The organism is Paenibacillus tyrphae (genome assembly GCF_000722545.1).
GTDB classification, from domain to species: Bacteria; Bacillota; Bacilli; order Paenibacillales; family NBRC-103111; genus Paenibacillus_G; species Paenibacillus_G tyrfis.
The window spans coordinates 115,344-158,672 of record NZ_JNVM01000018.1; the positions used below are offsets into that span (position 1 = coordinate 115,344).

Annotated in this window: 40 protein-coding genes; 6 read left to right on the forward strand and 34 right to left on the reverse strand. The window is 51.3% G+C overall.

What is annotated here, in order from left to right; genetic code table 11:
• Positions 1 to 38: 38 nt before the first annotated feature.
• Positions 39 to 1,127 (reverse strand): 3-phosphoserine/phosphohydroxythreonine transaminase, encoded by a 1,089-nt coding sequence (gene serC / locus ET33_RS22470; protein WP_036687013.1) that lies wholly within the window; start codon positions 1,125 to 1,127, stop codon positions 39 to 41.
• Between the two features lie 105 nt (positions 1,128 to 1,232).
• On the opposite strand from serC, the gene thpR reads away from it, so the two are divergent.
• Positions 1,233 to 1,799, forward strand: coding sequence for an RNA 2',3'-cyclic phosphodiesterase (gene thpR / locus ET33_RS22475; RefSeq protein WP_036687016.1), 567 nt, complete (start codon positions 1,233 to 1,235; stop codon positions 1,797 to 1,799).
• 65 nt (positions 1,800 to 1,864) lie between these two features.
• On the opposite strand, the gene ET33_RS38995 is transcribed toward thpR, so the two are convergent.
• Complete coding sequence (locus ET33_RS38995) at positions 1,865 to 2,020, reverse strand: hypothetical protein (protein ID WP_161783563.1); 156 nt, start codon at positions 2,018 to 2,020, stop codon at positions 1,865 to 1,867.
• A 171-nt stretch (positions 2,021 to 2,191) separates the two neighbouring features.
• Positions 2,192 to 2,533, reverse strand: a complete 342-nt coding sequence (locus tag ET33_RS22480) for an XRE family transcriptional regulator (RefSeq protein WP_036687018.1) — start codon at positions 2,531 to 2,533, stop codon at positions 2,192 to 2,194.
• 268 nt (positions 2,534 to 2,801) lie between these two features.
• Between ET33_RS22480 and ET33_RS22485 the strand changes: the two genes are divergently transcribed.
• Positions 2,802 to 3,173 carry a helix-turn-helix domain-containing protein gene (locus ET33_RS22485; protein WP_036687021.1) on the forward strand — a complete coding sequence of 124 codons (372 nt, stop codon included), beginning with the start codon at positions 2,802 to 2,804 and terminating at the stop codon, positions 3,171 to 3,173.
• A 130-nt stretch (positions 3,174 to 3,303) separates the two neighbouring features.
• On the opposite strand, the gene ET33_RS39000 is transcribed toward ET33_RS22485, so the two are convergent.
• Positions 3,304 to 3,480 carry a hypothetical protein gene (locus tag ET33_RS39000; protein ID WP_161783564.1) on the reverse strand — a complete coding sequence of 59 codons (177 nt, stop codon included), beginning with the start codon at positions 3,478 to 3,480 and terminating at the stop codon, positions 3,304 to 3,306.
• Positions 3,481 to 3,972: 492 nt separating this feature from the next.
• Here ET33_RS39000 and ET33_RS22490 point away from each other — a divergent pair, with 492 nt between their 5' ends.
• A complete protein-coding gene (locus ET33_RS22490; RefSeq protein WP_010496287.1) occupies positions 3,973 to 4,341 on the forward strand; it encodes a helix-turn-helix domain-containing protein in 369 nt (122 codons plus the stop codon).
• Between the two features lie 56 nt (positions 4,342 to 4,397).
• Here the strand turns inward: ET33_RS22490 and ET33_RS22495 are convergent, their stop codons facing one another.
• From ET33_RS22495 to galU, 19 genes are read right to left on the reverse strand one after another with little or no spacing between them, the layout of a single operon-like run.
• Positions 4,398 to 5,189, reverse strand: coding sequence for an SGNH/GDSL hydrolase family protein (locus ET33_RS22495; protein WP_051775521.1), 792 nt, complete (start codon positions 5,187 to 5,189; stop codon positions 4,398 to 4,400).
• Positions 5,190 to 5,226: 37 nt separating this feature from the next.
• On the reverse strand, positions 5,227 to 5,964 hold the full coding sequence (locus ET33_RS22500) for an L-type lectin family protein (RefSeq protein WP_152570685.1): 738 nt from the start codon (positions 5,962 to 5,964) through the stop codon (positions 5,227 to 5,229).
• A 36-nt stretch (positions 5,965 to 6,000) separates the two neighbouring features.
• Positions 6,001 to 6,315 carry a hypothetical protein gene (locus tag ET33_RS22505; protein ID WP_036687027.1) on the reverse strand — a complete coding sequence of 105 codons (315 nt, stop codon included), beginning with the start codon at positions 6,313 to 6,315 and terminating at the stop codon, positions 6,001 to 6,003.
• Positions 6,316 to 6,357: 42 nt separating this feature from the next.
• The gene (locus ET33_RS22510) at positions 6,358 to 7,725 is read right to left on the reverse strand and encodes a sugar phosphate nucleotidyltransferase (RefSeq protein ID WP_036687029.1); all 1,368 of its coding nucleotides are present in this window, start codon (positions 7,723 to 7,725) and stop codon (positions 6,358 to 6,360) included.
• The gene (locus ET33_RS22515) at positions 7,722 to 8,912 is read right to left on the reverse strand and encodes a glycosyltransferase family 4 protein (RefSeq protein ID WP_051775522.1); all 1,191 of its coding nucleotides are present in this window, start codon (positions 8,910 to 8,912) and stop codon (positions 7,722 to 7,724) included. The genes ET33_RS22510 and ET33_RS22515 overlap by 4 nt, the downstream gene beginning before the upstream one ends.
• 16 nt (positions 8,913 to 8,928) lie before the next feature.
• Positions 8,929 to 9,708: a glycosyltransferase family 2 protein gene (locus ET33_RS22520; protein WP_036687033.1), complete on the reverse strand. Its 780-nt coding sequence runs from the start codon at positions 9,706 to 9,708 to the stop codon at positions 8,929 to 8,931.
• A gap of 22 nt (positions 9,709 to 9,730) precedes the next feature.
• On the reverse strand, positions 9,731 to 11,107 hold the full coding sequence (locus tag ET33_RS22525) for a lipopolysaccharide biosynthesis protein (RefSeq protein ID WP_063761684.1): 1,377 nt from the start codon (positions 11,105 to 11,107) through the stop codon (positions 9,731 to 9,733).
• 15 nt (positions 11,108 to 11,122) lie between these two features.
• The gene (locus tag ET33_RS22530; RefSeq protein WP_051775524.1) at positions 11,123 to 12,556 is read right to left on the reverse strand and encodes an O-antigen ligase family protein; all 1,434 of its coding nucleotides are present in this window, start codon (positions 12,554 to 12,556) and stop codon (positions 11,123 to 11,125) included.
• Between the two features lie 24 nt (positions 12,557 to 12,580).
• Complete coding sequence (locus ET33_RS22535; RefSeq protein ID WP_036687035.1) at positions 12,581 to 13,714, reverse strand: glycosyltransferase; 1,134 nt, start codon at positions 13,712 to 13,714, stop codon at positions 12,581 to 12,583.
• 15 nt (positions 13,715 to 13,729) lie between these two features.
• Entirely contained in the window at positions 13,730 to 14,893 is a 1,164-nt protein-coding gene (locus ET33_RS22540; RefSeq protein ID WP_036687037.1) for a glycosyltransferase family 4 protein, read from the reverse strand.
• A 56-nt stretch (positions 14,894 to 14,949) separates the two neighbouring features.
• On the reverse strand, positions 14,950 to 16,107 hold the full coding sequence (locus ET33_RS22545; protein WP_036687038.1) for a glycosyltransferase family 4 protein: 1,158 nt from the start codon (positions 16,105 to 16,107) through the stop codon (positions 14,950 to 14,952).
• A gap of 48 nt (positions 16,108 to 16,155) precedes the next feature.
• Positions 16,156 to 17,550, reverse strand: a complete 1,395-nt coding sequence (locus ET33_RS22550; protein ID WP_051775525.1) for an oligosaccharide flippase family protein — start codon at positions 17,548 to 17,550, stop codon at positions 16,156 to 16,158.
• A complete protein-coding gene (locus ET33_RS22555) occupies positions 17,547 to 18,980 on the reverse strand; it encodes an O-antigen ligase family protein (protein WP_036687176.1) in 1,434 nt (477 codons plus the stop codon). The genes ET33_RS22550 and ET33_RS22555 overlap by 4 nt, the downstream gene beginning before the upstream one ends.
• 21 nt (positions 18,981 to 19,001) lie before the next feature.
• A complete protein-coding gene (locus ET33_RS22560) occupies positions 19,002 to 19,649 on the reverse strand; it encodes a CpsD/CapB family tyrosine-protein kinase (protein ID WP_051775527.1) in 648 nt (215 codons plus the stop codon).
• A complete protein-coding gene (locus ET33_RS22565) occupies positions 19,633 to 20,361 on the reverse strand; it encodes a YveK family protein (RefSeq protein WP_036687040.1) in 729 nt (242 codons plus the stop codon). The genes ET33_RS22560 and ET33_RS22565 overlap by 17 nt, the downstream gene beginning before the upstream one ends.
• A gap of 23 nt (positions 20,362 to 20,384) precedes the next feature.
• Entirely contained in the window at positions 20,385 to 21,800 is a 1,416-nt protein-coding gene (locus ET33_RS22570; protein WP_036687045.1) for a UDP-glucose dehydrogenase family protein, read from the reverse strand.
• 11 nt (positions 21,801 to 21,811) lie between these two features.
• Positions 21,812 to 22,789 (reverse strand): UDP-glucuronic acid decarboxylase family protein, encoded by a 978-nt coding sequence (locus ET33_RS22575; RefSeq protein ID WP_036687050.1) that lies wholly within the window; start codon positions 22,787 to 22,789, stop codon positions 21,812 to 21,814.
• Between the two features lie 16 nt (positions 22,790 to 22,805).
• Positions 22,806 to 23,432 (reverse strand): sugar transferase, encoded by a 627-nt coding sequence (locus tag ET33_RS22580; protein ID WP_036687054.1) that lies wholly within the window; start codon positions 23,430 to 23,432, stop codon positions 22,806 to 22,808.
• Positions 23,433 to 23,451: 19 nt separating this feature from the next.
• On the reverse strand, positions 23,452 to 24,342 hold the full coding sequence (gene galU / locus ET33_RS22585) for a UTP--glucose-1-phosphate uridylyltransferase GalU (protein WP_036687184.1): 891 nt from the start codon (positions 24,340 to 24,342) through the stop codon (positions 23,452 to 23,454).
• Between the two features lie 284 nt (positions 24,343 to 24,626).
• Here galU and ET33_RS22590 point away from each other — a divergent pair, with 284 nt between their 5' ends.
• Together ET33_RS22590 and ET33_RS22595 are read left to right on the forward strand one after the other, a co-directional pair.
• Positions 24,627 to 24,992, forward strand: a complete 366-nt coding sequence (locus ET33_RS22590) for a helix-turn-helix domain-containing protein (RefSeq protein WP_036687066.1) — start codon at positions 24,627 to 24,629, stop codon at positions 24,990 to 24,992.
• Between the two features lie 62 nt (positions 24,993 to 25,054).
• Entirely contained in the window at positions 25,055 to 26,413 is a 1,359-nt protein-coding gene (locus tag ET33_RS22595; protein ID WP_051775528.1) for a glycoside hydrolase family protein, read from the forward strand.
• Between the two features lie 72 nt (positions 26,414 to 26,485).
• Here ET33_RS22595 and ET33_RS22600 read toward each other — a convergent pair whose 3' ends face one another.
• The 7 genes from ET33_RS22600 to ET33_RS22630 all read right to left on the reverse strand — a co-directional run bounded on the left by ET33_RS22600 (position 26,486) and on the right by ET33_RS22630 (position 37,158).
• The gene (locus ET33_RS22600) at positions 26,486 to 28,348 is read right to left on the reverse strand and encodes a polysaccharide lyase family protein (protein ID WP_036687190.1); all 1,863 of its coding nucleotides are present in this window, start codon (positions 28,346 to 28,348) and stop codon (positions 26,486 to 26,488) included.
• 29 nt (positions 28,349 to 28,377) lie between these two features.
• Positions 28,378 to 28,812, reverse strand: coding sequence for a hypothetical protein (locus tag ET33_RS22605; protein ID WP_036687068.1), 435 nt, complete (start codon positions 28,810 to 28,812; stop codon positions 28,378 to 28,380).
• Positions 28,813 to 28,968: 156 nt separating this feature from the next.
• Positions 28,969 to 30,171 carry a glycosyl hydrolase family 28-related protein gene (locus ET33_RS22610; RefSeq protein WP_036687072.1) on the reverse strand — a complete coding sequence of 401 codons (1,203 nt, stop codon included), beginning with the start codon at positions 30,169 to 30,171 and terminating at the stop codon, positions 28,969 to 28,971.
• Positions 30,172 to 30,336: 165 nt separating this feature from the next.
• The gene (locus ET33_RS36610) at positions 30,337 to 33,627 is read right to left on the reverse strand and encodes a discoidin domain-containing protein (RefSeq protein ID WP_051775529.1); all 3,291 of its coding nucleotides are present in this window, start codon (positions 33,625 to 33,627) and stop codon (positions 30,337 to 30,339) included.
• A gap of 225 nt (positions 33,628 to 33,852) precedes the next feature.
• The gene (locus ET33_RS22620) at positions 33,853 to 34,287 is read right to left on the reverse strand and encodes an acyltransferase (protein WP_374701647.1); all 435 of its coding nucleotides are present in this window, start codon (positions 34,285 to 34,287) and stop codon (positions 33,853 to 33,855) included.
• A 298-nt stretch (positions 34,288 to 34,585) separates the two neighbouring features.
• Complete coding sequence (locus ET33_RS22625) at positions 34,586 to 35,827, reverse strand: DUF1501 domain-containing protein (RefSeq protein ID WP_036687076.1); 1,242 nt, start codon at positions 35,825 to 35,827, stop codon at positions 34,586 to 34,588.
• A gap of 14 nt (positions 35,828 to 35,841) precedes the next feature.
• On the reverse strand, positions 35,842 to 37,158 hold the full coding sequence (locus ET33_RS22630) for a DUF1800 domain-containing protein (RefSeq protein ID WP_036687079.1): 1,317 nt from the start codon (positions 37,156 to 37,158) through the stop codon (positions 35,842 to 35,844).
• A 333-nt stretch (positions 37,159 to 37,491) separates the two neighbouring features.
• Here ET33_RS22630 and ET33_RS22640 point away from each other — a divergent pair, with 333 nt between their 5' ends.
• The gene (locus tag ET33_RS22640; protein ID WP_036687085.1) at positions 37,492 to 38,373 is read left to right on the forward strand and encodes an AraC family transcriptional regulator; all 882 of its coding nucleotides are present in this window, start codon (positions 37,492 to 37,494) and stop codon (positions 38,371 to 38,373) included.
• A gap of 25 nt (positions 38,374 to 38,398) precedes the next feature.
• Here the strand turns inward: ET33_RS22640 and ET33_RS22645 are convergent, their stop codons facing one another.
• From ET33_RS22645 to ET33_RS22660, 4 genes are all read right to left on the reverse strand, one after another.
• Positions 38,399 to 39,472 carry a hypothetical protein gene (locus ET33_RS22645; protein ID WP_235206791.1) on the reverse strand — a complete coding sequence of 358 codons (1,074 nt, stop codon included), beginning with the start codon at positions 39,470 to 39,472 and terminating at the stop codon, positions 38,399 to 38,401.
• 12 nt (positions 39,473 to 39,484) lie between these two features.
• Positions 39,485 to 40,468: a Gfo/Idh/MocA family protein gene (locus tag ET33_RS22650; protein ID WP_036687095.1), complete on the reverse strand. Its 984-nt coding sequence runs from the start codon at positions 40,466 to 40,468 to the stop codon at positions 39,485 to 39,487.
• Positions 40,469 to 40,492: 24 nt separating this feature from the next.
• Positions 40,493 to 41,470: a Gfo/Idh/MocA family protein gene (locus ET33_RS22655; protein WP_036687112.1), complete on the reverse strand. Its 978-nt coding sequence runs from the start codon at positions 41,468 to 41,470 to the stop codon at positions 40,493 to 40,495.
• A 147-nt stretch (positions 41,471 to 41,617) separates the two neighbouring features.
• Positions 41,618 to 43,036, reverse strand: coding sequence for an erythromycin esterase family protein (locus tag ET33_RS22660; protein ID WP_036687117.1), 1,419 nt, complete (start codon positions 43,034 to 43,036; stop codon positions 41,618 to 41,620).
• Positions 43,037 to 43,329 lie beyond the last annotated feature (293 nt).

Genomic DNA, 43,329 nt, shown 5'->3' on the forward strand with positions numbered 1-43,329 from the left:
GGCTTCATGCCGTGGCGAAAGCTGCCTGACGGGTCCGATTACCCGTTGCGTTTTTGGAAATCAACCATAAATTCGGCCAGCGCTGCGCAAGCTTCGTAAGGAACCGCATTGTAAGCGGAAGCGCGAATGCCTCCTACGCTGCGGTGACCGGCCAGACCGACGAAGTTGTTCTTCTCCGATTCCTTGACGAAGGCTTTCTCCAGCTCTTCGCTCGGCAGGCGGAATGTGACGTTCATGATCGAACGGCTGTCTGCGGCAATGTTTCCGGTATAGAATCCGCCCGATGCATCGATGACATCGTAGAGAAGCTTCGTCTTGGCGACGTTCTGCTTTTCCATCGCCTCTACTCCGCCGTTCTCCTTCACCCATTTCAGCATCAGGTTAACGACATAGATCGAATGTACGGGAGGCGTGTTGTACAGCGACTGATTTTTGGCATGCGTCGTATAGCGCAGCATGACGGGAACATGCTTCGGCTCTTCCTGGAGCAGATCGTCGCGGATGACCGCAACGGTTACGCCGGCAGGACCAAGGTTTTTTTGCGCCCCGGCATAAATCATCGCAAATTTATGGGCATCGATCGGACGGCTCAAAATGCCGCTGGTCATATCGCCGATCAGTGGAATGTCTCCCGTTTCCGGAATATCGGACCATTGCGAGCCTTCGATCGTATTGTTCGTAGTCATATGCACGTAAGCGGAGTTCGGATCGATCCGAAGGTCTCCTGCTTTCGGCAGGCTTCTCCAGTTTGTTTCTTTATTGGAGGCGGTGATGACCGCTTCCCCGACAATTTTGGCATCCTGATACGCCTTCTCGGAAAAGCTGCCCGTTACGAGGTAGCTCCCGACCTTGCCAGGCTTCAGGAAGTTGAGCGGAATCATTGAAAATTGCATGCTGGCGCCGCCGCCCAGAAACAATACCTGATAACCGGACGACAAACCGAGCAGTTCGAGCATCAGCTCTTGGGTTTCACGGTTCAGCGCTTCATATTCCTTGCTGCGGTGGGAGATCTCCGTCAGCGACATGCCGATGCCGTTGTAATCGACGAACGTTTCTTGGGCTTTCTGCAGCACTTCGAGCGGGAGCGCAGCCGGGCCGGGATTGAAGTTATAAGCGCGCATGGACATGTTTAAAACCCCTTCGCTTTTCATATGATATGGTTATGATAGCAAAGGTTGCATTGCCGCATCAAGTGTAAGTTTCATGAACATCCGAAAGGAGAGAAGTCTCGTATGGAACCGTCCGACCGCCTGTTCATTGCCGTCCCTGCCCCTCAAGCCGTGATCGCCTCCGCCGAGTCTTGGGTCCTGCGACTGAAGGACCGGTTCGCCTTCGCCAGATGGGTCCATCCTCAGGATTTGCATCTTACTTTGCAGTTCTTAGGCGACGTTGCGCGGGACCGGATCGATCGAATCGCGGAATCGGTCGGACAAGCGGCTGAGAGCACGGCTCCCTTCTCGCTTCATTTTCAAGGCTTGGGAGTATTCGGCAAACCGAACGCCCCATCAGTGCTGTGGGCCGGGGTGCAGGGAGAAGTGGAGAAATTAGGGCAGCTTCAACGCCGGATCGAGGACGCGATGAAAACGCTGGGGTTCGCTGCGGAAAACCGTCCGTATAAACCGCATTTGACGCTGGCAAGAAAATTTACAGGTCCGGTCGGAAGCCATACCGCAATGCTGGACGTTGCGCTGCCGGACGAATGGCAGACGTCGTGGCTGGTTAAGGAAGCCGTGCTTTATCGCAGCCGCTTGGGCAGCCGTCCGATGTACGAGCGGATCGCCTCTTTTCCTCTCGGCTGAAAGAACGCGAACAATCGGTGAGCTTGAAGAGGCAAGGCAGCAGGACATCGTCCCCTGAGGCAGGGCTAATCGCCGGCTAAGAGAGCGGCCTCGTCCGGTGGGACCGTCCCTTCGGGCGGAAGGATGATCTCCTCAATGGTCAAAAACTCCATGGCTTTCATTGGATTCATGCCTAACTGACGCAGCATATCTCGAATATCGAGCAATATGGTTTTGTCCATAGCTACCTCTCTCTCCAATGGTTATCCTCCGGGTCTCCCTTGTTCTATTTCTGTATTGTAACGGAATGTTCATCATTTTTGATAGTCTAAAATGGCTATTTTATCGACTCTAAAGAATTTTTTAGCGGGTCTGTCAAATCACGACAATAGGCGCACAGATCGGTTATTTTGTCACTGCGCCTGGTCGTAGGTCACCGGTTGTCTCATCTTCAGCTGTACGACAATTTTGCGAAGCGACTCTTTGTTCAGGCCAAGCTCGTTCAGCTCCTGAATCAATTGAACCCATTCCTGGTCCAGCATCTCGGGCTTGTCCCCTTGATCGTGCAAAATAAGCGTTTGTACGTTTACGCCGAGTACGGGCGCGAGCTTCCGAAGAAATTGGATGGACGGATTCGATTGCAAGTCCCTTTCGATCGAACTCAAATAAGACTTGGCGACGCCGGCGCGGGCTGCAAGCTCCGTAAGTGACATGCGTTTCTGATGCCGAAGGGACTGAATTCGTGCCCCGATCATGATTAATTCCTCCTTAGTTTTCCCGAAGGCCGAGTTTTATAGGTCTAGTCCTATATTCATACTAATTGTATCATATTTTGATACATATTGTATCGTTATTTAAAAAATTTTATTATTTTTTGCCTATTGACCGCAACTTTTTTTTGAAATATGGTTCTTCACAAACTTTGCTACGTAATGTATAATCTAGTCAAGCTTGAATTCAACAGATTTCGACAAAAGTGATACTGAGACTAGTACATCGGCAATGTTTTGGAGGGAAATGGAAATGGTCAGAATCGGGGACAAAATCGCTCTGCTCCGCGAAAAGCATGCGCTTACTCAGGAAGAGCTCTCCAGTAAAATCAACATTTCGCGCGCTTCGCTCTCTCATTACGAGAAAAACCGAAGGGAGCCGGACTACGACACCGTGGTCAAAATTGCAGATTTTTTCAAGGTATCCATCGATTACTTATTGGGAAGAACCGAGGACCCAAGAGTCGTACTGGAGCCGGAAGTACGGGCTTTCGTAGATAGTCTGGAGCTGTCCGACGAAAAGATTATCGACCGATTCTCCTTAACCGTAGACGGCATGAAACTGACTTTTGACGAGGCGAAGCGGTTCATCGCCTTCGTAAGGGCCGAAAGATCGCTCAGATAACGCTGCGAGCCTCCCCTCCTGTTAAGCAAGCAGCCTAGCTCGATCCTCATTTCCATACAATCAGGTATACATGCGCCCCGCTATGGCAATAATGGGCAATTGGGCGTCCTGCACGGTTCGCGGCGGAACCTTATCCTGGCTTCGTGCGGCCGGGCGTTACGGACGATTGGGCCGAGGGCAGCTCCCGGGCCGGATGATTACGCTCCGGACAACCTTTAACCTCGTCCAAAAAACGGTTGATTTTGTCAGGGTGGATCCCAAGCTGCTTCATGGTGATGCGAATATCAAGGGCAACGTTTCTGCTCATGACTCCAAATCTCTCCTGTACAAGGTTTGGGTATGGGAAGCACCCTGCTTCAAATAAGTGTATTTGAAAAATCAGGGATAAGTTGCAATGGCATCTTGTATACTTATTGTATCATAAAACGGATACAAATTGTAACCCAATTTTTCGCTTTTCCTTGTCATTTGGTAACAAAATTCACCCAAAACAAGGAAGAACCATCCTTCACAAATGTCGATACGTAATGTATAATTTAATTACTTCCTCACACAGTCTGGGAGCTTGACCCTCCGTTACGGCCGTTCTTTATAGAAAACAGGCCCCGCTGTGACAAAAGAAGCAAACGCATTCAATTGGTCTGGGAAGTTTGCTCCTGAAATGGTTTACTCCGGATCGTTTTTTTCGTTATCGTTTAGGCACAACGACTCATTCGCAACAAATGAAAAGACCTAGAACGAAACATTTCGTCCTATCCGGAGGACTATCGTATACTTAAGATGATCGGGGTGAGAACAGTTGGGGCAAATTGGAAACCGCATCGCTGCATTAAGGGAAAAACAAGGATTGACTCAAGAAGAGCTATCCTTGAAACTCGATATTTCCCGCGCCTCCCTCTCTCATTATGAGAAGAACCGCCGGGAACCCGACTACGATACCCTGGTGAAAATCGCCAATCATTTCAAAGTATCGATCGACTATTTGCTTGGCCGGACTCAGGACCCGGAGATGGTGCTGGATCAGCAGGTCAGACAATTCGTCGACAGCCTGGAGCTGTCGGACGAACGAATTTTACAGCATTTTACGCTTACGATTGACGGAAAACAGCTCACGCCGGAGGAAGCCAAGCGGTTCATCGCCTTTGTCCGGGCAGAGCGGTCCTTTTGAGCATTTTAAATAAAGCCCCAGACTAATGTCTGGGGCTCCGCTATGTTCCGCGCCGGCTATTCGTTATCCGGCTTCGGACCCTTTAAAAAATATTCAATCACAATATTGGCCCATATGTCGTACCCTTCGTCATTGGGATGCGTGGCATCGCTCAATACTTCGTCCAGATTTATTTTATTTTTCGCGAGAGTCTCGTTCATTTCCTTATAAATATCGATATATTCCCAGCCGTTTTGCTCGATAAACGCTTTGGTGCCTTGAATGTAATCCTCGTACGTAAGCCCCGCCTTATTCTTCACTTCCCCGTGTCTTCTGGGGTTAGGAGACAATAAAACAATTCGGCTTTCCGGCAAGCCCTGCGTTAGCTGGTTCACAATCGTTTCAATGTTTTTATTTGTCGTTTCGATCGGTATATTTTGCAGGTAATCGTTCAATAGGCATGTCTCAAAAAGAACAATGGTCGGCTTTTGGCGAATAATACGGTCGGGAATTTGATGATCGATCATATTTTGGGTGGAAAAACCGTTAATTCCTCCGTTGCTGAATTGCAAGCCGCTTAACCCCGGCTGTTTTTTCAAAGCCTGCACCAGCTGACTGACCCAATTCTTCTCTTTCTGCGAGGCTCCCATGCCTCCTGTGACGCTGCTCCCCATCGTAGATATCGACAAGGCTTTGTTTTGTGCCGCTTCGTATTCCAGCGTCTTGACTACGGGAGAAATTTGACGGCAAGCGGTTCGATGGGCCAAAAAATAATCAGGATTGGTGCAGCCCGAGGAGTTATTCATGTCCGGGGATATTCCGGCAAGCCATACGATGATTATGCTTTTAATGAAATCCAGTAGATTCATTCTGCGACCTCCACTTCTCCAGTTGTCCCTTGGATCATTATGGTTCCAGCTCTATACTAAAATTAGTGATTATATGCGAATTTGTATATTCTCCCGTGCTTGCGCTGAAACCGATCGTTCGCAACGAATCCGTTCCATCGACAGATTCGGAAAGCACCTTCACACGGTCCAGCAAGACGATCAGCTTTTCTCCGGTAAATTTTATGTCAACGTCGTGCCAATTGTAATCTTCCGTCTTCACCGTTTCAAACGAAGCCATTTTATTGGTAATGTTTCCTTTCACCAAGGCGATATAATTGCTCGCCGGATCATTTAATTCGGGATTGTAAAAATTATCGAAAATAACGGCGTAGCCTTCCGCCGGCTCAAAGCCCAAATATCCTCCGGAAGGCACCGCTTCCGACGGTCCCGCCACCCACACAAAAGCAAAACCGTCCCCTCCCGTACCTCCCCCGGCCTTATAGCGGAAGGAGACCTTCCACCGGCCGGCCACATTCGCCTTCAACCACGCGGCTCCCGCCAAATTCGGATTGGGGGTCGTTAAAACCATCGTCCCTTCTCCCCGGAAGGCCGTTCCCCGATAGCTCCATAACCCGCTATCTTCCTTAAACGTATCCGCAATTAATCGAGCAGGCGTCCCCGTATTCCTTGCTCCGGGCGAAGCCAGCGTATCGTCGTATTTCAAGAGCGGTACATTCTGTCCGGACTCTTTCTGCGCAAATAATACCATCATTAAAATCGTAAACGGGAACAAAAGGATAAGTTTTCGTCTCAAGTAGTTTGCTCCCTTCTAGTTGACTGATGGCTTTGTTTATTTTTCGGTGGCCAAATGCTTGCTCAAAATGTTCTCCCCGGCTTCCTCCGGAATATTTAATAGCTGCAATAAGCGCTTGGACTCCAGATACAGTTTATGATTGTCCTTGGAAATTCGTAAGCAGGAACAGACGAGCTCATAATCGATATTCAAATATTCCGCAAGCCGCTTGTATATTTTCACATCGTAGGTTTTATTATCCTGGCATTCCGTGCACACAAAGCTTACCGCGTAATTGGTCCCTTTCCCCGATTCCTCATCTGTTTCAAAGAAAAACACTTTCTTGATCTCATTGCCGCAGGTACAAATCATATTTCATATCTCCTATGCACAACAATATGCATTGACGTTTACTTAAATGCATAGCCGGACGATTTCCGTCCAGGTCGTGCACAGCTCGACTGTGTTTTCTTCAAAAGCTCCGGTGCCGTTCTGGATTTCGATCAGCTCAAGATCGGTCAGCGCACGAATGCTGTGTCTCGTACCGGCCGGAATCCGGATGACATCGCCTGCCTGAACCGGCTGAAGCCGCTCATCGAGGATCATCTCCCCTGTACCGGAAAGCACGGTCAGCACTTCGTCGTGCGAACGATGAACCTGATAGCTGTGATGCTTACCGGCCAAGATGCACAGCCTTCGGGTTACCGCCTTGTGGTCATTCTCGCCAAGTACGCAATCCAAGATTCTGTATTTTCCCCAGACCCTTTCCTCATACATGGGGGGCTGCTCGATCGATTTGATGATGTCTTTGATCTTCGGCGTCGATTCCTTGCTCGCCACAAGAATTCCGTCCGGACTCGCTGCAACGACTATATCCGGCACATCCAGCACGGTAATGGGAATGTTCAACTCGTTGATCAAATGCGTATTTTGACTGGCATCCGTCATGATTCCCGTGCCGATAATCGGCGTACTCATCTCTTCCGTCAGCGTATTCCAGGTGCCCAGGTCTTTCCATACCCCGTCGTACGACAGCATGGCGATATTTTTCGTTTTCTCGACAACTTCATAATCGAAGCTGATTTTGTCCATTTTTCCGTACTGCCGGGCCAATTCCTCATACTGGATAGGGAGGCCTTTTTTAATCAACAGCGTGATGATGAAGTCGAGCTTAAACGCGAAGATCCCGCAATTCCAAAGCGCGGATTGGGCAATCAGCTCCTCCGCTTTGCTTTGTGTCGGCTTTTCTTGAAAGCTGGCCACTCTCATGAACGTTTCACCGGTGTCCGGGCTCGGCTCCGGCACGATATATCCGTATTTTTCAGATGGAAAAGTTGGTTTTACCCCCATAAGCGCCAAGTCCGCCCTCGATTCCCGCAGCACATGCTCCAGCTTTTTGATATGCTCGAAGAACGGATCTTCCACATAAGGATCGACGGGAAGAATCGCTACGCATTCTTCGAGACTTACGCTTTCCACGGAGTACAAATAGACGGCAGCCAGAGCGATTGCCGGAAACGTATCGCGTCTCTCCGGCTCGATGATCAAGGGAACCTGCTCACCGATCTGGCTTTGCAAAATTTCCCGCTGCACCTTTCCCGTCGCCACATAGGCGGACTGATCGATATCGGCGCTTTTCAGCTGCCGCCATACCCGCTCGACCATCGATTCGAGCTGCCCTTCTTCGTTGCGCAGCACCTTCAGAAATTGCTTCGATCTCGTATCGTTCGATAACGGCCAGAGACGCTTACCGGAGCCGCCGGACAATAAAATATATTTCATGAGATACACATCCTTTTCATGATATCGTTTGGCTCGCCCGCGGTTCGCAGCAATACCTCGTTCACGTGATTCGCCGCATGACTCCACGTATATTTGGACAGCACGAAGTTGCGGCAGACCTCCGAAGTAGGCCATGTCTCCCGCTCCCGGTACAGACGAACCAGCCCTTCGGCAATGGCGTCGGCGCTCGTATCCTTGAACAAAAACCGGGAGTCGAACGGCGTCAAAATCTCCTTGTTCCCTCCGATGGGAGTCGCTACCACCGGTACGCCGCTGGCGAGAGCCTCTATGGTGATCAAGCCGAAGCCTTCCAACGCCTGGGTCGGAACAACGAACAAATCCGAGGATTGATAATACAAGGGGAGCTGGTCCTCCGGCACATATCCTAGCAAACGAACATGATCCGCAAGGCCGTATTCGCGGATTTTCTCCTTCAATTCGTCGGCAAGCGGCCCCCTTCCGCCGATGAGCAGGAGACTGTTCGGCTCCTCAAGCACAACCGTTTTCCAGGCTTCCAGCAAGTTGAGCAATCCCATCCGCTTGACCAAGCGTCTCACGGTTAATACGACAAACCGATCGGAAGGGATGTTCAGCTCGGCCCTTGTCTTTTGCCGATCGGAGGCCGGCTTGAAGTTATCGATATTGGTCGCTCCGGGCACAATCTCGATGTTATCCAACGGAATACCGTACGATTCGTGTAAAATGTCTTTAAAAAATTGGCTCAATACAATAAAGCGGTCGCCAAGCCGGTATGTGCTCATCTCGATCTTCCGGGCCACCGAGTTTCTCAGCCGGTTAACCAAATCAAGCTTCTCCACGCCCAATTCGTTCGCCCACGGGCCGTGAAAGCTCATCACCACGGGAATATTCCGCTTCTTCGCTTCTAGAGCCGGGCCCAGAGCATACGGCGAAAAGTGCGTATAAAGCACATCGATCGGACGGCTGTTCATAATGGCTGCCGCTTTTTTTCGGAAGGCCCATTGCCGCATCAGCATCATTTTATGGGGCTGCGTGGCCTGGATGATTTTGATTCCCTGATGCACCGGCTGCTCCGGGCTGCTCACCATGGCTTCCAGATCATGGATTTCGGAAAGCTTCTCGCATATCGATCGAAAATAAGTGTTTAATCCTCCTGGCTGATACACGGGCCATCCCATTCCCGTTGCCAATATTCGTAATATTGACATGCTGATCCCCCTACCTTTATTCGGCAACTCCGCTATTTTGAACCCTTTTTAATTCATACAGCTTAATTTGCGTCAAATATTCGTAATAAGCCCACAGAGTCGCAACCGTGAGACCGGCCAGCCCTTTCTTGAACAGCCCGTGAACAAAATATTTTTGCCCGAAGCGCAGAACCGGGCGGAACAGCAGCCGCATCAGACTGAAACTTTGGTTGGACGAAAGAGCTTTTTGCGCTTCCAAGGCGGTGTATTTATTAAACCGGATCACATGGTCATCGATGCTGCGGTAGCCGTCATGCCATAGGATTCCCGGCATAAATCCGATCTTGCGCCCTTCCGGTTCCGGTCCTTCGTGAACCTCCGTCTCTTTAATGGAGGTGACTTTCCGGTTATACATCCGCGGAAGATGCTCCCCTTTATCGAGCCACTTCCCCATAAAATTGCCGATCCGGTAGATGTTGTATATATCAGCGTCGGCCGTTTTCCCTGCTTTCCACTGCTTAATGGAATTTTTCAGTTCCTCGTTCGCAAATTCATCCGTATCGATGAAAAAGATCCAATCGTGGGTCGCCTTCTCCGCGGCAAAATTGCGTTGCTTGGCAAAGCCGGGCCATGGATTGAAAAATACTTTGCAGCCTAAGCTCTCGGCGATTTCCACCGTCGCATCCTTGCTTCCCCCATCGATAACAACAATCTCATCCGCAAAATCCTGACATGAAACAACGGCTTTGGCGATTCGTTGCTCCTCGTTTTGAGCGATAATCGTAACCGATATGCGCTTGACCTCGGAGTGGTCCATCTCCTGATTGACTCCTTTCTATTTAGGTAGCATTTGATTTGAGCCGTTGCGTGATTTTCTGCTTAAACCATAATAAATCGCCCTGTGTCGGGACAGGACGCGGCATCGGGACCTTCAAGCTGAGCGGGAATTGAAACATGATGAAGCAAAATCGGACAAAGGTTGCCGCTAACAGCGCACAAGCCGCTCCCGTCAAGCCGAAGCGCGGAACCAGGATGATGAGCAGCGGAATGCTAATGGAGAGACCTATAGCTTGGAGAAGGGATACCTTTCCGGGTTTTCCCAAAGCCATGAAGGTTTGCGCCAACACCCAGACCGCACCGCTTAATGCCGTCTCAAGAAGCAAGATCCAAATAATACCTGTCGCTTCCCTATATTTCTCGCCATACAACAAGATGAGCGCCGTCGGCGAAATAACCATTAAAACCAAGGCAATGATGCAGGTGCCTGTCGAAGCGATCCGGAATACTTTCATCGTGAGCGAAATGGTCTCGTCCCTGCTCATGCCTGCGGCTTTAGGCAGCAGGACAATCGCAATGGCATTTTGAAAAATGCCGACCATCCGCGCAAGGCTTAAAGCGACCAAATAGAGCCCCAGGTCGGTCGGTGTCATTAACCGCACCATTACCACCTGGTCCATGAACAAAGTGAGCGTCGCCACAATATCGATCAAGTAGGAAGAAAGACCATACGTGATCAGCCTCTTGACCGACGAGACGATGCCTTTCAACGAAGTTTTGTACACGCGAAACAGCTGATATACGGTATAAATCCCAACCGGCACATTGGGAAGAAAATACGATAAGGCCGAGGTGAACGGCGTTAGATGGCCTGTGAGCGCCAGTCCCAACAGCATGATCAGCGTCGCGACAACAGGCAAATATCGTCTTCGGTTAAATCCCTTGAAATCTTCGCGTCCCTGCATGACGGCGTTTAAATAGTTCGTAAAAAGTACGCTTGGCGCAAAAAACATCAAAATTTGTGCCAAAACCACCGTTTCATGCGAATAAGAGCTCAGCCAGACCGGAACAAACCAGATGCCTAGCGCCGTAATGAATACGCTGGTTCCCAGATGAATCAGGCACGCGGTATAAATAAAGTTTCCGGATTCCTGCGGATTTTTCTTCATGTTGTAGATCACGGAGGTTTGCAGGCCGAGCGTAAACAATTGCCCGAGCAGCGACGGCCAGAGCATGATCGCTGATTGCTCCCCTCTCCCGACCGGGCCTAAGAAACGGGCGCAAATGATCCCCGTTCCGAGGTTCAGAAGAACGATAAACATGCTGGTCATGATGGTTCTTATCGTATTGGCCGCGCTTGATTTTTTACTCAACTTGTTCTGAAGACCGGTCCATAAAGGGATGAACCTTTTCAACGCTTTTTCGGGTAATATAGACATGAGCCGCGACATCCTTTAGTCTCCTTTAGTTGATGGTTCGGAGCCATTCCAGCCCATAGCAACGCAAAACCATATCAATACGCCTAGAATGGAATTGTAGCTGTTGGAGAAAAACAAATTGGTGAATGAAGCGGTCATGACGGCAATGCCGAATCGCGTATAGCTTCTCTCCCTTAAGCCCAACCCCTGTTGACTGCACAAACTTTTGAACAAGCTCCAAAGTCCATAGCAAAAAGCGGCAGTTCCAATCAGACCGTAGGTCATCATAATACTGCCTATCCCGCTATCGAATACGCCGGTTTCTTGGCTAAGCTCGCCGCCGTTCTGCAATCGCGTGGCCGTCCCTACACCGCCCAATCCCAAGCCCTGCGGATTGCTAAGTAACATCGGCAGCAGCTGGTTGGTCAAATCCATCCTTTCGTTAAACGAATGATCGTTCTCCATATCGCCAAAAGTGGCAAACCGGTTCATCAGCTCCTGTCCTTGCGGTACAACCAGCAAGCACGCGTAAACGAACAGGACGAAGCCGGCGAGAATGCTAAACGATTTCAAGCGGTTCATTTCTTTCGAAATCGCGATAAAGACGATTAAGGCGACGGCCGCCAGTACCCAACCCGAACGCACCAAGGTCACAATCGAGCCCAGAGCCACTAGCATGACGCCGGCCCATCCGAGAGCCCCCCGCCATTTTTTGACCAGCAGCATCGCGGCAAGCGCCAACGAAAGATAGCTGCCCGCGGGACCCGGAGAGTTGAGCGTCGAAAATACCCGGATTTCAAATGGGTTGGGCTTGCCGATCGACGTCATTCCCGAATAATCCATCCAAAACGCATCCCATGGAGGAACCGCAACAAATTGGATCAGCCCGTAGCAGGCGATGAAGATGGCAAGATGGACGAAGCTGATCATCCAGGTATCGCGCTCTTGAACCGTCGGACGGTAAGCAACGATATAAGGCACCCACAGTAAAGGCACAAGCGTATTGGCCAGGTCAAACAGACTGGCCGATCCGTTACGCGCAAGCCCGATAAGCAGCGCATATCCCATTGCCCCAAGCAGCCACAGCAGGCCCTTGCCCGCTTGCCCGGGAAAATCGCCCAGGGCGCGGACGATCGGGATGACCATAAGCAGGCTGACGACGAGCGGAAGGACGCTGATCATCGACATCGAGTGGTAAGACTCCGTCAGCCAATCGTAGATTCTTCGCATTTCGGGCGCCGTGACCCAAACAAACAGATTGTAAGGAAGAAACCACAGCGAATTATGCCATGCCAGCAGTAAAGCCGGAAAGACGACGAGCATGACGACAACCAGTTGCATCATGGAATCGCCGCTTTTTAATCCGATGGCATAGCCTAAATAACCTGCAAGCAACCAAGACAGAATGATTTTTCCTATCCAATGGCCGTATAATTTGCCGCTTATTTTTAAGTATCCTGTTTTAAGCAATTGGCCGTTCCTCCTACAGTGTCTTTAAGACAGCGAAACGCCAACAGACTTTCTTTGGTTCGTGCTTTCGAGAAATGCGCGGTATTTTGTTTGCAGATGCTTGTCGAACTCGCTTTTAAACCGGTCGACGCTGAATTTCTCCGCGTGCGCCCGAATCAGCTCCGGGTTCCAGGTCATGCTCTCGCACTGCCTGACGGCATCGGCCAACGAAGCCGCAGTCGGCTGCTCAAAATAGACGCCGTTGAGCGGCGGACGAATCGTATCGAGCGCTCCGCCTCCCTTATAGGCGATAACCGGACGGCCCGCAGCGTTGACTTCAAGCGGCGTAATGCCGAAATCTTCTTCCCCGGGAAAAATAAACGCCCGGCACTGCGACATCAGCTTGGCGACTTCTTCGTCCTCCAACCGGCCCAAAAATTGAACGTTGCTTTTGGCCATGCCGCGAAGCCGCTCCAGATCGGGCCCGCCGCCGACCACGTACAGCTTGGCGCCGATTTGATTGAACGCCTCCACCGCCAGATCGATTCTTTTGTAAGGGATCAGACGCGAAACGATCAAATAAAAGTCGTCCACCTGCTCCGAGATCCGGTAACGCTCCGTTTCGACCGGGGGGAAAATAACGCTGGACTCCCTGTTGTAGCAATGCTGAATCCGTTCTTTCACGATCGTAGAGTTTGCGATATACTCATTCACCCGGCCGGCCGTTTTCCGGTCCCAGTATTTCAAATATTTCACATAAAATCGCAGCCCGTTTTTGATGAGAGGCGAATAGGATTCCCGCGAGATGTACGTTTCGAAATCCCACGCAAACCTCATCGGGGTATGGCAGTAGCAGAGGTGGAATGTTTCTTTCGGAACTTTGATTCCTTTCACAAAAGCGAAGCTGGACGAGATGACGACATCGTATTCGCGAAAATCCATCTGCTGAAGAGCAATGGGATAGATTGGCAGCAGCTTCTTGAAATTGGCTTCGACCCCGGGAATCTTTTGGGCCCATGTTGTCCGAATGTCGGCGCCCTTCAAGTCGTGCATCATTTTGTCGAAATTGCTGGCTAACGTGTAGATCGGAGCTTCGGGATACATTTGATGCAGAACGGCAACAACCCGCTCGGCTCCGCCCATCTGCGTCAACAGATCGTGAACAAGCGCTACTTTCAACTCCGAAGGCCTCCTTTATATTTTTATTCTTCCGCTGATGACTTGAGGATAGAACGACGTAATTTTTTGAACCGTATGTTCGATCAAGAAAAGCTCCTTCACCCGGCTCATAGCCTTCTCGCCCATTTCCTTACGTTCTTCCGGATGCTCGATCATCCATTGAATGGCTTCAATTAACCGCTCCGCTTTTCCCGGCGGAATGAGCAAGCCGGTTTCTTCGTTCAGCACGATCTCTCGGGGCCCTCCCGCATTGGAAGCGATGACCGGAAGCCCGACCGCCATTCCTTCGACGATCACCTGGCCGAAAGGCTCCGGTATGACGGACGTGTGAACCAGCAAATCCGCTTGACTCATCAATTGGGAAATATCGTTCACATGTCCCAGCATCTTGACGTTAAACAAGCCGTTCTCACGGATGTATTGGATGAGCTGCTGCTTGTAGACCGCATCCGCTTCGAACAGCGCGTCGCCGGCGATCCAAAACTCGACATTCCGCTTGGCAAAGGACTTTGCGGCTTCCAGCAAAATATGCTGTCCTTTCCAATCGGCCAGCCTGCCGACCAACAGAACGATAAAGCGGTCGTCCTTATCCTCAAGCTGCGGCTCGTTCTTCCGCCCGATTTGACCGAAGTAAGAAGGGTAGGCAATGGTTTTTTTCTTGGACGTCGCTTGCGACAAATTCAAAGTAGCCATCGTTGCATTGGAGTTGGCGATGACGCCGTCCGGCAAATATTTCACCATCAGCTTCATAAAAAAAGCGACGATTTTTCGCAAATACGGCGCCTCGATGATGTCATGAATATGCCAAATGAGCGGTATGCCGGCCGACTTGGCGGCAACGGCACCGTAGATGGCGGATTTCAAAGAATTCGTATGAACGCAGACCACTTTTTCTTCCCTAAGCACTCTGCCAACGGCTTTTCCGTATAAATAAGTTTTAATCGCAGAGCTGAATACTTGGAAATTAATTGTATTGCGATTTCTGTTTCTAACCTTCTCGTCCAAATGGATAATTCGAACGTCCATTCCTTTTTCTCTTAAACGTTCAGCGAGCGGTCCGTCCTCTGCCAACACGACTAACGGTTCTACGGTTTGATCAAGATTGGTTAGCAGATTAAACAGCGCCACTTCACCGCCACTCCATCTGGCAGTATGATCCAAGTAAGCTACGCGGTACATGCGACACATTAACCTCCCTTCTTACCTATAAAATTATAATGAAAGACGACCCCACATCACTGAACCTTCTGCTCCTGAATGACCATCGGATAAAATTCGGTAATCCGTTTGACGGTAGATTCGATCAAGAAATGTTCCCGCACACGCGTCATGCCCATTTCTGCCATGTGCCTTCGTTCCTCGGGATGATCGATCATCCATTGAATGGCTTCGCTCAGCAGATCCGGCTGGCCCGGCTGAATGAGCAGCCCGGTGACATGCGGCACGACGATCTCGCGCGGCCCCCCTAAATCCGAGGCGATGACCGGCAAGCCGTTCGCCATTCCTTCCACAATGACCTGCCCGAACGGCTCCGGCATGATGGAGGTGTGGACCAACAGATCGGCTTGCTGCAGCAAGGACTGGATATGCTCGACGTGCCCAAGCATCATCACATTCGTTAAATCGTGGTCTTCAATAAACTGTTGCAGCCGCTTTTTATAACCGTCGTTGCCGAACAACGCGTCGCCGGCCAGCCAAAACTGGACCTCCGGCTGCTCCTTGAACCGCTTCGCGGCATCGAGCAGGACATGCTGTCCTTTCCATTCGTCCAGCCGGCCTACGAGCAAAATGACAAACTGCTTCCGGTTCGGGGATTGACCGAGCATCGATCCGATTGGGCCGTTGTACGAAGAATAGGCAACCAGCGTTTTGACGCTTTGCGCTTCGGACAGATGCAGGGAAGACATGGTCGATTTGGAATTGGCAATAATTCCGTTCGGCAGCAGCTTTGCCATGATGCGGATAAATTTGGCGATGACAGGACGGAGGTACGGCTCCGCAATGTTATCCCGAATGTGCCAGACGAGAGGAATCATGGCGCTTTTGGCCGCGATTGCCCCATAGATGGCCGATTTCAACGAGTTCGTGTGTACGCACGATACTTTTTCCTTTTTCAGCAATTTGCCGACTTTCAATCCGTACTGGAAAAATTCAAGAACGGAGACGAATAAATGCATGTCCAGTTTGTTCCGGTTCCGGTTCCTCGTTTTATCTTTGAGCAGCATGACTCTAACGTCGATACCTTTTTCCCGCAGCTTTTCGGCCAGCGGTCCTTCCTCGGCAAGAATAACCAAAGGATGGACCGTTGAGTCCATATTCGTAAGAAGGTTATACAGCGCGACTTCTCCTCCACTCCACCTGGCCGTATGATCCAAATAGGCAACCCGAAGCATGGCAATTTTTCCATCCTTTCTCCAGTAATACCACTCCTCTTGAGACCTTCACGCATCATTTGTTTGTTTCGTTACGTGGCTTCCCAGATTCACTTGGCGCAACAACCATCGGATATCGTCACGAGTGATGAGCAGGCGTGGAATTGTAGTTTTTAATGTAAACTTGTATTGACTCAATATGAATATAAAGCGAATGCAGGTTGCGGTAAGCAGCGATATTCCCGTAAACAGCAAGCCATATCTGGGAACAAGCATCACCATAAGCACAAGGCTCACGGAAAGACCGATCACTTGTTGAATCGAGCAAATGCCGGGTTTTCCGACGGACATAAACGCTTGCGACAAGATTAACGTTCCGCCTCCGATGACAACCTCCAGCAGCAGAATCCGAAATATGCTGACCGCTTCGTAATACTGCGAGCCGTACAACAAATTCAATACCAAAGGTCCGACAAACATAAAAAGAATCGCTACGATCAGGGTGACGAATACGCTGATGCGGAACACTTTTTTGACGAGCTCAATCGCTTCCTCCTTTTGGAGGCCCGACGCTTTGGGGAATACGACCAAGGCCAACGAGGTTTGAATCACATTGACCACTTTGGCCAGACTGACCGCGACCAGATACAGCCCCAGATTAGAGGGGGACAGAAGCATGATGACGACGACCTGATCCATATACATGATCAACGTGCCCATCACATCTACGCCGGAAGACCGGAGGCTGTAGGAAACAAGATGGCTGACGGACTGCTTCATCTGTTTCAAGCGAGGAAGATACCGCCATAGCAACCGTACCGTCAGCCCCAAGGTAATGGGAATGGTCGGCAGCGCATAAGCAACAGCTCCGCTGATGGGCGTCAGCTTATTCGTGAAAATTAATACGAGAAGGATCAGCACAGTCCCGATATGGGGTAAAATACGCAATTTATTAAAAAGTGTAAATTCCCCCCTAGCCTGCAAAACCGAGTTGTTGATATATTCTAAAAGCAATACGGGCGAAGCCAACATAAACCATTGTGCGTATCGAACCACTTCCGGAGAATAGCCGTGCAGCCAATAAGGGATACCGATGAAGCCTATCAGCAAAGCCGCACAGCCGGTCACCAGACATAACAGTACTCCCGCTACGTACAGCCCGGGGGAATCCTCCTGGCGCTTCTTCAAATTAAACAACAGCGCGGAGGGAATCCCCAGCATGAGCATGCCGGCCAAAAAAATAAACCAGAGCGTCATCGCGGAAAGCTCGCCTTTGCCGACCGGACCGAGATATCTGGCCGTCAGGATTCCGGTGATCAAGTTCAATAGAAAGATCAGCATGGTCACGGTCACCGTGCTGATCGAGCTGGCCGTACTATCTTTTCTGGTAAACAGGCTTTTGACTAAGCCGTATACGTTGGAAATATCCAATCCCTTGCGAAACAAGGACATGAAACTGTTCATTTTCTCTCCTCAATTCGTTCGATAGCCGGAAGAGGCTTCATCCCTAAAGCGGCGACAAACCATACAATGGCTGCTCCAATCCCTGACATTCTATTTTCGAATGTTAAGTAGCATACGGCACTGACCAAGACGCAAAGCGCCAGTCGAACGTATTTTTGATCGGCTTGACCGGCTGTTTTGTGCAATCGGAACAACTGTTTCGCATACAGCCAGATGGCTCTAAAAAATACAACGGCGCCAAAAATTCCGAAGGTCAAAAACAAAGCGAAAAAGCCGTTGTCAAAGTTTCCATACTGCCCCAATTGTCCGCCATTTTCCAATTTCGTCCCTGTTCCTACGCTGCCCAATCCTTCGCCGAACGGATTCCCAAGCAGCTTGGGAATCATATTTACCGTGAATTCCATCCGGTCGTTATACGAATAGTCGTCATTGATATTGCCGAGCGATTGGAACCGTTCGACCAATTTGTCCCCGCCTGGAACGACCGGGATAAGACCAACGCCCAATAGGGCAATCGCACAGATCAGCAATAAGCCTTGCGCGCGTCGTTTGGCATTGCTCAGCATCAGGTAGAGCAAGATCGCCAACACCATCGTCACCCAGGACGCTCTAACCAACGTAATGATTAATCCCAAAGCCATCACAGGCACGCCAAGCCACCCCATGAAGCCCCGCCACTCTTTCTCGACCAGCATGGCCAACAAAGCAACGGACATAAACATGCCCGCCGGACCCGGCGAGTTCAAGGAAGAAAAGACGCGGATTTCGTAAGGCAGAGGCAGCCCGTTTGTCGACATTTCCACTTCGTTCATCCAAAAAGCGTCCCAAGGCGGAACGACAAAAAATTGAATGATGCCGTAAACGGCCACAAGCAAAGCGATATTCACATACGATTTCATCCACAAACGGCGCTCCGCGTGTCCGTGGGAGCGGAGCTCGGCATACACTAAAAACAGCAGAGGGACAATATAATTCGCAAAATCGAACAGGCTGGCAAACCCGTTCCGTATCATCCCGACCGCAAGCCCGTAAATTAAGGCGATTAAAAACAAGATCAGTACATTGCGGATAACGGGCGTCATCTCCCAGCGTCTCCGCAGAATCGGGATGACGACCGACAACGTGACCAGCAGCGGCAATACGCTAAACAAAGAAACCGGATGATATTCGTTGTGGTACCACTCGAACAACCTGCGTATTTCCGGGTTAACCGCCCATACGAACAAGATATAAGGGATTAACCACTTCGAATCGGTCTCCGCCAAAATCAGGGCCGGAAAAAACACGGATAGGATGATCGTTAATTGAACGGCCAGTTGCTTCTCAAGGATCGAGCAAAAAAAGCCGACACCTACCGAAACGATGAAGGCGAGCCACATCCACGCCGGAATATGCAACCATCCCGCGTTCTTTTGCATAGGTATCTTCATACTGCTCCTTTTAAAACGTATCTACGTTTCTGATTCCATAAACACAAATCCGATTAAACGAGCGTTCACTTGCTCGTGGTTTTTCTTCCATTTTCGCACTTCGTCCAATTTCACGGTTTTATGCTTTACGGCAAGCACCACGCCGTCACACTGGGCCGCCAGCATCAAGCTGTCCGTCGTCCACTCCGCAGCGGGCGAATCGATAAATACGAGGTCGTATTCGCCCGCGAGCTGACGCAAGGTCAGCCCCAGCGTTTCCGAGGCCAGCAGCTCCGTCGGATGCAATCCCGTAACTTCTCCCGCCGGAAGGACACTAAGCCCCTCGACATGGGTACGCACGACGGCATTTTTCAACGCCAGTTGTTCCGTCAAAAGGTTGGAAAGCCCTTCTTCGTTGGAGATGTGAAAATAGTGGTGCTGAACCGGTTCGCGAAGGTTGGCGTCGATCAGCAGGACCTGCTTGCCCGCTTGGGCGAAGGAGACGGCCAAGTTAGCCGTCAACTGCGATTTCCCTTCCCTGGGCTTAATTGAAGAAATCAAGATGATGTTCTTGGCTTCATTCGTGCGAAACGAATATTCCAGCTTCGTACGAATGGACTTGTAATCTTCGGAGGCTTGCGCCTTCGGATTTGTTAGCGTAATTAAAGCGGTATTAACTGAGCTTGGCATACGTCGGATCACCAACTTTTCGATTCATTGTTTTCGCTTCCCGCCGCTTCCAATCTTTCTTGGTCGTGACGGATACGTTGCCTAAGGGGATCAAGCCGAGCTCGGCTTCCAAGACAGCCGGGTTTTTGATCGTATCGTCAAGCGTTTCTCTTGCAATAATAAAACCTACCGACAGCAGCAGCGATACCACAAACGCTAACAGCACGTTGATCAGCAGCTTCGAAGCCGCCTTCGGCGCTTCGCCGTCTGCCGGCCCGTCCGGGAGAATGTAAATGTTGTGCACCTGCATAATGTTCGCAACCTGCGATTGGAACACTTTGGCGACGGCATTTACAATCTGATTGCCGTACTCATAAGAGCTTTGCGTAATGGAAATGGTCAGCAGCTGAGAGTCCTTGGACGAGCTCACCTTCAGCTTCTTGGACAAATCCTCGGAGGATAGCTTCAGATCGGGGTATTCGGATACCGTTTTGTTAAGCACCGTAGGAGATTTAATCAATTCCTTGAACGTGTTAATTAACAAGATGTTGGTATTGACCGCACCCAAGTCCAGTTTGTCTCCGCTGTTTACGATGAGCCTAACGGACGACTCGTAAGAAGGGGGAAGAATTTTATACGTGACATAGAACGAAGTCAAGCAAGCAATAAGCACAAATGAGACGATCCACAGCAGTTTCTTTCTCACTGCCCGGACATAATATACAAAATCCATACCCTACCTCCGAATGTTAGCTCTTATATGACCTCGGACAAGGCTCGGAACTGATGGTATTCTTGAGAATTTCCGATACCGATGCCCTCGTAATGATAACCAAGCTGGTTCATCATTCCGACCGACAGGAAGTTTCTGGTATCGAGTACATATTTATGATTCATACGGCTGCCCATATCGCTCCATTTCAGCAGGGCGTAATCTTCCCAATGCGTCAGCAGCACAATGGCATCCGCCTGGTCCGCCACCTCTTCCGCCGCATGGCAATACGTTACCGCCAGATTCGGGTTGAAGACATGGAACATCTCCATTCCTTGCGGATCATGCACCTTGACGCTCGCCCCTTGGTTGATCATGCCTCTGATGATGAAGCTTGCTTGCGTATGGCGCGTATCGTCCGTGTTGGGCTTGAACGTAAGGCCCAGAACGCCGATCGTCTTGCCGTAAAGCGTCCCTAACTTCTTCTTCACTTTTTCAACAATATACGCATGCATTTCCAAGTTCGATTCCATGGCGGCTTTCACCACATTGAGTTCGCGCCCATGCTTCCGGCTGGCAGCCAAAAACTCCGCCGTATCTTTCGGGAAACAGCTTCCGCTCCACCCGCTGGATACTTGCAAAAATTTGTTGCCGATCCGCGAATCCAAGCCCATACCTTTGGAGACGTCCAGCACGTTGGCTTGCATGGCCTCGCATAGACGGGCGACTTCGTTGATATAGCTGATTTTGACGGCCAAAAAGGCATTGGACGCGTATTTGATCATTTCGGCGCTGCGGGTATCCGTCTCAAAATAAACGGGCAGACCGCTCTCCCGCTGCGGGTTGAAGCCGAGCTGGCGAATAATTTCGTAAGGCTGCTCTAGGTCGACGAGCTTGCTGTACAACTCCCTCATGATCGTTCTTGCCCGTTCGTTCAAAGTCCCGATCACGATCCGGTCCGGCAAAAATACGTCTTCTACCGCATAGCCTTCTCTTAAAAATTCAGGATTGCTGATGATGCTGAAGTGGACGTTGCTTTTCAGCCCCGAATGCTCTTCGACGATGGCGCTGACATGCTCGGCCGTTCCGACGGGAACGGTCGATTTATTGACAATGACCGTATAACCGTCAGGCTTTATGTATTTGGCAATGTTGATAGCCGCTCCTTCGATATATTTCAGATCGGCGCTCCCGTCCGGTCTTGACGGCGTACCTACGCCAATAAACACGACGTCTGCTTCCGTTACCGCATCGTACTCGACCGAAGCGTTCAGCGTAACCCCGGCATACGTTTTAATCAAAGTGTCCAAGCCAGGCTCGAAGATCGGGCTCTTGCCTTCGTTAATCGCCTGCACCTTGGATTGATCGATATCAATGACGGTCGTCTGATAACCAAGCGCAGCAAAAGCCGCTCCGGTAACGCTGCCGACATAACCTGCTCCTATGCAAACAACTCTCATGGTTTGCCTCCTTATACGACGTTTTGTTTCATGTCAGCTTCATGTTTCGCCCGATAAGCGTCAATTGTTCGTAATAACCCCTCTTCCAATTCAATGATCGGTTCCCAATTCAGCAATCGCTTTGCTTTTTCGATATTGGGACGGCGAACTTTCGGATCGTCTACGGGTAGCTGGTGGAACGTAATGTTACTGTCGGTATTGGCTAATTTCTTTATCAACTGGGCCACTTCGAGAATTTGGTACTCTTTCGGATTGCCGATGTTAATAATTTCGCCTGTAGCCAGATCGCTCTCCATCATCATTTGCAGACCGCGAATATTGTCGTCTACATAACAAAAAGACCGGGTCTGCGTTCCGTCGCCATATACGGTCAAGTCTTCCCCGCGAATAGCCTGGGATACGAAATTCGAAATGACTCTTCCGTCATCGTTCCGCAAGCCGGCGGAATACGTATTGAAAATTCTCGCTACCTTCACTTCCACGCCATCGCGCTTATGGTATTCGTAGCAGTAAACCTCGCCGAGTCTCTTCGCTTCGTCATAGCAAGCGCGAGGGCCCCAAGTGTTCACATTGCCCCGGTATTCTTCAGGCTGAGGGTGCACCTCCGGATCGCCGTAGGCTTCGCTGGTGCTCGTGTACAGCATTTTCGCTTTCGTAGCCTTGGCCAGCTCCAGCATATTTTGAGTTCCCAGCGTATTCACCCGCATCGTGCCAATCGGATCGTTTTGGTAGAATTTGGGGGACGCAGGGGACGCTAAATGATAAATTTCGTCAACGTGTCCGATTTTCTCAAGCTCTGCCGAAACGTCTGCCGAAATATCCATTAACAAAAACTCGAAATGCGGATGGGTCAATTCCTGGTGCAAATTCGAGATTAATCCGGTAGACAGCACATCGATGCCGATGACATGGTGGTTTTGCTCAAGCAAGCTCCGCGTAAGATGAGAGCCGAGAAAGCCGGCCGCCCCGGTGATGACAATTCTTTTCATGACAATTCTCCTATTCTTAATGAGTATTGCTCTTAATCATGACACGAAGCGTGCCGAAAATGATTTTGGTATCCAACCAAAACGAAGCGCGTTTAATATAATACAGGTCATGGTGCAAATTTTCGTGAATCGGCTTTTTGCGGTCCTCGCTAATTTGCCAGAGCCCCGTAATTCCCGGTTTGACGGAGAAACGCCCGTTTTCTTTATCGGTATAGTATTCTTCAACAATAGACTTCTGCTCGGGACGCGGACCGATAAAGCTCATATCCCCTTTTAAAATGTTAAACAGCTGCGGCAGCTCGTCGAGACTCGTTTTGCGGATGAATCTTCCGACCTTGGTTATCCGGGGGTCCTGATCGCTCTCGGGAGACCTTCCTTCGCGGGCAACATGCGTATACATGGATCGGAACTTGTAAATGACAAAAGGCTTGCCGCCTTTCCCGATGCGGTTCTGCTTGAAAACGACCGGGCCCTCCGACTCTAACTTGATGAGAATGGCAACCATGATCAAGACCGGGAGCAAGAATAGGATAAAGGCAATGCTTAAAATCAGATCGATCGCTGTCTTTACATACTTTACATACAAGTCGGACGATTTGGTTATATCGTCTTCCACCGAGTCTTGGTAAGTCGCGGAGTCCAAAGTAAAATGCCCTCCTTACTTAAACAACAATCTTTTCAATTTTTAAATCTTTGGCGATGTCCTGTAAATACATCCCGAACTCTTCCGACAACTCCCGGTTTCTTAGCGCGTATTCAACGGTGGCCTTCAAAAAGCCAAGCTTGCTTCCCACGTCGTAAAGCGTTCCTTCATATATATAGCTGTAAATGGATTCCCGCACAGTCAACTCTTTTAAAGCGTCTGTAAGTTGGATTTCCCCGCCAACGCCAGGCGCTGTATGTTCCAAAATATCAAAAATGGTCGGACTCAAAATATATCTTCCCGAAATCGCCAGATTCGAAGGCGGATCTTGCTTCGGCTTCTCTACAAGATTGTGGACCAAATGCACACGGTCCTCGATACGTTCCGAGACAACTACCCCGTAATTTTGTACTTCGCTCCAAGGCACAGGCTCGACGGCAATCACCGAACCGCCCGTTTGATCATACACATCTATCATTTGTTTCAAGCAAGGCACGCTATGATCGATAATCATATCGCCGAGCAGCACCGCAAAAGGCTCATCCGCAATAAACTTTCTTGCACTCCAAATCGCATGGCCAAGGCCTAAAGCTTCTTTTTGCCTTACATAGTGAATATCTACCATATTCGTGATTTCTTTAACGATATGAAGAAGATCATTCTTTTGTTTGCCTTCGAGAGTGATTTCAAGTTCAAAGTTTTTGTCAAAATGATCCTCGATCGACTTTTTGCTGCGTCCGGTCACGATGATGATATCTTCGATTCCCGACTGGATCGCTTCTTCTACGATATATTGAATGGTAGGTTTGTCGACGATAGGCAGCATTTCTTTGGGCATGGCTTTCGTGGCCGGTAAAAAACGGGTACCCAGGCCGGCCGCCGGAATAACAGCCTTTCTAACTTTTTTCATGAAATCCACTCCATTATTTTTATATTGAAAAAATGTTGCCCGAGGCATCTAACCTCTCCTCACGTCACACTCTCGACGATCTACGTCTAAGGTTGAGCCAACCCACAGCATGACCGAGTACCTCCGTTGATAACGGTAAGGAGATATCACCGAAAATGAAAGCCGTTGAAAATGTTGATACGTATTGTAACATTTATGGTTCTAATTTATAATACATTTTGTATCAAGTCAATTGTTATTTTTTCACCATTTTCATGTTTTTATTTTGTTGAGGAGTGATTTCGATGCAATACGACACCAGGATTGCGGCTTTGCGGGATAAGAGCGGCTTCACGCAAGAGGAGCTGGCGGATCTGCTTGGAATATCGCGGGCGTCCTTGTCACACTATGAAAAAAACCGCAGAAAACCGGACTTTCAAACCTTGACAAGACTAGCGGATTTTTTTAAAGTAACAATAGATTACTTAATTGGGCGACCTCCCCAGTGGTTTTTTCAAACCGAAATTCGGGAATTCGTCGATTGGAATCAGCTTGATAACGAAGAGATGTTTCGCTTGTTCGATCTGCGTTGGGATGGCCATCTTTTAACCGAAGCCGAGACCAAAAAAATGATAGACCTCGCGCTGCAACCGCGAGTCTTGAAGCAATGATACCGGCCATTCTGTTACACTTGTCGTCCATGTCCAACTCCATAAAAAAAAGGACGGGGAATATGTATCTACTAGCCGCTAAGACGATGATTCCGTTCTTGTTGCTCACTAGTCTGGTTACGAATTCTGAATTAAACTCTCCTTCGATTATCGAAAAGCCGGCGCCCGAGCGAAAGGTCGCGTCCCTCTTGGGGGGCGGCAATTTCACCAACGAAGCGGCGCATTCTACGAACGACCTGACTTACATGCGCAAATTAAATATAGGCTGGGCACGACTTAATCTATACCCCCAGTACTATTACAGCAAGCAGACCCCCAAGACCGACTCGATTGAGAAAGTCATATCGGACATGTACAGCCATAAGATCACGCCCATGATTTTGTTCGAATATTACGGAAGCTATGAGAAAAAAGGCATTCCCATCGGAGATTATTCGAAATGGTTTTCCATTGGACAAGCCTATGCGGAAACTTATCGGCCGGGGGGAACGTGGGCTGCGGAGCGTGGCATCAAAGATTGGGGAGTTACGGTATTTTCTGCTTTTAACGAACCCGATGTCGAAAGAACCATTCCTTTTGAGAAATACTATCAGGCTTTAAAGGGATTAGCCGACGGCGTGCATTCCGTCGATCCCGATCTCAAGGTCATTCCGGGCGGGTTCAGCTCTCAGAACGCCTTCTCCGACTGGTCCTTGAAAGGTTATGGTCCCGCCATCGCCGAGCTGTTGAATAACGGGACCTTGGACGGACTCGACCTGCATACGTACTATGACGATAAATACGCTCCGATTCTGGGAACTTACAAGAACTCGGCGCAGAACAATTTTGACCAAATCAAAAAAAGGCTCGGCCTGACCCGGGATATTCATTTTTATTCGACGGAGTTCAATGTCAAGCAAAGCAAGCCGCCGCACAGCGCGCAAACGGAAGAATATTTGGCCAAGCAGTTTCTAACCGCCATTTGGGACAACCTTGGGGTTGTGAAGAACGACGGCCATACTCCCGCCACTCAATTCGCCATGCCGTGGAGTCTGCTGCAGACCGGACAAGAAGACAAGCTCTACGGGATGCGGACGGAGCACGAAGGGAGTGCTTCTCTGACCGTTTCCCGGACGAAGGTGCTGCAGCTGGTGACGGAAGTGACGGCAGACGCCTCGTTTGAATATCTCGATCCGAAGAAAAAGGGAGAATACGTTTTGACAAGCCCCGGCAAGAAAATATGGGTCTGGCAAAACGTTAAAGGCTGGAGCAACCGTACGGGATCTGCTTATCAAATCGATAATATCCCTAGCGGAGCCAAAGAACTGGCCGTCTACCGGTGGAACGGGTTGAACGAAGTCATCCCTCTTGATGATAGTAAGCGCACGGTCACGTTGAACAATTTGAATCAAGACGAAACCTATATGTTTGTTGCGCGATAACCGCTTCATGAATAAAACAGACGTCCTGAAAATTGCTTTCATCATTTCAGAACGTCTGTTTTTACTTTTTGCTCAATCGCCTGGCTTCCGGCTCAAAATATATTGCACCGAGTCTCCGGCGGGTAAATTCACCTGAAATTCGGCCCAGGGCGAAGCTTTAACCTGCACCTGCTGAACGGCATCGCGGTACGTCTCTCCCGGACCGATCCGTTCTCCGTGATAGTCGCCTTTCAAGGGCATTCTCACCCGGACGCGCACCGATTGCGGCGAATCTTCGAAGTTGACGAAATTGACAAGCAGCTTATCGGAGGTTGCTCCGGAACCGGGAAGCGGTGCCAAATAACTGGTGTCTACCGCACGTACATACACTTTTTTATCATTGGTTTCCGAACGGTTCACGATTTCAAAGCTGAGCGGTTTACCGTGGGTCGCATAAGCCAAGGCCAAACGTCTGAAAATCTTGACCCTGCTGTCCTGATTGCCGGGAAACGAATAGCTGCGCGTAGTTGCCGGGTCGTGTGATTTGAAGTCAAAATCTTGGCGGAACAGTTCATAGTTCTTATAGAATGCCGCGTGCTGGATAAAAATATCGCTGAAGCCGATATGGGCTCTTAAAATACGATCGAACACCGCCGCTTGCTTCTGGCCGGCGCCATATGCAGGAGGGTCCAGATGGGTGTTGGTCGTTCCGACTTCCGTGTTTAGCATTTTTTTGGGAAGACCGTCCTCATCCGAGCCTAGTGTCCGCAGGTTTTCAACAAAGCTTCCTCCTTCGTTATCCGCATAAGACGTACCGTAAGCATGACCGTTCGTAAGATCCGTAAGATCCTCCAGCTCTTTTCTTTGCACCGAGTCCCGCTCCCAGCCGTACGGTTCGCCTCCCGTAGATTTATAAGACCATCCCGGTGAAACAATCTGCAGATGGGGGCTGTAGATCGACCGGTGCTCGGACAGCCATTGGGCCACGGCGACATTGACGGCTTTGGAGCGCTCAAACAGGCCGGGCTCATTATCCACCTCGTAATATTGAATGTACCGGCCATACTGCTTGAGAAAGTCCGTCAGCTTCGCTCTGGCTTCAGCCGGCAAGCCTCCGTCCGGATCGAGCGTTATATTTTTGGTGTAAAGATACAGCGCAACGGCACCTGTGTTGTACTCCTTTAACGCAGCATAGTAATTTTTCATGTCCGAGCAAGAATTTCCGACATTCGAAAAACATCCTGCGCGTACGATGTTTCCACTATATGCGATGCCTAGCCATTTTAGAACATAAGGCAAATGCCGCGTGGCCGCCGTATCGAAGTAATAATCGTTCGAAGCGACCCCGGTCCCCATTTGGATATAGCGGCCGTGCACCGGTTCATTGGCAGGCTCCGTCAGCGATTCCAGCTCCAAATAGTCCCACGACCAATATAATTGAGGGTCTTCTTTATCGGAACAATAAAGGCAGCGCTCGGCCCCCAGCTTAAGCTCATTCTGCCCCTGCTTCAGCTGCTCCTTGGGAATATACAGCTCATAAAGCTTTTTATACTTATAAGGGCTCTTCTCGCCGATTCCGGCGATCTGAATCATACCGGACAACGTCCCGTTCGAGAAAACCGACATTTGAGGCACGGCTTTGGAGGCGGACAGAACTCTGACCTTGAAATTCACGCCATGCTCGGGAACTTTGCTTAACGAATAATGAATGGATAAATTGCGTGTGATCGAGGCGTCCAGCCCTGCGGGGAAATCGCTCCATACCGCTTGAGACGTTCCTTGTTTCACCTGGTACTGGAGCTTATCCGCGGTTAGATTGGCGGCGAACTCCTGCTTCGAGTCGTCCTCCACCCCGATTCTCCAAATGCGGGGGTCTTGCTCGGGCCATTGCAGCGTAAATCCGGACAGTAGCAGCAATCCTGCAAGGATTAGCATGATGCCTGCTTTTTTTAACATGAATCCCTCCGTACCGGTCCAAATTCGATTTATAGCTGAATATCAATATGCGCCGAGCCTATCGGGGCTTCGAAGAGATGATAGCTCTCGCGAACCTTCCGGCAGTCCGCCACATGCTTGATCAGCCATCTCCAAGCGGATTCGGTCTCGGGCCCCAGATGAAGCTCCACATTATAGACAAGCTCCGAATCGTTCATTCGGTTCACGCCATCAACCCGGCCTTCCAAAGCAACCACCTGATCCGATGTCGAAAGCTCAATTCCGATCACCAGCTCCGTTTGCAGAGGCAGCAGCAAGGTCGAAGCGAACGAAATTCGGTGTTCCTCCATCACAATAATACGAATAGGAGCAAACTTAGTAATAACCGGCGTGCGGTTTAATTGTTTAATGGTCATTAAAGCGTGGCCTGCAAATGACGGATCCATTTCAAAAGCAGGATCGGCAAGTTCATAATTGGTAATCAATTCGGGCCCTCCTTCGCTTCTTCGTGTTCAACTGATACAATTCGGATGAAATTTCCGGGTAATGTTTTATATACTTAAATTTATGTTACAATATGTATCGTTGTCAAGTTGATATATGAAAAAAGCCGCCGAAGAGTTTTTTCGGCAGCTTCCAGCCTATAACGTTTGCACGACTTTCCAAGTTTTTCCCCAATCCGTCGAAATTTGCAATTGATTGTTCAGCGAACGAAGCAATATATTTCCCAGTACAATTTTGGAAGCGTAATTGGATCGGCCGATGCCGGTCCCCAGTTTGATTTGAGACACCTCCAGCATGGTCAAGCTGGTATCCAGGGACGGATAATTTAAGAACGAGGCGCGGTTCATTTCGGTTCCCAGCTCGTAGATGGAAAAAGCGCTGTACTCTCCTTCAATTACAATCGGCGGCCCGGAATGCGGCCCGCGGACGGTATTATTTTCGAATGTGAATTGACTGGACTGGGCTCTTTGCTGCTTCAAGATCCCAAGCGCATCCGTGCCTGAATTGGCAAGAAACGAACAGCCTCTGACCGCCATGTTCGTTTTATCGAAGGCACGGAGTGCCCACACATGTTTATAGCCTTCAAAATCAATTCCATCGAAGATGATGTTCGCCGTCCCGCCGATGGCGCCGGTTACCAGGTCTTTGCCTATAATCACGATTCCCAAGTTATCGTCGGGCGCGGTCAACCCGAAGCCGGCCGATAATTGTCCGCCCCAAAAGTGGAACCCGCCCGAAGCCGGAGAAATATGGACAGCCGCTTTCGTTCCGCCTAACCAGCAGTTATAAAATTGAAGATCGTTGCCGCTTTGAAAGCCCGATCTCAGGTTCAAAGCAACGGTATTCCAGTTATACTGCGCCCGCAGATTGAAAAAGACCGAGCCGAAGCAGTTGTTGATTAAATCAAAGGCAATGGGAAATCCGTCCGATTGTACGTTGCGCACCTCAAATTGGCGGATGCCGTTTAATTTCACGCCGGCGGTTACCCCCTGCGGCTGCTTCACAGGCCCAAGAAAATAGATGTCCCGGAGAAAACCTCCCAAACTTTGGTTATTCATATTGGCTCCGGGTCCTATTAAAATGCAGTCATAATCCGTGCTTAACGTTTTAATGACGGTATTGGTCCCTCCGGCTCCATAGATCATGACGTTGCTTCCCTTCGCGATCAACGGCCCCGAAGTCTGATAAGTTCCCGGAGGAACGTAGCAGGGAAGCTTTTTCTGAATGGCTGCCGCAAACGCCGCATTGAGCGCGTTGGTCGAATCGTATTTCGCATTTTCTTCTATCGGAGTTGCACCATAATCTCTCGCATTCACGATCATTGTCGTTAAATCGCCCACCGTATGCTCCGCTCCTTTTTTTCTGCTATTTCATTCCCATTCATTTTATTCTCGCACTGGTCTTTTGGCTTGGACGATGCACTAGACTAGGCCGTCAACTCCAACGACAAAAAGGAGCTAATCCAAAGTCTTTGCAGACCTTGAGGAACAGCCCCTGATGGGTGATTACTTATAAACATTGAACTCATGAATCGACCAGAAAACGCCGGCTTGCCCGGTTTGAACGATTCTCACATATCTCGCGGTTTGCGGCGGGAAGCGAACCGTTGTCACAATGCTGCCTGCACCGGAGGCTATAGGCGCACCCCACTGCTCTCCGTCATTGGACACGTACACCTGGTAGCCTCTAGGGAAGTCAAGCACGGAGCTCCCCGCATCCATCACGATTTTGGAAAATGTTTTCCGGGCCCCCATATCCACTTGAAAACGTTCGCCGCCTGCCTGACGCGCTCCCGTATCCCATCGGGTGAACATCTTATTGTCGATCGCAAATTGATGATTCGTGCCGGTTCCCGAGCTTTTCCAGCCATCCCTATCCAGCGAATCGCAAAATACGTAAAGATCATCAACGCTCCACGGACTTCCGCCCGTATTGACGATTTTGATATACCTGGCCTTTTGTTGAGGCATCGTTATGGTCGTGATCGGGCCTCCTGTGCCCGATTGAACAGGATTCCCCCAAGCAGCGCCATCCGTTGAGACGTACAAGCTGTAATTTTGCGGGTGAGCATTCGGCCTACGGGAAGCGTCCAGCACGATTCGGTCAAACTTTTGCAGCTCTCCCATGTCTGCCACAATCGTTTGCGTTCCGGCGAATTCCAAGCTGTCGCTTTGCTCATGCAAGGCGGCCAACGATCTTCGTCCGGCATTTACCCCCGAGATGGTCCAGCCCGTTCGGTCCAACGAACTGCTGTACACATTCAATTCGTGCACGGACCAGAACGTGGGAGCTCTGCCGGTTTGGACGACTTTTAGATATCTGGCTGTCTGCGGAAAAGGAAGCTCCATTGCTGTTATAACGCTTCCCTCCCCTTGGGATACGGGCTTCCCCCAATTGCTGCCATCGCTCGAAACATACATTTCGTATTGGCGCGGGTAATCATGAGGCGAGGCTTCGGTGTCCAGCACCACTTTATCGAATGTCCGCTTCGACTGCATATCGATAGTGAAGTATTGTCCCTCTTCCTGAGGTGCTCCCGTATCAAACCGCGTCGCGGGCGAGCCGTCCAGCATCTCCTGTCCGCCTGGTTTTCCTGTCGAAGTCGTAACCGTCCAGCCGCTTCGGTCCAAAGCCACCGAAGACGAAGGAATGATTTCCATAGGCTGAGTGCGCCCGCCGGCCCCGTTCGTTCCGACAGCTTGAACGGCATAATAATACACGGTATCGTTTTTCACCGTGATATCCTTGAAGGAATTGGCAACCAGCCGGGATGCGACGGCTTCGTAAGGTCCTTCCGGGGCTGTCGAACGAAGCACGTTGTAAGAAACGGCCCCTTCCGACTCCAGCCAAGTTAGCTCAACGTTTTTATAGCCGACCGATTGGTTTAAAATCACGAATGCCTCAGGAAGCGAGGTTCCTTTTTCCTCCAATATATATTGCACCGATTCGCCGGGACCTAAATTGACCGATAAGCTTATGGCGGGGTTCGCAGCTAAGCCCGTGACATAAGTTCTGGCGGCTTCATATGTATCTCCTACACCGATGCGGTCACCCTCGTATACGGCTTGCTTAGGCATCACAATTCGGGCGCTGACGGTCTGCGGCGACGATTCAAAGTTTACAAAATTAACCAATATTTTGTTTGATGCTGCGCCGCTTCCGGGGAGCGGCTTTAACGTCGACGTATCCACTGCCCGGACATACACCTTTTTTCCTTTGAGCGATTCGCGGTTGTTGAGCGTATATGACAGCGGCTTTCCATGCGTAGCGTAGGCGAGCGCGATTCTCCGCATCGTTTTCACACGGGAATCCTGCCCCTCGTCATGGTAAAAAATTTCCGTCTTCGCCGGGTTATGCGTCTTCATGCTCGAAAAGTCCGTTTTGAACAAGGAGTAATCCTGAAAAAACGCCGCATGCTGCGTGAAATAGTCGGCGAAACCAACGTGGGCTCTCGCATTGCGGTCAAACACGGCTGCTTTGCTGGCCGCTCCTTCTCCGACCACAGGGTCGGTCAAATCATCCTTCGTGCCAAATTCGGTAGCGAACATCGGCTTCGCAAGACCGCTGGCTCCGACACCCACCGATTTTATATTTTCTACGAGACTGCCGCCCGTGTTATTGGCATAGGAAGTCCCGTAGGCATGCCCGTTCGTGAAGTCCGTCAAGTCTTCGACGGCTTTTCTTTGCTTCGGGTCCCGCTCCCATCCGGCGGGAATGCCGCGTTTATCGTCGTAGGCCCATCCGGGAGAGACGATTTTCAGATGCGGGGCGAGCGCAGCGCGATGATTCTTCAACCACCGGGCAATTGCGATATCGACATCTCTGGAGCGGTTGAACAACCCCGGCTCGTTGTCGACCTCGTAAAACTGGATTTTCGAGCCGTAGCTTTTGAGGTAGTCGGAAAGGACGTTTTGTGCCTCCAACGGAAGACTGCCGTCCGGATTGAGCGTAATATTGCCAGTATAAAGATGCAGCGCAATCGCGCCGGTATTCAACTGGCGGAGCTTGTCCAAGTAATTGGACATGGCCGAACAGGAATTGCCGACGTTCGAGGCGCATACCGTTCGAACGTAGTTGCCGCTATAAGCGATTCCCAGCCATTTGAGAATATAAGGCAGGTGATTGACCGCGCCCTGATCGTAATAAGCCTGATTATTTTTCACATTCGTACCGAGATGAACGTATGAGCCGTGAATTGGCTCCGCAGCCGGCGCTTCCAGCGCTTCCAGCTTCATGTAATCCCATACCCACCACAAATAAGGATCTTCGTTGGCCGTGCAGTACAGACACCGGCTGGCCTCCAAGGTAATCGTATTTTGCCCGGGCTGAAGCATCTCCTTGGGGATATACAATTCATAGACTTTACTGTAGGAGACGGCGCTTGTCGTCCCTCCTACCCCTGCAATTTGAATCATTCCGGCAAACATTTGGTTGGAGTAAACAGCCAGCTGCGGAACATATTTATGGGCATCCAAAATTTTAAAGGAAAATTTAACGCCGTTGGGAGGAATTTGGGCCAGTGGATAGGCCAGCGTCATGACGGGGTTTTGGCTACGGTTCAAGCCTTTCGGTATGGTGCTCCAATCCGTTCTGCTCCGCCAGTCTTCCGGAACCGGAACTTCCTTGGCGCTGCCTGCTGGATAACCGGCAAATTCGGCGCTGGATTGATCCGCCTTTCCAATCATCCATAAGACCGAGTCGGCCGCACGGGCGATACCGCTTACATGGGGCCCGAGGTACAAGAGAAACAGTGCAAGAAACAACAGGATCGGGAATTTAATACGGTAAAAGTCCACCCCAAATTACCTCATTCCGATGTCATATTTTGTCGGTTTTTGCCTCCAATGGTTTCCATTTTACCATGTGGTTGGCAGTTGACAACATCCGACAAAATGCATAGGAACAAGCTGCAAACTCATGACTTTTCGCCTATCCGTTCGGTTACACAATGCGGCTTGCAGCATATAAACGTCGAAAAAAAATCCCCGGATTCTCCAAATCCGGAAAATCCGAGGAAGGGATTACAAATGCCAATCGACATCGGTTTTAACGACTTTCGCCGGTACGCCGGCTACGACCGAACGCGGAGGCACATCATGAGCCACGACGGAACCAGCAGCTATAATCGCGCCGTCGCCGATCGTAACGCCTTTCAAGATCGTGGCTTTGCAGCCGATCCATACATGATCGCCGATGATGACCGGCTTCGTATTCGGCCGCCCGTCCATAATCGTATGGTAATCCGTGTCCATGATCGAAACGTCCCAGGAGATAGCGCAATGACTGCCGACACGGATATGTTGTTTGCACATGAATTCGGTTCTCCGGTTGATAAACGTTTTGTCGCCGATTTCAACCGTCGCTCCGGGAGCGTCCAGGTAAAAGCCGACCCCCGCATGCAGCAGCACATGATCGCCTATGACGAGATTCGTATTTTTTAATTCCGAGCGGTGCACCTTTCCGCATACCCTAAACATTTTCCCGCATTTTTGCACATGTCTGCGAAACAATAACCCTAGAAAAAGTCTGTAGGCATATCGTACATACTCGTAAAATGCCCGTTTTTCCTTGACATTCCCCATCGAATCAGTTCCCCGTATTATAAAATTTGTTTGCTGCATAATGATACTTTTTGTATATTATATTATATTTTTGTTCCAAATTGTAGAGTGAATTTCACCACATCTTGCCAGCGCAAAAAAAGGACCTGCTACGTTCGTAGCGGTCCTTTGTTCCCGTTATATGCCATGAAAGTTACACAAACCCGAGCCGTTCGTACGTTTTCCCAAGCACGCCCGCCGCATCGCCTTTGAGCCATTGATCGATGACGGTGTAGTACACGGAGCGGAAATCGACCTGATATTTCAGATCGCCGTTATCGAGGTTCGTCAAGCTCGGCATCACGCCGTACAGCCCTCCCTTGATTTTGCCGCCGAGCACAAAGACGGGAGCCGCGGTTCCGTGGTCTGTGCCTCCGTTGCCGTTCTCTTTCACCCGCCGGCCGAATTCCGAAAAAGCCATCGTCGCGACGCGATTCTCAAGACCTTGCGCTTCCAGGTCCTCGTAGAAGGCGCCGAGCGCTTCGTCCAGCTGCTTCAGCAGCCGCGCATGCAGCTCTTTCTCCTCGACGTGATCGTCGAAGCCGCCGAGTTGCAAATAAAAGACGCGCGTGCCAGACTTGCCTGCGAGCATTTTGACGACTAACTGAAGGTCTCTGGCAATGGCCGACTTCGGATACTCCACCTTCGCCTGGTATCCGCCCCCAAGCTGGTGCACCGCATCGACGCTGTCATAAGCGTCCCGGCCGCGCTCGCAGGTTACGCGGATGACGGTACCTTGCCGCTTCGGATCGTACATATCGAGGAACGCCTTGGCGAGCCGATTTTGCTCGGTTTTCGGCATTTTCGGGTCCAAGAAGGAGTACGTCTCAAGCGACTGGATGACCGGCACATTGACCCTTTCCGCTTGAAACGCCAGCCCGCCCGCGCCGCTGCCGATCTGCAGCGCCTTCAGCGGATTGCCGTTCCGGCTTAGTGACGTTGCCGCATACCGGCCGAGCCAGCCGGTGCGTCCCATCTTCTCCGGCTCCGCCGTCTGCCATATTTCCATCGAGCGAAAATGGGAATGATCCGGCTTCGGGTAGCCGACGCCCTGAACGATCGCGAGCTTGCCTCTTTGGTACAAAGCGTGCAGCCGGGTCAGACTCGGATGCAGCCCGACCTGGTTGTCGATAGTCAGCACCTCGCCCTGGGTCAATCCCAGCGTCGGCCGCGCGTCGAAATAGCCGCCCATTCCATAGGGGATAAGCGTATTGAGCCCGTCGTTGCCGCCCGACAGCTGAATGACGACGAGCGCGGACGAATCGGAGCCGCCGTGATCCGCCTCTTGCGACCGGAGCAGCGAGCCGTTCTCGGCGAAAATCATCGGTCCCCCGAGTCCGAGCGTCGCCAGCAGGGCCGTGCCCTTGATTAGAAAGTCTCTTCTCGTCAGCTTCATCGGCGTCACCCCTCCTATTTCATCTGCGCTTCCGGACTGATCAGCACAAGCTGGAGCAGGCCGCGCATCCCGTTCGTCTTCTGGACGGCATGGATGAACGTTTCATCCGCATAATTCGCCAGCACCGCAGACGTCTGCTCTCCCAGCTCCCGGACCCCGACGTTCAGGCCGAACTGCTTCACCCACTGCTGCGGGGACGCGGAAGCCTCCAGCATGTAATCCTTCGCGCTAAAGTGGCCTTGGTTCAGCCGCTTGACGGCCGATTCCGCAAACTGGCAGCGCGCCAGCAGGTTGGCGGTCGTCAGCCAGGCCGTCCCGCCGCGCCAGCCGGCGACATTGGGCGGAAGGTAAAGCTCCTGCCCTATCTTGCGCAGCGCCTGCGCGTAGCCTCTGGCGACCGGCAGCTCCAGCGCTTTGGCGATGCCGGCAACGTATTCTACCGGCGACTTGACCAGACTCCCCCGCAGCTCCGGCGCGTAGAAGGCATCGGAGAGAAACAGCGACCGCAGCGTATCGCCGATGTGGAAGCTTTTCGCGAACACCGCCGCCACCCCGTTCACCCACTCGTCCGACGGCTCGGCCGCCGCGAACCAAGTGAGCAGCTTTCGCGCTACCCAACGCGGGAGCGCTTGCTGCTCGAACAGCACCTCAACGAAGCCGTCCGCATCGAGAGGGCCGGTATATCCGAGCACCGTCTTGATGCCGTCGTCATGCTGCTTGGCGTTGAAGTTGACTTGGTCCGTCTTTTTATCGTAGCTCCATCCGGTTAGCGCCCGCGCCGCTTCCTTCACGTCCTCTTCCGTATAGTTTCCGATCCCGAGCGTGAACAGCTCCATCGCCTCTCTGGCGTAGTTTTCGTTCGGCTTGCCCTTGCGGCTGTTATTCGTATCCAAATACACCATCATCGCCGGATCTTTGCCAATCTCCCGCACCAGATCGCGAAAGCTTCCAAGCGCGTGACTGCGCAGCAGCCCGTTCTGCCGCACAATTAACGGCATCTCTCGGACCTTCTGGTACGAGGTGGTAAAATGGCCGTGCCAGAACAGCGTCATTTTTTCGATTAAAGGAGCTTGCGTGTAGATCATCCGGTACAGCCAATAGGTCTGCTGATCGGCGATCTGCTCTTGGTCCAGCGCTTTGCCGTCGGCGGTGATCCGCTCGATCGGCTCCGGCGAGAACGTCCGGCCTGTCAGCGATTCTCCGGCGACGAGCCGCCGCACGGTCTCATCCTTCCCGAGCTGGACCGCCGCATTCACTTCCTGCCTCCCGGGAAAAAACGTCGCCCGGCTGAGCAAATGCGCCGCTTCCTTTTCCGTCCATTGTGCACTCATCCGCAGCACCGCCCTGCATGTCTTTATTCCTAATAATTGTTATTATATAGGACAAATGTTACAAAAGTATTTGCCTGATCATTCCAAATAAGAAAAACTTCTATCGAAGTCTATTCATGGATGAGCGACCGCGGTTTAGCGGAAGTTTTTCTTGTGATATAGAATTTGTTCAGCTTCGCTGAAAATTTATAAATTCTATATCGTTCAAAAAAAGCGCAAACAAAAAAACGCTTCAAATCGAAGCGTCCGTTCGGTACAATATAATGAAGTTTCGAATCCGCTTCGAATTCAAAGCCACTCGTCGGATTCGGCCGCAGCCAAGAGGTGATTCGCATGCGCTCTGATCTGATCATACGGGAACTGCCGATCGTCAAACAAGTGTTCCCATATAAAGTACTGCCGCAAAAAAGTCCTTCCCAGTTTTATTCCCACTATCACGATGACGTGTTCGAGATTCTTCTGGTGCAGCAGGGAAGCGCCGAATTCCGCATTGGCGGGCAGCGGCTGACGGCCGTGCCCAGCGATATTTTCCTGATCAACGAAGGAGAAATTCACGAAGGCGGCACGCTGGACGACGGGGCGGAATACTGCGCGTTTCTGTTCGACCGGACCCGGATCGTTCATTCGCACGTCGCCCATTCCGATTACGCTGCCTCCTTAACCGAGCCGTTGTCCGTACCAGTGCATCTGAGCCCTGCAGACGCGCATTACGAATCCGTCGCGACCCTGCTTCACCGCATTGCGGACGAGTACGAGCGCAAGGAGACCGGCTTCGAGGTCGTTATCCAATCGTACATCACCGTGCTGATTACCGTGCTGACCCGTCTCTACGCAAGTCCCGGCCGCAGCGATCAAGGAGAGGCCGCAGGCAAACGCAAGCTGGAGAAGCTGAAGGAAGTGCTCACCTTCGTCGAAACGCATTACCGGGAAAAATTAACGATCGAACGCGCCGCACAAGTGGCCAACATGAGCAACCACCACTTCTGCCGCGTGTTCCGCGCAGCCGTCGGGAGAACGTTCATGGAATATGTCCACCTGCTGCGCATCAACAAGGCGGAAGAACTCATTCGCGATACGGACTGGTCCATGACGACGATTGCCGAGGAAGTCGGCATTTGCGATGTGAATTATTTCGGACGGCTGTTTCGCAAATACAAGCGCTGCAGTCCGGCCCAGCTCCGCAAACACCGTTACGCCGGTCAGCCGCCGGGTTGACCGGCCGGAGCCTTCCATCCGTATGTCACGATAAACGAAACTGCTCCAAGTCAGCGATATAGCCGGGAATTCGCTCCTCCACCGCAGCTTTGTCGCCATAGCGCAGCATCGCTTCCTCTGTCATCTCGCGCTCCAACAGCCCGATATGGTCGCAGGTCAGATCCAGCAGCATCAGAAATTGTTCCACGCGCAGCGCGTAGACCATCTCGGGATCGCCCTGCGCATACCCATCGAGAAATCCGTCAGCGAATGCCCGGAGCAAAGGCCGGTACTGGTCAAACCGGTGGCGCTCGTACCGCGGAGAGCGGTGAAACGTCGGAAACAACGTATTGAAATTGTTCAACACGTTGCCGGCAAACGCGAGGCCATCATAGACGATCGGCACCGGATCGATCAAGCGGACCCCCGCTTCGCTAATAATGAGATTTTCCGGGGATACGTCCCGGTTCGTCAAGCTTAACCCAGTCGCACGCCGCAAGCGGAACGGCACGATTTCATCCAGCATTCGCTTCGTGCCCGAGGCTTCGCTGCCATATCCCGCACACTGCAGCCGTTCCCACGACTCCAAGTAGCCCTCCGTATCGTCTGCCCAATACGCACGAAAATCCTGTTGATGATCGACGACCAGTTTTCCGTCCTTCCAGTCCAGAAACCCGAACCCTTCCAGCTCGACGCTCACCCGATCCATGTTCCGGAAAAATTGCCCGCACTGCGCTCCCCACCGGACCGCTTCGGCTTCGTCCGCTGCCGCGAGCGACATCACAGGCCCGCTGTAGGTTTCGATCGTAAAGCTAAGCTCCGGACTGACGTAGTATGTATAATATGGAGGGCAAATGCCCTCGCTCACCCTGTTCGCCAACCGGTAGTACAATCCTCGGCCGCCATATTCGGCTCTCAGCTCCCGTTCGTTATACACAAACGGCTTCCCGTAGGAAAAAGGCTTCGGAAACCGCGCCACCAACGGCCCGGTTTCCGTCGTAGAGATCAGGTAAGCCTCATGCCATGCGCCTTCCGCCAAATACGAAACCTGCAGCCCGTTTTTTCCGAGCCCCGCCAGCTCAAGCGCAGCTTCGATTCTTACCTTGATTCCCGCCTTCACTACAGCTCCTCCTTACAGCCGGACCGGCTGCCCTTGTGCTGCGGATTCGTAGGCGGCGAGGGCAACGGCTGCGACTTTCATCCCGTCTTCGCCCGTAATCGGGACCGGCTTGCCGTGACGCAGCGCCTCGACGAACGATCGAACCAAATACTCGTCCATATTGTCTCCCCAGTAGCTCCACTCCCCTTTGCCCGCCTGAACACTGTACACATCGTTCTTCTGGGCAAACGCATCGACAGAGAGCACTCCGCGCGTACCGACGATTTCCATCGTCACATCCCCCCACGTCGGGAAGCTCCGGTTGCGCGACCAGCTCGGGTCCAAGACGGCGAAAACACCGTTATCGAACTTGACGTGCACCATACCGGCGTCGTCGATATCCTGCTCCTGAAACACCGTCGTCGCATAGGCGTATACTTCCTGCACATCCGCGCCGAGAAACCAATGCATCAAGTCCATCACATGCACCGTATGGTCCAGCACCGCGCCTCCACCGGACAGCGCCTTATCGGCGAACCATCCGCCCGGAAAGCTGCCGCGGTTCGTGCCCTTGATCGCCACGATCTCGCCGATCTCGCCGCGCTCGACCGCTTGCTTCGCTTGCACGACGGCCGGCAAATAGCGGCACGGAAAGGCGGTCATCAGTTGGACGCCGTTTTCCTTGCAGGCAGCAATCATCTCTTCCATCTCCCGCTTAGAGATGCCAAGCGGCTTCTCGCACAGGACGTGCTTCCCGGCTTGCGCCGCAGCGATGGTCAGCTCCGCATGCCGGACATTTTCCGAGCAGATGACGACGGCATCGATATCCTTCGAAAGCAGCTCCCGGTAATCTTCAAAATAAGGGATACCGTGCTTCTCCGTCACGGCCTCCACGCGGGATTTCACTTCGTCCGCGATTCCTGCCACTTCGACCTCGGGCATGGAAACGAGCGAGTTCAAGTAGCTGAACGCATGACCATGCGCGAAGCTGATCATTCCTATTTTTAATTTGTTCATCGTAGCGTTCCTCCTCACGTGGAATTAGAGATGCACGGCAGCGCCCGTTTTGGCGGATTCAATGGCGGCAAGCGCAATTTCAACCGCCTTGTACGCATCGTTCGGCGTCACGATCGACTCGCGGTTTTCGCGGATGCACCGGACGAAATGGCGCAGCTCGTAATAATACGGATCGTGATAGCCCGGGCTGCCCGGCACTTCCACGGCGGCAGGGCCGTCCTGACCCTCGGACGTCCGGACCATTTGCAGCGACTGCGCCTCCAGGCTGCTGTTGCGCACGATGCCATCCGATCCGGCGATTTCCGCTTTCGTATGGAACGGTCCGGGATACCCCCAGAACGCTTCCAGATTGGCGACAGCCCCTTGCTGGAAAACAAGCGTCGCCAACGCATAATCCATCTCTTGATCGCGCCGGTTAAGCGCATACACGGATTTCACTTCGCCGAGCGCCCAACGCATAAAGTCGATATCGTGAACCATCAGGTCGAGGATCACGCCGCCGCTTTGCTCGAAATTGCCGAACCATTCTTTCACCTTCGCCGGGTGGCTGCCGGACCGTTTTGCATGCGCTACTCCGAGCTTGCCCAGCTCTCCCGCTTCGACCTTCCGCTTGATATCGGCATACTCCGGGAAGAAGCGGACGACATGACCTACGAACAAACGGACGTCCGCCTGCTTGCAGGCGCGAATCATTTCCGCCGCATCCTCCAGCGTCAAAGCCATCGGCTTCTCACACACGACGTGCGCGCCAAGCGCCGCCGTCTTCACCGTATATTCTTTATGTAAATAAGTAGGCAGCGCAATGCTGACCAGATCGGGCTTAACGGCGGACATCATTTCCTCATAAGAAGCAAAAGCGCGGCAGTTCGTTTCATCCGCCAGCCGCTCAGCAAGATGAACCTCGATATCGCATACTCCGACCAGCTCAACTTCAGGCATGGACGCATAATGGATAGCATGAATCCGCCCCATTCCCCCGCAACCAACGACGACGACTTTCATGAATAACCCTCCTTGACGGTATTCCGAAGCTGTTCGGATGCTTCCGATTATAACCTACGGGAAGCGCGCCGTCTCGGCATGGAATTGCTCATTTTTAGCACGATATTGATCGTTTCTCTCAAAACAGCGAAGGAACGGGTCAAAAGCTTAAGGCTTCGTTCTTATATACGTTGGCGGGTGAACCTTATCGATCATTAGCAGGCCGTCGAATTGTTCCCGCGGAATCATACTTTCCGGCATCATCCCCCAATCGAGCGAGACGCGGGGCTGGAACATCCACGAGGTTCCCTTCTTGTTTTTCCAATATTTCATATCGACAAATGCATACGGATGTCCGGCTTGTTTCAAAATGTGTTCCATGCTGCCAGGCTCGTGCGTACCGATCTTGTACGTTTGCCCCATATTGTTGGCGGCCTCGCCTTCATACATGTACAGGCCGATCGTATAGCTTTGCTTCTTCAGCCTGTCAGGCATGAGTTCCCCCATGAGCTTCACTCCGGAGTACGGAGAGTTCATGACCTGCGAATTGTTTTTGCGGATGTGGTCATTATGGCCCCAGACGATGATTTTCTTGTTCGGATATATATGATCTGCGAGCCAAGTCAAGTTGTCTGCCATCATTTCGTCGCGAATGCGCATCGTTTGCAGAAAAGGCTCGTAATCCCCTTGCTCCGTAGCGGTATTGCTGCGAATAACAGCCTCCGTGTACTCCTTCACGACACGAATCCGGTCGTCCATGACCCGCTGCGTCATTTCGAGCAAATGGCTGTTTTTCGGATACTGCGCTTGCAGCTCGGCCGCATGGTTCCCCAGAAAAGCTTTCATATCTTCGTAGGTTTTGAGCAGTTGAGGCTTCGCCCGGGCGTAAGCGGCAGCATCCTTGCTCTCGCTCCAGTCGGCAAGCTCTTCCTCGGCCTTGACAAACGCATCGGCCAACCCGGCATCCTTCGTTCCGATCCATTCTTTCATAAACGAAGCGTAAGGGAATTGAACCTGCATATCGAAGCCGCTGACCGCAAGCGGACGCTCCGTACCCGCGCTTTGCTTAATATAGTCGAATAAAGGTAGCGTCTCCTTGCTCCACCATACCCCAAAGATCGCATCCTTCATCAGTTCTTCCGGCGACCGGGACTCGACGCGGGCATAGGCGCCCGCCGCATTCCCCATCCCCGATTCAAAAGCGATCACATCAAAGCCGAGCTCCTCGTGCAAATATTGAATCAGCCGGGTTTTCACCTGATTGTACTCCGCGACGCCGTGGGAATTTTCCCCTAAATAGACGATCCGCTTATCCATCAAAAGCGGCTTTAGAAAGGATAAATCTTTCAATTGCCCTTTCTCTATCGAACCGTTCGTTACCATTTCCGGCTCAATCGATTCGAGCGCGTACGCATGGGACTTCACCCAGTTCCCCCATGCGAGATTATAGTCTTCTACCGAGCCCCTAAGCGGTGCTTTCGCTTCCGTCGCTTCCTTGACTTCAGCATGCACTCCCTGCGGGAGCAGGCAGGTCGCTGCCACCGCAGCAATAACGGCTTGCTTCATTGTCCATTTCAGCTTGTGCATTATTCGTTCTCCTTTTGTCTGGTACGTTGGTGTAGAAACCGCCATTCGCCCTATGCGGTCACTGGCTTCCATCCTATCAACCGCAGGTTAAAATCGAGAACGATTTTTGTTTAAATTTTGGTTAAAAACTGACGCATCCTTGCAAAAAAAAGAAGCTCCCTGCTTGGAGCAAGGAGCTTGTTCAGACAGAATTATAGAGGTAACGAAGGGGTGGGGTATCTACTTCCGGTCGGCTGTTGTCTGCAGGAAATTTTTATTTTAAGCCGCTTAACAGCGGGTATTTCCCGCAGACA

Coding starts and splice junctions, on each gene's coding strand:
- ET33_RS22565 (WP_036687040.1), bottom strand. CDS start 20,361: ATGGATTTTGTATATTATGTCCGGGCAGTGAGAAAGAAACTGCTGTGG.
- ET33_RS22560 (WP_051775527.1), bottom strand. CDS start 19,649: ATGCCAAGCTCAGTTAATACCGCTTTAATTACGCTAACAAATCCGAAG.
- ET33_RS22505 (WP_036687027.1), bottom strand. CDS start 6,315: ATGATTTGTACCTGCGGCAATGAGATCAAGAAAGTGTTTTTCTTTGAA.
- ET33_RS22520 (WP_036687033.1), bottom strand. CDS start 9,708: ATGGACCACTCCGAGGTCAAGCGCATATCGGTTACGATTATCGCTCAA.
- ET33_RS22660 (WP_036687117.1), bottom strand. CDS start 43,036: ATGCACAAGCTGAAATGGACAATGAAGCAAGCCGTTATTGCTGCGGTG.
- ET33_RS39000 (WP_161783564.1), bottom strand. CDS start 3,480: ATGAGCAGAAACGTTGCCCTTGATATTCGCATCACCATGAAGCAGCTT.
- ET33_RS22595 (WP_051775528.1), top strand. CDS start 25,055: ATGTATCTACTAGCCGCTAAGACGATGATTCCGTTCTTGTTGCTCACT.
- ET33_RS22600 (WP_036687190.1), bottom strand. CDS start 28,348: ATGTTAAAAAAAGCAGGCATCATGCTAATCCTTGCAGGATTGCTGCTA.
- ET33_RS38995 (WP_161783563.1), bottom strand. CDS start 2,020: ATGGACAAAACCATATTGCTCGATATTCGAGATATGCTGCGTCAGTTA.
- ET33_RS22525 (WP_063761684.1), bottom strand. CDS start 11,107: ATGTCTATATTACCCGAAAAAGCGTTGAAAAGGTTCATCCCTTTATGG.
- ET33_RS22630 (WP_036687079.1), bottom strand. CDS start 37,158: ATGAGTGCACAATGGACGGAAAAGGAAGCGGCGCATTTGCTCAGCCGG.
- ET33_RS22480 (WP_036687018.1), bottom strand. CDS start 2,533: ATGATCGGGGCACGAATTCAGTCCCTTCGGCATCAGAAACGCATGTCA.
- ET33_RS22545 (WP_036687038.1), bottom strand. CDS start 16,107: ATGCTTCGGGTTGCCTATTTGGATCATACGGCCAGGTGGAGTGGAGGA.
- ET33_RS22570 (WP_036687045.1), bottom strand. CDS start 21,800: ATGAGAGTTGTTTGCATAGGAGCAGGTTATGTCGGCAGCGTTACCGGA.
- ET33_RS22550 (WP_051775525.1), bottom strand. CDS start 17,550: ATGAACAGTTTCATGTCCTTGTTTCGCAAGGGATTGGATATTTCCAAC.
- ET33_RS22510 (WP_036687029.1), bottom strand. CDS start 7,725: ATGAAATATATTTTATTGTCCGGCGGCTCCGGTAAGCGTCTCTGGCCG.
- ET33_RS22515 (WP_051775522.1), bottom strand. CDS start 8,912: ATGTCAATATTACGAATATTGGCAACGGGAATGGGATGGCCCGTGTAT.
- ET33_RS22495 (WP_051775521.1), bottom strand. CDS start 5,189: ATGAATCTACTGGATTTCATTAAAAGCATAATCATCGTATGGCTTGCC.
- ET33_RS22590 (WP_036687066.1), top strand. CDS start 24,627: ATGCAATACGACACCAGGATTGCGGCTTTGCGGGATAAGAGCGGCTTC.
- ET33_RS22540 (WP_036687037.1), bottom strand. CDS start 14,893: ATGTACCGCGTAGCTTACTTGGATCATACTGCCAGATGGAGTGGCGGT.
- ET33_RS22650 (WP_036687095.1), bottom strand. CDS start 40,468: ATGAACAAATTAAAAATAGGAATGATCAGCTTCGCGCATGGTCATGCG.
- ET33_RS22625 (WP_036687076.1), bottom strand. CDS start 35,827: ATGAAGCTGACGAGAAGAGACTTTCTAATCAAGGGCACGGCCCTGCTG.
- serC (WP_036687013.1), bottom strand. CDS start 1,127: ATGTCCATGCGCGCTTATAACTTCAATCCCGGCCCGGCTGCGCTCCCG.
- thpR (WP_036687016.1), top strand. CDS start 1,233: ATGGAACCGTCCGACCGCCTGTTCATTGCCGTCCCTGCCCCTCAAGCC.
- ET33_RS22640 (WP_036687085.1), top strand. CDS start 37,492: ATGCGCTCTGATCTGATCATACGGGAACTGCCGATCGTCAAACAAGTG.
- galU (WP_036687184.1), bottom strand. CDS start 24,342: ATGAAAAAAGTTAGAAAGGCTGTTATTCCGGCGGCCGGCCTGGGTACC.
- ET33_RS22485 (WP_036687021.1), top strand. CDS start 2,802: ATGGTCAGAATCGGGGACAAAATCGCTCTGCTCCGCGAAAAGCATGCG.
- ET33_RS22555 (WP_036687176.1), bottom strand. CDS start 18,980: ATGAAGATACCTATGCAAAAGAACGCGGGATGGTTGCATATTCCGGCG.
- ET33_RS22655 (WP_036687112.1), bottom strand. CDS start 41,470: ATGAAAGTCGTCGTCGTTGGTTGCGGGGGAATGGGGCGGATTCATGCT.
- ET33_RS22575 (WP_036687050.1), bottom strand. CDS start 22,789: ATGAAAAGAATTGTCATCACCGGGGCGGCCGGCTTTCTCGGCTCTCAT.